Genomic DNA, 56,604 nt, shown 5'->3' on the forward strand with positions numbered 1-56,604 from the left:
AAAAAATCACAAAATCAAACCACAAACACAAAAAATCAAACAATATCAGAATACTAACAACAAAATACAACCAACAAAATCAATGAAAACCTAACCAAAACAACACAGAACAAACACCCAAACCAAAATCCCGAGTCGTAAGACAGCGCGGATCAACCGTGACACATGCAACTTTGATGGTAACAATCCCCAAAGCCGCCAAGGTCTGGACCGTCCGGACCGATATACGCAAGGAATGACATTTGAGGGATGAGACCATGGAGCAAACAACCAGATCAAAAACCGGGTTCTTTGATCCGGCAGCATGCGACATTTCGGAGTTTCTCACTCTGGTCACCAAGCAGCTGGGTTCGCATGATGTGCCCCATGCGGCCGAGGTGGCCCACAATATTCCCGTCTACGACATGGCCGAACTTGCCCCCGTCCTGAATGACACAAAGGGCCGCTGTGCTCTCTTGACCGAATGGGGGTGGGTTCTGGGGCAATCGGCGGGGGTTGTGGCGCTGCGCGGCGCCTATCCCGAGACTGCTCCGATTGATGCCGCGACGCGGATCTATGAAGAGGTCATTCTTGAGGAACGCGAAGCGGGCTCGGGGCATGACCATTTTGCTGCAGCCGGGGCAAATGACAGGGTTTGGAACACGCTGCAAAAGCTCTGCGAGCGCGACCCGGCCATATTTGCCGCCTATTTCGGCAATCCCGCAATTGCTGCCGTCTGCGAGGCCTGGCTTGGACCGAACTATCAGATGACGGCGCAATTGAATGTCGTGCGCCCGGGCGGTGCGGCGCAGGAAGCGCATCGGGATTACCATCTGGGTTTCATGACTGCCGAACAGGCCGCGTCTTATCCGGCTCATGTTCACGATCTGTCGGCAGCCCTGACGCTGCAGGGCGCCATCGCCCATACGGATATGCCGGTGGAAAGCGGCCCGACAAAATTGCTGCCATTTTCGCAGCTTTACCGGCCCGGCTATCTGGCTTTTCGGCTTGACGCGTTTCGACAGGCCTTTGAAGAGCATTATGTGCAACTGCCGCTGCGCAAGGGTGATGCGCTCTTTTTCAACCCGGCGCTCTTTCATGCCGCTGGAGCCAATACCAGCACCGATATTCAGCGCGCGGCCAACCTGCTGCAGATCTCGTCGGCACTTGGCATTCCGCTGGAGAAAATCGATCGGATGGCAATGTGTAAACGCCTTTATCCGGTTTTGCTGGACGGTCAGCTTGCGCTGTCACCAGATCAGGTAGATGCCGCTATTGCCGCCTGTGCGGATGGCTATTCCTTCTCGACAAACCTCGATCGCGACCCCCCTGTGGGCGGGTTGGCGCCGCAGACCCAAGCTGCTTTGATGCGGCAGGCCTTGGACGAAAAATGGGGCCCCGAAAAATTCGGGGCCGCACTTGATGCACAGGCTGAACGCCGATCGGCGTCGTTACTGTAATCGTTGCCGCGTCGCAGTGTCCTGTCGGCTGTTCTGCTGATTCACCCGATATTGCATATCGAAACAGCGCAGCAGAAAATGCCTGACGCGAGCAACAAATGTGGTCGGACTATCTAGCGTACAATAATGCGCCCCCCGCCGACCCGGGGCGGCTGTGTGCTTGGAAGAATGCATGGCTTTGCCCCCATCTGAAATGTTGAAAATAACAACACCGCCAAGATAGATTCGCAGAGGCTGCAATGTCTGTGATCTGGAACACAGTTGCGTGCAATCTTAACAATTGTCTCTCTTTGGACGACAATGAGGGTGGACTTAGCGACGCAGTATTAGTCCGCGCCGGACGCGCCAGCTTGGGTATCAGACGCGCTCTCGCCATTGGGGACCTTGATCTCCTCGGCAATCTCCTTGGCCCAGTCCCCGATCACCGGCACGAAGTCGATCTGACTTAGGATGTAGACCAAAACAGATACCAGGATCGAAGCGCCGATCACCGTGCCCAGCCCAACAGCCATCCCGCGCAGCAGCGCCTGAAACAGCATCCGGCCGAGCGAATTCTGCACCTGAACGAAGCGGTGGCCATTGAAACGCTCGATCTCTTCGCGCAAGGCACGCAATTCCTGTTCGACACCATCGGTCATGCGCGCTCTCCTGTTGCGACACCGGCACGGCGCTCAATCTGTCGTCAAACGGGCGGGCGCGCAATTGCTATCAGCGCACCACATGCACGGCGCAGGGCGCGTGCCGCACGATCTTGGCGGCGGTCGAGCCCAGCAACAGGTCCTGCATCCCCGGCCGGTGTGAGGCGACAATGATCAGATCGGGTTTGTTCACCTCGGCCCAGTCCAGGATCGATCGCCCGGCGTGACCTTCGATCAACACTCCCTTTGCATTTGGCAGGTCGGCGGCCTTGGCATCCAGGTCGGCCTGTAGCCCCTTGCGCATTTCGATCATGTAATCGGGGGGAATGTAGCTGACGGCGTAGGCCGGAATATGCTCGACCACATGCAACAACGTGATCCGGGCGCCGGGTGTCGCCAGCAAGCGTGCAAGCTTAAGCGGGCCAGAGACATCGCGCTCTGCCTCAAAAGCGATCGGGACAAGGATATTGTGATACATGACGGGGCCCTCCACTGACCCGCATCATGGTGGGATACCCCTGCCCTCGCGGCCTTGATTCAAATCAGGTCAATTGAAGGTTTCGGCAACGTCATACATCACCGGCTCAAAGCTTTTGCAGAGCTGGTGAATGCGGCGATTGCGGTCGCGCATCTCGGGCGTGCGCAGCATGGCAAGGAAATCCTCGCGCTTTTGCCATTGCGAGTAATTGGCGATCCGGGTCTGCGCATCGTTCACATGCAGGCCCGCCGCGACAAAGCCGGGCTGTTTCGAGATGAACTCGGCATAGGCTTCGGTCAGCGCCTCAAGCAGGTCCTGGCAGGTGCCAGGGGTCATTTCGAAGGTGGTTATGACGGTCTGAACCGTTGCGGATTTGGAAATTGTTGGCATGGGCTCCTCCCTGGCTGATGTTCAGTTTATCACAGCTTTTGCAGCCTGCGCTCGATTTCCTGCATCAAACCAGTGACTTCCTGATGGGCCGGTCCTTTCGGCGCTTCAAGCACCGCACTGCCCTTGCCCAGCGTTTCGGCATAGACCACACGGTTCGCCAGCACCTCATCCGCGACATCCGCCTCCATCTCTGAGGCTCTTGCGGTCACATCGACGTCCAGTCTCGTGCCCGGACGGGCGCGGGTCATGACCATCAATGCAGGCCGACCCTCGCGGTTGGCCAGATCCAGGATTGTCTCGACCGCCCAGAGGTCCAGATGCGAGGTCGCCACGGGCACCAGCACCAGATCGCTGGACCGCAGCGCGGGACGCAGATCGCTGTCGGCCTTGGGCGGTGTGTCGATGATGACGATGTCATGGGAATCGGCCAGTTTGCGCACCTCATAGGTGACGCCCCAGGCCGAGGCGGTGGAAAACTCCAGCCCCGGATCGTCGCAGCCTTCGACACGGGTCATGAACCACCGCCCGGCAGAGCCTTGCGGGTCGGTATCCATCAGGGCCACGGTTTTGCCGGCGCGGGCAAAGGCAACAGCGAGGTTGACGGCCATCGTGGTCTTGCCCGAGCCGCCTTTCTGCTGCGCGATTGTGATGACGTGACCCATGCGTCCTCCCCTAGATGTTATGGGGCAGCTTAGCGATCAACCGATGCAGAGCAATGCACAAAACGTCACGGATCGCCCGCCGATCTTCTCGCGATAACCACTCGTTAACCAAGGTTTACGAAGTTTCTCGGAAGATGGCGCTGACGATCCGAACTCTGTTGATATGGCTGATGGTCCTGGGTGGTGCAACACCGGGGAGCGCGGGCGCGTGGCTGCAAGAAAAACGCGGCGGCTTTCTGTCCGCAACCACAACCGGATACCAACGGGACGAAGCAGTCGAATATCGTAGCGCAATCTACGCCGAATACGGGTTGCTGAACCACATGACGCTAGGCATCGATATCAATGACCGGGCCGGAAATAGCGGCCACGCCCTCGTCTTTGCCCGCCTGCCGCTCTCGCCGCCGGGCTGGCGCAATCGCTTTGCGATCGAACTTGGCACTGGCGCGCATAACAGGCTGGGCCGGACAGCGGCGATGCACAAGGTCACGTTTTCTTATGGTCGCGGTGTTACCACCGGCCTCGGCCCGGCATGGGTTGCAGCGGACGCCGCACTGGAATACCGAACCGGTATCGGCCAGCAGATCCGCAAATTCGATCTTACATTGGGAATGTCCGCTGACCGTTTTGTGAATCCGCTACTGCAACTCGAAACGGCCCATGTCCGAAACGATGAGCTTTACTGGACCGTCACTTCCGCTCTGCTTCTTCGTGGCAAAAAAGGCACGCGCTTGCTGATCGGGGTTGAACGCCGCTCTGCGCATCCTGGCGGGTTCGGTCTCAAGTTTGGCTTCTGGCGGAATTTCTGAGCGTTCGGGCGACACCATGGCGCCGCCGCCCGAGCGTCGCACTCATTTGTCCTTGTCGATACGCACCAGGACATCGGCAGTGCCGTGCACGGCGGTTTGCCACACCACATCCACCTTGTTCCGGTCTGACCCACGCTCAAGCAGCACATAAGGCATTCCGTGGTTCGCCGCGCCGGTCCAGTTGACCACCGCCCCGATCGGCACCACGGAATCGACGGCGCGTGCCCTCGCCCCGAATGGCAGCTTTTCACCGGGGTCGACGGTCCAGGTCTTGGCATCGCCGGACTGGGTGTGCCGCACCCGGATCGGGTTGGCCACCTGGTGCTCAATCGCATGAAAGGAATTGCTGTTGAACTGGACGTCCTTGAACCGGCTATAGTCAAATCCGGCAAAGCTGGTATCGACCCGCTCAACCCGATCAATCGCTCCGTTGGTGCTGCGGAATTTGTTGCCGGTGACGGTTACTCCGTTCAGGAAATGACCGACACCGTGGGGCTTGACCACGATATAGCTGAACCAGGGCGCCACATCGCTCGACAGGAACACGTTGTCGGTGATGCTCAGCGCACTGAACGAAAACTCCGAATTGTAATCCGGCGTCGCATCCCGTTCATTAGCCCATTCGATATAGCAGTTATCGACGTAATTGCCGACCAGGCTTGTGCTGACATAGGTATTGGCCAACACAAGGCCAGCGGTGCGGGTCCCGTTCGCCACCCCGTCGCCCTGAAAGAAGTGATTACCCAGAACAATATGATTGGAGCCGCCAAGAACCGCAAAATGCCGAAACCGCGTCGCACGATTGTTGCGCAACTTGACGTCGTTGGCATTGACGTTCAAGGCAATCGACCTGCGGTCAGCAACGTTCAATGCGTCCTCAGAAGACAAGAACTGACATTGATCAATCAGCATCCCCTGGCAGCCACCGCCAATCGAGGTGATACCGCGATCCTTGGGACGCGAAATGAAGGAATCACTGACATTGAAGATGATGCCACTTGGCGCCAGCCGGATCGCGCTGCACCTGCTGTTGCACTGAAATTCAATCCCCTGCATTCCAAACTTCGAAAGCTGGCTGAAGCCGCTGAAATCCAGCAGGTACTTGAACGCCTTGAAGGTGAAGTTCTGCGTGCCTGCCGCGTCATAAAGCGACGTATTCAGCGTGATCTCACCCGCGCCCACATTCTTGGACCGCACATAGACCTCTCGGCCAACCCCGTTTCCGGTGACCAGCGCCCCAACCGGAATATTTGCGATATTTGCGACATTTCGCAGCTTGCGGCTATCCGACGAGGGGTCATAGGTGCATTGCGATACAAAGGTCTGAGTATCCCAGGCCGAACTGGGCGCCGCATCCAACTGCCCGTTCCGAATGATGCGCCGCGTCGCATAGCTGGTACGGTTCGGCACCGCCCCCTGCATGTCGATCGGACCAGTGACTGAAACCTTACGCCCGCCCATATCCAGCGATTCGTGGTCAGAGTTATTCAGCAACGCCTGAAACGCCTTGCGAAACGCCAGTTCCTCGTTGCCAAAGGCTGCAATATAGCTGGGCAGATCGAAATTCTTGGTCAGCACCAAGGTCTGAGCCGTCGGCATCGTCACCGTACCCGCGAACTCAACCTCCGAGGACAGCGCCAACGAGTCGGCAAGATGATACACGCCCTCGGGCACCAATATGCGCCGTCCATCCGCCGCTGCGTCCGCCGCAGCAAATGCCGCGTTGTTGTTCGTGACCCCATCGCCCACTGCGCCATAGTCACGGATATCGACCACGTTGATCATGTCGCGCAAGAAGAAGCCGGTGACATCTTCGATCTCGATATCGTCGATCCGGACAATCCCGCCATTGGACCCCTCCAGATTGATTCCGAAATGCCCGAAAATGGCGGTGCTTCCCCAGGGCAGATCGACGCCGTCTCGACGCCCGGTACCAACAATCGCAGAAACCTCGACAACCTCGCCATAACTTGTCAGCGCCACTGCCGGTCCTCTGGTGGGAATACCTGTTACCTGCGCCTCACCCGCGCCACCGGCCCAACCGGCAATGCGCACCGTGGGCAAAGTACCCGAGATCGCTTTCACGCGCGCACGCACGCGCAAGTAACAGCCCGGCAGCAAGGGGGTCTGCCCCATATAGCGCAGCTTCTGCGTGGCAGTGGTCTTCTGCATCTCCAGACAGCCGCCGAAATCCGCATCCGCTGGAACAAAAGCCGCATTCGGCGCATTCGCATATGTCCCCGAGCCTGGCCTGCCGTCTCCGCTCGACCAGACATTCAGCCCCGCACTGAATGCCGGAGGCATGAATACGATCCCGTCCGTGATTGCCTTGTTCATCCCGATCCCTTTCCCAAACGCGCCTGCGCGCACAGCAAACCCAATCCGGGGCGCAGCCCGGTTGCTCAAAGGGATATTCGGGATAGGTCAAACTCGGCTTAGCGCACCGTCACGGTGGTGTTGCCTCACACCGCAGACCCCGGCGCATCGAGTATCTGCACGCCGTTGATCTTCCAGCCGTTTTCAAGGTCGACCATCTGGTAGTCCAGCACGTGCAGATTGCCTGCCGCGTCGGTGATCATCACTTTCTGCCACAGCTGGCCCGACACTTCGCGCAACTCCAGAAAGCGCACATCGGCGGGCCGCCACACCATCGGATACCCATTGCGCACCATCGCGCCAAAGTTTTCCGGGGTCCCGAACAGGCGTTGGATGGAGGGGCTGGCAAACGTAAAGGCCGTGGCGAAATCATCCGATTTGAAGGCGTCGATCTGCGCCTGAATATTGGACTGAATCTCATCGTTCTGGGCCTGCGCCGACAGCGACAGGCCCAGTCCAAGGATCAGGGACAAAATCAGATGACGCATAAGCTTCCCTCCGTTTCAGGTCAAAAGGGTAGCCCGGCGCGCTAGCGCGTCAAAGGTCAGAGCAGCTCGCCCGCCAGCCCCTTGTCGATCAACGCAATGGTTTCTTCCACACCATAAAGCGCGATGAACCCGCCAAACCGCGGCCCCTGGCTCGCCCCCAGCAACACCTCGTAAAGCGCCGTGAACCAGCCCCGCAGCGGATCAAACCGGTCGCGCCCGACCGCATAGACCACCGATTGCAACGCCTCATCCTCGACCGGGCCATCATAGGCCGCCAGTTCGGCGCGCAGCGCCTCCAGCGCTTCGCGTTCCTGATCCGTCGGGGCCCGGAATGTGCGGGTTGGCTTAACGAAATCATTGAAATAGCGCACCGCAAACCCGGCCGCCTGATCCAGATCGGGATGGCTTTCGGCACTGGCCTCGGGCGCGTAGCGGCGGATGAACCCCCAGAGCGCGCCCTTGTCCTCGGCCCCTGAAACCGAGGCGAGGTTCAGCAGCATCCCGAACGGCACGATCATCGTCGAGGCCGGCACGCTATGGCCATGAATATGGAACACCGGATTGTTCAGCTTCGCCTTCAGGTCCTGACCGGGATAGGCCCGCAACTGTTGGTGATACTCATCCATCGCCTTCGGGATCACGTCAAAATACATCCGCTTGGCGGTCTTGGGTTTCTGATACATGAAATAAGACAAGCTCTCGGCGCTGGCATAGGTCAGCCATTCGTCGATCGACACGCCATTGCCCGACGATTTAGAAATCTTGTGGCCCTGGTCATCCAGAAACAGCTCATAGGTATAGTTCTCAGGCGCCTTGGTGCCCAGGATCTGGCATATGCGCCCATAGATCGAGGCATTGGTGGAATGGTCCTTGCCGAACATCTCGAAATCAACGCCCAGCGCCGCCCAGCGCGCACCGAAATCGGGCTTCCACTGTAGCTTTACATTGCCACCCGTGACCGGCAGCGTCCATTCGCGCCCGTCCTCGTCGTCAAAGGTAATCGTGCCATCCTCGGCATTCACCGACTTCATCGGCACATACAGAACCCTGCCCGTCTCGGGATGGATCGGCAGGAAGATCGAATAGGTCTGCTGGCGTTCCTCGCGCAGGCTTTTCAGCATCACCGCCATGATCTCGTCATAGCGCTCGACACAGCGCCGCAGCACCTCATCGAACTGGCCCGAGCCATAAAACTCGGTCGAGCTGATAAACTCATACTCGAACCCAAACGTGTCCAGGAACCGACGCAGCATCGCGTTGTTATGTTCGCCAAAGCTGTCATGGGTGCCAAACGGATCGGGAACCGAGGTCAGCGGCTTTTGCAGCGCCTCCTGCATCAGCTCCTGATTGGGCACGTTTCCGGGCACTTTGCGCAGCCCGTCCAGATCGTCCGAAAAGCAGATCAGCTTGGTGGGAATATCGCTGATCACCTCAAAGGCGCGACGTACCATCGTGGTCCGCGCCACTTCGCCAAAGGTGCCGATATGCGGCAGACCCGAAGGGCCATAGCCGGTCTCGAACAGGACATAGCCCTTTTCCGGAGGCGCTTTCTGATAGCGTTTGAGCACCCGGCGCGCCTCTTCAAAAGGCCAGGCCTTGGACGCAAGAGCGGTTTCACGCAGTTCAGACATATCGGTCTCCATCGGGATGGCCATTCAGGGCCACGACGCCGGGCTGCCCCATGCAGCCGGCCCGGCATCTCCTATTGTGCGGATGCAGCATAAGTCAATCGCCCCAAGCCGCACAACGCGCGAAAACACGGCAGCGAAACAAACCAAAACGGCCCCAGTCAGTAGGGAATTTGCTGAGAGTTCGGGTAAACGCCCTTCACGCCCGGCAGGGCCTGCACCCGGCCGACCGCACTTGTAGGCGCGCTGATCTGAAAGACACGCTCCGCCTCTCCCATCGGGATCGTCGCGCGATGTGGATCAACGGAAGCCCCGGCATCGCGTAACCGACCGCGGACTTCATCATCCGTTTCAGGCCCCGCATATGTTACCAACCACTCCATGCGGCGCCTATCCTACCAAAGGCAACCGGCCCCGCATAGAACTGAACGCCGCTGCCGCATTTACCACGCCTCGACCGTGATCTGCATCCCAACCGACGCTGCGCCCGATATCGATCGCCGTATCCATCAACAGCAGCTTCAACTCAGCAGGCGTCAGCCCCGGGTTGGCCGAAAGCAATGCCGCCCCGACCCCGGCTGCAACTGGCGTCGCTGCCGACGTACCATTGTCGAACGCCGATGCTGCGGTTCCTGCCGGACGACCCGGGCCGAAATTCCCGAAAAAATGCGAGTAGCTGGCGACGTCGGGTTTTTGAGGCTCGAACATACCGGGCCCCTGACTCGAATACCCGATCCGCTCGTGTCGGCTGTTGACCGCAGCGACTGTGATCACCTCTTCCAGACTGTTGGAGGCATGAATCGACACGCCCGGTCCGATCCCAGACGGATGACACCGCCCGCTCGGACAGTTCTGCCCGCAATTGCCCGCCGCAAAGAAACAGGCCACGCCCGCCGAAACCACCTCGCGCACCTTGCGGTGTAAGGGATGGTTGATGTCATGAATTTCATGATTTGGTGCCTGCGCTGGATCGGGAACCCCGGCAAAACCGTATGAGTTGTTGGTGATCTGCGGCGTGCCATCGATGTTCCACTGGTTCAGAACCGCCTGAAACATCTGCAAGGCCCCACCAGAATTGGGAATGCCCAGAAACGGATAATCGTAAAGGCGCGCCGCCGGAGCCGCCACCAGCACATCCGCAGCGCACATGGACCCGTGACTTGTAATTGCCGCCGCGCCGGGCTGCACAAATGCGCCCGGACGGGCAAAACCACCGATCACCGGATACTCGTCGCCATTCACACCCTCATCAAGAATTCCCACTACGATGCTCTGCCCACGATAGCCGCTATCCCACAGCATATCCGTACCCAGCAGATCACGCAGCACGGCAAGATCAACCGCATCGCGAAACGGTCTGCAATCAACTCCACCATCCGAACGTGCGCTGTCCATCGCTTCATGCGCGGAAAACAAGGTGAGCGGCGAATTGGGCCATATCGACACATTCGGGTTCCCGCGGAGATCATCCAACCGCTCACGGCTGATCTCGGCGGGCAGAATCATCGTACGGCTGACTGGCGCAAGCTCGGGGTGCAACGGCTGAACCGAGTCGATAAAATCAGCCCCCGGACTTGCGCCGACATCCAGAAACATGGGAATCGGTGTGCAGTTCTGGTCCAGTTCAATTCCCGCGCCTCCCACATCGGACAAAAGGTCGGCGGCCTGACGCTCAGCCTCGCTTTCGCCCTCCACAGCCGCGCTATGCATTTCCAGTGCATCGGGACGCTCCGATGCTATTTCCAAAAGGACCCGTATCCCGGTCATCTCGCATCTCCTCAAATGGATTTATTGAATGGGCCAAGTATACACCAAGTGAGGGATTTTCGGAATTCAACCAGGCAAGAGTTGAACCCGTTTCAAACGCCCCGTATCTTGCGCAGAATTGAAAAACCCGGCAGGACACCGCTTATGACACAACAAGCCCCCCATCCGATGACGCCCCAAGATTGCCTCGTGGCGATCATGGTGGCCGTGTCCGCGTCGGACGAAAACATCCGCACGGCGGAACTGGTCAAGATACAGGCAGCCGTCAACATGCTGCCGGTCTTTGCCGATTATGATATCGACCGCATCAACTTCGTGTCCCAGACCGTGTTCGACCTGTTCGAGCAAGTTGACGGGCTGGATGCGCTGTTCGGCCTGATCCGCGACAACCTGCCCGAACGGCTGAACGAGACCGCGTATGCGCTGGCCTGCGACGTGGCCGCCGCTGACGGGTCACTGGCCGATACCGAGCTACGCCTGCTGGAAGAAATCCGCTACGAGTTGAATGTCGAACGCCTGCACGCCGCCGCGATTGAGCGTGGCGCGCGTGCGCGCCACACGGTCTGAACCTCAACTACCGTAGAGAGCGCCCCAGCGCTCGATCAGTTTTTGTTGCAACCGGCGCGACCGGCGGTTCCAGGCGCGCGCTCCGGGCGGCACGTCCCGGTCGGCGCGCGCGATCTTGGCGCGTTTCTCCATGTTTGCAGTAAAGATGGCAAAGGCCAGATCGCGCCCATCCACCCTCGTGGCATAGCCCCCCAACGCGGACACAAAATTGAGCGTGCCTGTCTTCGCCTCCACCCGGATCGGATGCGCACGGTTCTCGCGCCCCTCGGAATCCCGCATTGGAAACCGCTTCAGCAAGGGCTGCAATTCGTCAGTCTTCTGGGCCACCACAAAGGCGCGCACCAGATCTTCGGGCGCCATGCGCGACCCATCGCCTAGCCCGGAATGATCCACCATAAGCGTGTTCTGCATTCCGTAGGATTCGGCGGCCCACTCGCTCATGGCCCTTGCTGAGGCGAGCAATGATTCAGGCCGCCCATAAAGCGCGCTGGTGGCGCTCATCCCGATCATCTCGGCGGTGAGGTTGTTGGAGTATTTCAGCATCCCGCGCAGGATATCGACCAGCGGTGCGCTCTTGTGACGTACCAGAATGGCCCCGCCGGGCCGTGTCTGCGTGACATTGACCTTGCCCAGCACAATCCCGTTGACCCGTGCGAGTGTCTGAAACACGTCGCCCGCATAATGCGCGGGTTTGCGCACCGGCAGCCAGCGCGCGCCGCCATTGCCAAGCGCCTGGCTGGCCACGGTCCACTTATCGAGCCGCGCCGCCTCTTCATAGGTATAGACCGGGACCCGTCGGTTCACGACCTGCATCAGCGCCATGCTGACCTGTGGTTTGTAGTTCCTGGTCCGCGCATCCATGGTCACCGCGTACCCCTTGGGGCCACGTTTCCACTCGAAATGCACTCGGTTGTAATTCAGTGCGATCCCTGAGACCGCCGGGCTATAACCAAGGTGGTCGGGCTGACCGGGATCAATGCTGCGCGTATGCGGCAGGGCCCCGTTATAAACCTTGAACGTGCCGCGCACCTCGCGCAGGCCTGATTCCCGCAACTGCTTGGCCATCTCGGCCAACGCCTCGGTGTCCAGCGTCGGATCAGACCCGCCGGCAAGGATCAGGTTGCCATGCAGCACACCGTCCTCAATGCGACCATCCGCGATCAGGCGAGTCTCAAAGCGGTGGTCAGGGCCCAGCGCTGCCAAGGCATAAAGCGCCGTCAGCGCCTTTGCCACGCTGGCAGGCGGCAACCCCGCCTCACCTCCAAACGTTTCAAGAATCTCACCAGTCGTGGCATCGGCCACCGCATAGCTCACTTCTCCACTCAGGCCCGAAGCGGCGATGACCCGCTCGGCCGCGCTGCGCTTTACCCGCGCCTGTGGACGCAGCGAGGTCTTCGGCGCGGCGGCCAGTGAGGGACCGGTCGCCGCCAAGGAAGCGGCACCGCTCAGAAAGGCTCGTCTTGAAACGCGAAATCTCATGCCGGTATAAAACCGATGCCTGAATCCCGGGGCAACCGGACAATTGCAGTTTTAGGAATTTATGTTGCAACTTCACGCCGCTGTGATCGAGATCAGCTCGCCCCTTGCGCGATCCAAGCCCCTTTGGCCCGTAACCCTGTGGAGCTCAAATCAATCATCGGAGCGTTGACGAAACACCAGGCCGGGGCCTGCGCCTGCCCAAGCAGATGGCGCGCCTGCCCATCCAAACGACAGCCCCGGTAGATCTGCGCCGCCGGGGACATCCGCGCCGAGATCCGTTGGCCCGGGCGGGCAACGACCCCCACGGGGACCGTATCCATGATCGAGCGCCAATCCTGCCAGTGATGGAACTGCGCCAGATTGTCCGCGCCCATAAGCCAAACGAACCGCACCTGCGGATAGAGCGCCCGCAAGCGCCGGATCGTATCCGCCGTTGCGCGTGTGCCCAGCTTCGCCTCGATATCCGTTACTTCGACCCGCGGATGCTGAACCACCCTGCGTGCCGCTGCCAGCCGCTGATCCATCGGGGCCGGTCCGCGTGACTTCAGCGGGTTGCCTGGCGAAACCAACCACCAGACCCGGTCCAGCCCAAACGCCTTCATCGCCTCCAGCGTGACATTGACATGCCCCCGATGCGGCGGATCAAAAGACCCGCCGAACAGTCCGATGACCTGCCCGGGCCGCGCATATGGTATGGAGCATCGCAACATTCTCTGCTGTTGTTCAGAACTGTGCCGTCATGTCAATCAACAGGTTGCACCAGATCCCCCAGGCTGACCGGCCCGGGCCGCACCACGTCTGCGCACCAGCCGCCATGCCCACGGACGGCGGAATAGCCGCCCTTGCCCAGTGCCTCTTCCATCCGGCTGCACGGCGCGCAGATTATCGTAAGGCGCAAAACCGCCGCGCCGACCTGCACCTCACGCCCCTTTAGCGCCGCCAGATTGATACCCGAGATCACCAGATTGCGCCTGAGCACCTCCGCCGCAACAGGCCTGCCCCCCAGAAACCCACCAATCGCTGCCAGATGCTCTTGCTGGATCAGCGTCACCGCCCGCTTGCCCACGCGAGCGCGATCCCCCTCCAACCCATCCTCCGCAATCATGGCTGAGGCCACACGAACAACCTCCGCACGCCGCTCTGGCCGCAAACCGATCCACTCGACCCGGCCGGGTTGCCTCCAACCCGTTATCAAACTCGCCAATTGCGACAAATCACGGCCCTCTTCCAGCCTGGCCAGGCTACCTCAAATCATGAGACGGCAGAATTCACAAAACCACCAGCTTGCCCCGCCTCTCCGGCTTGGCTATCTAGCTCGCCAACCCGATTTCCCCGACCCAGAGGACACGATATGGCCGCCTATCAATATGTCTACCACATGCAGGGTGTTTCCAAAACCTACCCCGGTGGCAAGAAATGCTTTGAAAACATCCACCTGTCCTTCCTGCCCGGCGTGAAAATCGGCGTCGTCGGCGTCAACGGGGCGGGTAAATCGACCCTGATGAAGATCATGGCAGGCCTCGACCCCGATTTCACCGGCGAGGCATGGGCCGCCGAGGGCGCCAAGGTCGGCTACCTCCCGCAGGAGCCGAAACTGGACGAAAGCCTCAGCGTGCGTGAAAACGTGATGCTGGGGGTGAAGTCGAAAAAGGACATCCTCGACCGCTATAACGAGTTGGCGATGAACTACTCGGACGAGACCGCCGAGGAGATGGCCGAACTGCAGGACAAGATTGATGCCGAGAACCTCTGGGACCTCGACAGCCAGATCGACGTCTCAATGGAGGCACTGCGTTGCCCCCCCGATGATGCGGAAATCGCCAACCTATCGGGTGGTGAAAAACGCCGCGTGGCGCTCTGCAAACTGCTGCTCGAAGCGCCCGACATGCTGCTGCTCGACGAACCGACCAACCACCTGGACGCCGAGACCATCGCCTGGCTGCAGCAGCACCTGATCGATTACAAGGGCACCATCCTGATCGTCACCCATGACCGCTATTTCCTGGATGACATCACCGGCTGGATTCTCGAACTCGACCGCGGTCGGGGCATTCCTTACGAGGGCAACTATTCCGCGTGGCTGGAACAGAAGGCCAAACGCCTGGAACAGGAAGCCCGCGAAGACAAGTCCAAGCAGAAGACGCTGGAACGCGAACTGGAATGGATGCGGCAGGGCCAGAAGGCCCGTCAGGCCAAGTCCAAGGCGCGTATTCAGGCCTATAACGAGCTGGCCAGCCAGTCCGAACGCGAGAAAATCACCCGCGCCCAGATCGTCATCCCCAACGGCCAGCGCCTTGGCGGCAAGGTGATCGATGTCGAGGGCCTGTCGAAACACATGGGCGACAAGCAATTGATCGAAGGGCTGGATTTCGCCCTGCCCCCCGGCGGCATTGTCGGTGTCATCGGCCCTAACGGTGCCGGTAAATCGACGCTCTTCAAGATGCTGACCGGTCAGGAACAGCCCGATGCTGGCACCATCACGCTGGGCGACACCGTCGAGCTGTCTTATGTCGACCAGTCCCGCGACGATCTGGCCGATAATGACACCGTGTGGGAGGCGATCACCGGCGGGGCCGAGATCATCCAGCTGGGCGACGCGCAGGTCAATTCCCGCGCCTATTGCTCCTCCTTCAATTTCAAGGGCGGCGACCAGCAAAAGAAAGTCTCGTTGTTGTCCGGTGGCGAGCGCAACCGCGTCCACATGGCGCGGCTGCTGAAAGAGGGCGGCAACGTGCTGCTGCTCGACGAACCGACCAACGATCTGGACGTCGAGACGCTGCGCGCGCTGGAAGACGCGCTGGTCGATTTCGCCGGTTGCGCCGTGGTCATATCCCACGACCGCTTCTTCCTCGACCGCATCTGCACCCATATCCTCGCCTTCGAAGGCGACGCCCATGTGGAATGGTTCGAGGGCAATTTCGAGGATTACGAAGAGGACAAGAAGCGCCGTCTGGGCCCCGACGCGCTGGAGCCCAAGCGGTTGAAGCACAAGAAGTTTGTTAGGTAATCTCACCGAATGAGTGTGCGTCAAATTGATCCCTGGCACACGCTTGGAGCGCGCTCGGATTCCAAAGGAGGTTAAGCTGGAAGAGTACTTCGTTTATATTGACGAGGCAGGTGATGAAGGTTTCGGGAAACTCAGGAACTCTAGTTCTGGCGGGCAATCATCCTGGCTCCTTCTGGGCGGCATCGTTGTTTCAAAGGAAAATGATCGCTTACTGCCACAATGGCGAAACGAGATTATGGATCAATTCCCTCAAAAACGGCGCCGGGATCTCCATTTTCACAAGTTGAAGCACGAGCAAAAAGTGTTGGCGTCGCGTACGTTGGCGAACAAACCATTTGGAGCATGCGTAATCGCATCATACAAACCAACGCTGTTGCAGCTTGACGATCAGAAACTTAGTGTTTTCAAGCAAAAAGGCCATCTCTATAACTATTTGGTTCGCTTCCTGTTGGAGCGCGTTTCTACTGCCTGCGCTCAGAAGAGCCAGAAAACTGGAACCGCATGTAAGGTCAACGTCACGTTTTCGAAGCGAGGCGGTACAGACTATGAGGTGATGCGTGACTATCTGTTTCTTATGCGCGACGGTCGCGAAGTTGTTCGTCCAGTCCGCTCGATTGACTGGTCAGTTTTGAACCCCGAGGATGTAAAAGTTGAAGATCATGCGAACCGAGCGGGCTTGCAAATTGCAGACGTTGCAACCAGCGCTGTATACAGCGCACTTGAGCCAAATCTATATGGTGATACTGAACCAAGATATGCCAACTTCTTGCGTCCAAGATTTCTCAAACAAAACAAACGAATTTTGAACTGCGGTGTCACGCTGGTTCCGCGCAGATGCAGTATCCCACCACAATCAGAACAATACATTCAAAGTCTGTAAAGTGCGGGCCCCTGGATCCTGTACCACGCCGCAAAGGACGCTGCCGCCGCTTGGCAACTCGGATTACTCCCAGCGCTTGCCCGCAGCCTATATATATACCCTAAAGGTAAAATATCAACTTATATATGGAAGCCTACCTAGCTACTTGGGTACAATGAGTACGGGATGGGTGTGAGCCTCAGTCAGCAGCCCTAATCAGCTACATTTGACTTCTGAAACACCCGTCCCCTATCACGCTGCCACCGCCACATCGTCCAGCTTCTGCAGGAACATATCGTGGTCGCGCTCAAAAATGCGTTCCAGCTTCAAGGCGATCTTGTTCATCTTCTGCACCTCCTTGAACAGGTCCTGCGCCTCGCTTTCGGCCAGTTTCTGTTCATGCGGCTTGCCCTTCAGGTAGCGCTGGAAATCCATCCGCAACTCCTCGATCCGCTCCATCTTCCGGGTGAATTGGTGCAGGTATTTGCTGTAGGTCTCGGCCGAGATGTCGAACAGCCGGTAGGCTGATTTGATCTCTTTGTTTTGGTGATGCTCGCCCGCCAGCACCGCAATATCGATCCGGGATGTGGTCAGGTCCTTTTTCTTCATCCGCAATTGCTTCAACCCGCGCGAGATGTCCTTGACGCCCCATTTCGGGGCCTTGCCCCGCGCCTCAAGCGCCGCCATGGTGTTGTCGCCGACTAGGCCGTCGATCTTCAGCTTGTGCTTCTTCTGGAACGCCTTGACCGCGCTCAGCATGGTATCGTCAAACACCCCGTTCACGGCCAGCTTCGGCTTGGCGCCGGATTTGTTGAGCTTTTCCTGAACTTTCTTGACGGGGGCGCCCTTGGCGCCTTTCTTCAGCAGTTTCATCGCTTTTCTCCGTATCTGTGTCGGCAGGGTGCCGAACGTGCTGTGGTAAAAAACAGATAGCTGGCCCGCAAAACCCGCGCTTGCGGAAGGGCTGAGGATTGCATGAGGGTTTCGGGGGATTTTCTGGGAATTGTGCCTTCGGGGCAGGCTGGAGGGCCATTCCGCTCTCAAGGGGCGCTGGACCTACCGCATAGCGCGCGGGATGACGCCCGCGGCGCGTCCTACCGGCTGCGAAGGCGGCTCAGCAGCGCGCCGAGACGTCCGGGCCAGCGTTCGTCTTGCTGCCGCGCGATCTTGAACACCTCCGGCTCGGTCGCGGAGTTTGGTTTTTTCTTGCGCGCTTTGAGCCCGCGCATTTGCGGCGAGGGTGCCGTCTCATTCAAATGTTTGTCCATGAACGCGCGGATCGCCTGCTCCGAGAACACGTCCCGAGACGGTTTCTTCTTTGGTTTTGCGTGAGTCCAATCCGCTTTCTCGGCAAGAACATAAACGGATTCGTCGGTCATGGCACAACCCCAAGAAGTTCGACACATTGCCCGCGCCCACCGCCGGGCGCGCGTCTGTCCTGCTCAGATAAGCCTTTGTATTCGCAATTCAAATGCGACGATTTCTCCATCAATGTGGAGTTTATTGGGCGCAAATGTGGCACAAATGTGGCTGCACCGCAAGCGCTAACAGAAACCCAAGGTTGTGGCTGTATGCTTACGCCTGGTCGCGCCAGCGGTTCACGATCGGATAGCGGCGATCCAGCCAGAAGGCGCGCGGCGTCAGGCGGGCACCCGGGGCCGACTGGAACCGCTTATACTCGCTGACATAAACTAGATGCTCGACCCGGCGGGCGGTCTCGGCGTCGAAACCGGCCGCAACGCAATCGGCAATCGAGCCATCCCGGTCCACCAGAATATCCAGGATCGCGTCCAGTTCGGGATAGTCCGGCAGGCTGTCGCTGTCCTTCTGGTCGTCGCGCAGTTCGGCACTTGGCGGCTTGTCAATCACCGAGGGCCGGATCACCTCGCCCTCCGGGCCCATCATCCAGTCGCGATGATTGGCGTTGCGCCAGCGGCAGGTCTCGAACACGCGGGTCTTGTAGAGGTCCTTGATCGGGTTGTAGCCGCCGGCCATGTCGCCATAGATCGTGGCATAGCCCACGGCCACTTCGGATTTGTTGCCGGTGGTCAGCAGCATCTCGCCAAACTTGTTGGAAAGCGCCATCAGCAGCAGCCCGCGCAGGCGGGACTGGATGTTCTCCTCGGTTAGGCCCGGTTCGGTGCCCTCGAACAAAGGCGCAAGCGTCTCGGTGATCGCCGCGCGCCCCTTGGAAATCGGCACATAGTCATAGCGCACGCCCAGCGCCTTGGCGACGGCCTCGGCATCGTCCAGAGAGGCCTGGCTGGTATATTCCGAGGGCAGCATCACGCAACGCACATTCTGCGGCCCCAACGCATCCACCGCGATGGCCGCGACCAGCGCCGAATCTACACCACCCGAGAGGCCCAGCAGCACCTTGCCGAACCCGGTCTTGCCGCAATAGTCGCGCAAGCTCTGCACCATGCAGCGGTAATCCTGTTCCCATTCGTCGGGCAGCGGCGCGATCTCGCCTTGTTGGATGCGCCAGCCCTCGGGGGTACGCTCAAGATCGATCTGGGTGATGGCCTCGTCAAAGACCGGCATCCGCAGCGCCAGCGCGCCGCCTGGGTTGATCGCAAAAGTTCCACCGTCAAAGACCTGATCGTCCTGACCGCCTACCATGTTCAGGTAGATCACCGGCAGCCCCGTCTCGACCGAGCGGGCAACCATATGGTTCAACCGCACATCCATCTTGTTGCGGAAATAGGGCGAACCATTGGGGATCAGCAGGAATTCGGCCCCGGTCTCGGCCTGGGTCTCGGCGACATCCTCGAACCAGCCATCCTCGCAAATGGGCGATCCCACACGCGTGTTGCCGACCGAATATGGCCCGCCCAAGGGTCCGGCATCAAAGATGCGGACCTCGTCAAACACCGTATCATTGGGCAGGTGATGCTTCAGCATGCGGCTGGCGATCTTGCCGTCCTTGAGGATGCAATAGGCGTTATAAAGCCTGCCATCTTCGGCCCAAGGGCAGCCGATGGCCAGCGCAGGGCCGTCAGCACATTCCGCAGCCAGCGCGCGCACCTGATCCATCGCCGCCAGATGAAACGCCGGTTTCATCACCAGATCCTGCGCGTTGTAGCCGGTGATGAACATCTCGGTCAGCGCGACCAGATCTGCGCCCGCCTCTTTGCCTTGCTGCCAGGCTACGCGAGCCTTGGCGGCGTTGCCCTCAAGGTCGCCAACCACCGGATTGAGTTGCGCCAGTGCGATGCGGAAACTGTCGGCCATGCCGCCCTCATGTAGTAAAGGTCAACCTGCCATTTACCAGATCACGCCGAGAGGGAAAGCCAAATGAGGCAAAAGACATTGCCCCCGGAGGCCGCCTGACTTAATTTTGCGGAAACACGTGCAGCGATGCACGGAAATGAGCAGACAGAGGCACAGATGAACACGATCCGCAGGACCATCATCGCCGGCATTGCACTAGGGGCAACAAGCCCCGCGCTTGCGCAGGAAGGCCCGGTTCTGACTAAGCAGGACGATATCGGCGGTGTTTATGAGGGCACCTTCCGCGGCGGGCTGCAGCATGGCACCGGTAGCTACCGCCTGCCCAATGGCTATGAATATACCGGCGACTGGACCGATGGAGAGATTCGCGGCAAAGGCGTGGCCCGCTTTCCTGACGGCTCGATCTACGAGGGCGATTTCGCCAAAGGCAAGCCCGAGGGCAAGGGCAAGATCACCTTTTCCGATGGCGGCACCTATGAGGGCGACTGGCTGAACGGCGTCATCAACGGCGAAGGCGTCGCAGCCTATGCCAATGGCGTGCGTTACGAGGGTGGTTTCCAGAATGCCAAGCACCACGGCAAAGGCGTGATGCAAAGCCCCGGCGGCTATGTTTATGAGGGCGAGTGGGTCGAGGGGCGCAAGGAAGGCTCCGGCATCATCACCTATCCCGATGGCGCCAGTTACGCGGGCGAAATCAAGGCCGGGCAACGGCACGGGCAAGGCACGCTCAAACTGCCCGACGGCCTGGTCTATGTCGGCCTCTGGGCGGATGGGCAGATCAGCGGCGAGGGCCGTCTGACGCAGCCCAATGGCGATGTCTATGAGGGTATGCTGACCGAAGGCCGCCGCGAAGGCACCGGCAAGGTGACCTATGCCAATGGCGACACGTATACCGGTGACTTTGCCGATGATCAGCGCCACGGCCAGGGCACGTTCACCGGAACCGATGGCTATAGCTACACCGGCGCCTGGGTTTCAGGCCAGATCGAGGGCAAGGGCCGCGTCACCTATCCCGATGGCTCGGTTTATGAGGGCGACTTCCGGGCCGATCTTGCGGATGGCGTGGGCAAGATCATCTATCCCGATGGCTCAAGCTATGAAGGCGACTGGATTGCCGGCGTTATCGAGGGGCAAGGCAAGGCGATCTATGCCAATGGCATTGTCTATGACGGCCAGTTCAAAAACGCCAAGAACCACGGCACCGGGGTGATGACTTATCTTGATGGCTACCGCTATGAAGGCGACTGGAAGGACGGGCTGCGCCACGGACAGGGCAAAGCCACCTACCCTGACGGATCGGTCTATACCGGCGATTACAACAAGGGCCAGCGCGAGGGTCAGGGCGAGATCACCATGGCCGACGGGTTCAAATATTCCGGCCAGTGGCAGGGCGGCAAGATCAGCGGCAACGGCGTGGCCACCTATGCCAATGGCGATGTCTACGAAGGTAATTTCCGCAACGGCAAACGCCAGGGTGAAGGCACGATGCGCTATGCCGGTGGACAGGAGGAATCTGGCACCTGGGAAAACGGCGCGCTCAAGGATGGTGGCTGAGACCTACCAATCGACAGGTTTGCCCGCCCAATCAAAAAACCGCCCGGTTTGGGCCGCGGCCAGCTTTTCGATCACAGACAGCAGGTTTTCTGCGGCCACCTCAGCCGACACGCTCGGATGACCGCCCGCATAAACCTGGGTCAACCCGGTCCTGACAGTTCCCGGATGCAGCGCCACGCAGATACTGTCGCGATGAGACCGGCTCAACTCGATTGACGCCGTTCGTATCACCTGATTGAGTGCCGCCTTGGCTACCCGATAGCTGATCCAGCCGCCCAGCCGATTGTCCCCGATGGAACCGACCCGCGCTGACAGAGCCGCAAAGACGCAGCGCCGGTCGCGTGGCAAAAGCCGCGCCGCTTCGCGCAGTACCAGCGCCGGGCCGACCGCATTCAGGGCGAATTGATCCATCATCGCAGTTGCGCGGATCGCGCGGATGGTCTTTTCTGGACTGGCGCCGTCAATCTCCAGTCCACCAGAGGCCACAAAGATCAGATCATAGGCCCCATCAAGTGCGCCCAGTACGCGTGCGACCGAAGACTCATCCGTCAGGTCCAACCCATCTCGCGAGCGCGAGAAAGCATCGACCGACACCCCACGCGCGCTCAGCGCAGCCTCCACCGCCTGACCAATTCCACCCGATGCGCCGATCACCAATGCCCGTTCCATGACGCCCAGCTAGAGGGGCCGAGCCCAAGGTCAATGCAACGCCTTGGTCGAATTCGCTCTTCCCATTCCCTCCCGCGCCTGTATAAACTTGCCTCATGATCAACCGCGCAGATATACCAGTGACCCACGCCGCATGCGGCGCGTCCCTGCGTGGCCTACTGATCCTAATCTGCCTCTGAGCGTGACCGCAGTCGGTGCGTGCGCTTGGAGGGGATGCAGTCGCACCGATTGAACCGCATTCAGGATTAGGAAAGACCCATGCATAAAATCAATCTTGCCGAGAAACTGGCTCAGTTTTCGTCGCACTGGGACCCGCATGTCGTGGCCCGCTACAACGACAACGACGTGATGGTGGTGAAATTCCAGGGCGAATTCCCGTTTCACAAACACGACACCACCGACGATCTCTTTCTCGTTCTCGAAGGGAGCGTCACCATGGATTACGCTGATGCGCCCTCTGTCACCTTCGGAGCCGGAGAGATGGTCGTCGTGCCAAAAGGCGTCGTGCACCGGCCTCGGGCCGAGACCGAAGTCAAGGTGCTGGTGATCGAACCCGTCGGCGAACCGAACTCGGGCGACAGCGATCGCGCCCCTGCCCCAAAACCTTTTATTTGAGTAGGACCGGACCCATGACACAAGACCGAGTCTTGATCTTTGACACTACATTGCGCGATGGCGAACAGAGCCCGGGCGCAACCATGACCCATGCCGAAAAGCTCGAAATCGCGGAACTGCTGGACGATATGGGCGTCGACATCATCGAGGCGGGCTTTCCGATCGCCTCCGAGGGCGATTTCAACGCCGTTTCCGAGATTGCCGAACGCTCGAAAAACGCGGTGATCTGCGGGCTGGCGCGCGCCAATTTCAAGGATATCGACCGCTGCGCCGAGGCCGTGCGCAACTCTGCGCGCCCGCGCATCCACACCTTCATCGGCACCTCGCCGCTGCACCGCGCCATCCCTAACCTCACCCAGGATGAGATGGCCGACCGCATCCATGACACGGTCACCCATGCCCGCAACCTTGTGGACAATGTGCAATGGTCGCCCATGGATGCCACCCGAACCGAGTGGGACTATCTCTGCCGGGTGATTGAGATCGCGATCAAGGCCGGCGCCACCACGATCAACATCCCTGACACGGTGGGCTATACCGCGCCGATGGAAAAGGCCGAGATGATCCGCAAGCTGATCGAGACGGTTCCGGGCGCTGATGAAGTGGTGTTCGCCACCCATTGTCACAACGATCTGGGCATGGCCACCGCCAACTCGCTGGCCGCCGTCGCGGGCGGCGCGCGCCAGATCGAATGCACTATCAACGGACTGGGCGAACGCGCGGGCAACACCGCGCTGGAAGAGGTAGTGATGGCGCTGAAGGTGCGCAATGACATCATGCCCTGGCACACCGGCATCGACACCACCAAGATCAAGCATATCTCGCATCGCGTCGCCACCGTCTCGGGCTTTCCGGTGCAGTTCAACAAGGCGATCGTGGGCAAGAACGCCTTCGCCCATGAAAGCGGCATCCATCAGGACGGGATGCTGAAGAACAAGGAAACCTTCGAGATTATGCGCCCAGAGGATGTGGGCATCGCCGGCACGGCCCTGCCGCTTGGCAAGCATTCAGGTCGCGCCGCCTTGCGCGACAAGCTCAAGACGCTGGGCTATGAGGTGGGCGACAACCAGCTCAAGGACCTGTTCGTGCGGTTCAAGGAACTGGCCGACCGCAAGAAAGAGGTCTTCGACGACGACCTGATCGCACTGGTGCGGATCGAGGAAGATGGCGAGAACGATCACCTGCATCTGGTCTCGATGAAAGTCACCTGCGGCACCAACGGCCCCGCTGAAGCCACGGTCGAGATGCAGGTGGACGGCGAAGACGTGTCTGAGACCTCCCAAGGCGACGGCCCGGTCGATGCCACCTTCAAGGCGATCCGCCTGATCCACCCCAACAAGGCACGTCTACAGCTCTACCAAGTCAGCGCCGTGACCGAGGGCACCGACGCGCAGGCCACCGTTTCCGTGCGCCTGAGCGAGGACGGCATGATCGCCACCGGCGAGTCAGCCAATACCGACACGGTGGTCGCCTCAGCGAAGGCCTATATCCACGCCCTGAACCGCCTGATGGTGCGGCGCGAAAAAACCGGCCCCGGCGCAGACGCGCGCGAGATCAGCTATAAAGACCTGACCTGAGTGAACAGGCAAGGCGGACCCACCATCCGCCTTGCCCCAGCATCGCAAGGCATATCCTGCGGACCTCACCTCCCGCTGCGAGTTCCTTGTTGCGGTAGTTTTTAGGCTTCCTTTAAGTTTGCCATATGAGCGACAAATCACTTTCACCAGCCTACGTGGCTAAAATTGCTTCGCTTGGCGGCTTCTTGGAAGGCATAAGCTTTTTAAATCAAGACTGCTGTTCTAACTTCGCGGAGGCATTTAGTGTTGAAGCATCCGATGAAAGCGAAGTTTTGGCAGATATCCAATCTCGCTTTACTCATTTGCCAGAATTGGCATTGAAGTCAGACGAGGGCTTTCAAGGTGGGTTTCGTCAGCTAGAGCAAGACATTAGTTCACTCTTACTGGTCAAGCCGCATGTCAGCCACGAACAGCTTGCACAAGACATGCGATCATACTTGTCATTCAAAATCATGGATCGACTAGATGACATAGCAAACTTCGGTGAATTCATGAAACCGAGACGGTTTGTCGGAATACATGGCGAGATTGATGGCTCAATGATCTTTTATTTGCTTCGCTCGCCAGAGATTTGGCTCGTGCTGTATTTCTCAAGCAGCGTGAGCAATTCCTGAAACTAATTTTCCCGTCACAAACGGCGACGAAGTCCACAAAAACAGGTACCTCGCATTATAGAGCCTTGTGTTCCGACCACTCACCAAATCTTCACGCCCAAGAAAACTGTTGGCGCTATCGCTCCCGCCTCGTGGCTGCTACTCTTCCGACCTGAGCAGAGGCTGCCGCTCTGCAACGAAATCACAGGGAAGATACTATGTCACTTTCGCTCACCCGCCGGGGTTTCCTTGCTGGAACTGCCGGTTTCATCGCGCTCCATCCGTTCTCAGCCCGTGCCGCCGCCAATCAGGCGCATTTGCGGTTGATGGAAACCACCGACCTGCATGTCCATGTGTTTCCCTACGACTATTATGCCGACAAGCCGCGCGACACGGTGGGGCTGGCCCGCACCGCCTCGATCATCAAAGAGATCCGGGACGAGGCCACCAACTCGATGCTGATCGACAATGGCGACTTCCTGCAGGGCAACCCGATGGGCGATTACATCGCTTATGAGCGGGGCATGAAGGAAGGCGACAGCCACCCGATCATCACCGCCATGAACACGGTGGGCTTTGATGCCTCGACGCTGGGCAATCACGAGTTCAACTATGGGCTCGATTTCCTGACCAAGTCTCTGGCGGGGGCCGCGTTCCCGGTGGTCAGCGCCAATGTGGCGCTGGAGATGGGCAGCGATCCGACCAAGGACAAGACACTGATCAAGCCCTATGTGATTCTCGAAAAGCAGCTGACCGATGGCAGCGGCGAAACCCATCCGATCAAGGTCGGTCTGATCGGCTTCGTCCCGCCGCAGGTGATGAACTGGGACCGCCGCCACCTTGAGGGCAAGGTGCAGGCGCGCGACATCGTCGCCACCGCGCAGGCCTATGTGCCGCAGATGAAGGAAGAAGGCGCCGATATCATCATCGCGCTCAGCCATTCCGGGATTGGCGAGGCCGACCACAGTGACGGGATGGAAAACGCTTCCGTCCCGCTGGCGGCTGTTGAGGGCATCGACGCAGTGCTGACCGGGCACCATCACCGGGTCTTCCCCTCATCGGACTATGACGGCATGGCGGCAGTCGATGTGGCCAAGGGCACGATCCATGGCAAACCTGCCGCAATGGGCGGGTTCTGGGGCTCGCATCTGGGTCTGATCGACCTGATGCTGGAACGTTCCGGCAATGAGTGGAAGATCGTCAGCCATGCGACCGAAGCGCGCCCGATTTCCAAGCGCAACGAAGATCGTTCCATCACCGCGCTGGTCGACAGCCAGCAGGATGTACTGGACAGCGTGCAGGGGGATCATGACGCGACGCTGGCCTATGTCCGCCGCGCGGTCGGCAAGACGGACGCCCCGCTGCATTCCTATTTCGCGCTGGTAGCCGATGACCCGTCAGTTCAGATCGTGTCGATCGCGCAGCTCTGGTATATTGAGCAGATGCTCAAGGGCACTGAGCATGAGGGCCTGCCGATCCTTTCCGCCGCTGCCCCCTTCAAGGCCGGCGGCCGGGGTGGGCCGGAATATTTCACCGATGTGCCCAAAGGCGATGTGGCGATCAAGAATGTCTCGGACCTCTACCTCTATCCCAACACCGCCCGCGCGGTGCGGGTCAGCGGCGCACAGGTCAAGGACTGGCTGGAACGCTCGGCGGGCATGTTCAATCAGGTCGAGGCGGGCAAAGCGGATCAGGTTCTGCTGAATCCTGAGTTCCCCAGCTACAATTTTGACGTTATGGACGGTGTGACTTATCAGATAGACCTCAGCCAGCCGTCGAAATTCAACCCCAAGGGCGAAGTGATCAACCCCGACGCCAACCGTATCGTGAACCTGCAATTCAACGGCGCGCCGGTTGACCCGCAGGCGCAGTTCATCATCGCAACCAACAACTACCGCGCAGGCGGCGGCGGCAAGTTCCCCGGTGCGATGGGCGACACAATTGTCTTCGAAGGGCCGGACACCAATCGCGACGTGATCGTGCGCTATATTGTCGAGAAAGGCACCATCAGCCCCAGGGCGGATGCCAACTGGTCCTTCGCGCCCCTGCCCGGCACCAGCGTGCTGTTCGACACCGGCCCCAAAGCGGGTGATTATGTCGAGGATGTGCAAGGTGTCACCATCGAGCCTGCGGGTGACGGCCCGGAAGGGTTTGCCCGCTTCCGCATCGCTCTTTGACGTCAGGGAGGGCGGAATCGCGCTGATTCAGGCGGATTCGGCCCTTCCCCCACCACCTGTAGAGGCCTATAAGGTTAAAAATTCCTGCGATCATCAGAGTCGCAGGACCTCTGGGCAGCACTCTACAGGATCACGCATATATGTCGGTGTTTGGAAATCTTGGCGGCTTGTTCTCGTCGGACATGGCCATCGATCTGGGGACCGCGAACACGCTGGTTTACGTCAAGGGGCGCGGGGTTATCCTGTCGGAACCCTCGGTGGTGGCCTATCACGTCAAGGATGGCGTCAAGAAGGTGCTGGCCGTCGGCGAAGACGCCAAGCTGATGCTGGGCCGGACCCCGGGCAGCATCGAGGCGATCCGCCCGATGCGCGAAGGTGTGATCGCTGATTTCGACACTGCCGAAGAGATGATCAAGCACTTCATCCGCAAGGTGCATAAACGCTCGACCTTCTCGAAACCCAAGATCATTGTCTGCGTCCCCCACGGGGCAACCCCGGTCGAAAAACGCGCGATCCGCCAATCAGTGATGTCGGCGGGCGCAAGGCGCGCCGGTCTGATCGCCGAGCCCATCGCAGCGGCCATTGGTGCGGGTATGCCGATCACCGACCCGACCGGCAACATGGTCGTCGATATCGGCGGCGGCACCACCGAAGTCGCGGTTCTGTCGCTGGGTGACATCGTTTATGCCCGCTCGGTCCGCGTCGGCGGCGACCGGATGGATGAGGGCATCGTGAACTACCTGCGCCGCCAGCAGAACCTGCTGGTCGGCGAAACCACTGCCGAGCGCATCAAGACCACCATCGGCACCGCCCGTATGCCCGATGACGGGCGCGGCCAGTCGATGCAGATTCGGGGCCGTGACCTGCTGAACGGCGTACCCAAGGAAATCGAAATCAGCCAGGCCCAAGTGGCCGAGGCGCTGGCCGAGCCGGTGCAGCAGATCTGCGAGGCGGTGATGACCGCTCTGGAAACCACCCCCCCCGATCTGGCCGCCGACATTGTCGATCGCGGCGTGATGCTGACCGGTGGCGGTGCCTTGCTGGGTGATCTGGATCTGGCGCTGCGCGAGCAGACCGGTCTGGCGGTGTCGATCGCCGATGAAAGCCTCAACTGTGTTGCATTGGGGACCGGCAAGGCGCTGGAATACGAAAAGCAACTGCGCCACGCGATTGACTACGACAGCTAAGGCGCGCACCCTTCTTATGGGGACAGTTCACTGCGTTCGGGCTCGCCCGCGCCGGTAGGAACCCGCTGAGAGGAGCCTTGTGGCCAAGGACCGATCACAGCACGAAGACTATTCGGGACCCCTGAAGCGTCTGCTGTTGGGGGTTGTGCTGCTGTGCCTGATCGGCACGTTTCTGGTCTGGCGCATCGATAGCCCGCGCGTGGAACGATTTCGCGCGCAGGTCACCGACAAGGTGGTGCCCTCGATGGATTGGGCGATGGTGCCTGTCACCGCCACCATCAACCTGTTGCGCGATTTCCAGAGCTACCAGCGCCTGAGCGAACAGAACCAGGAGTTGCGCAGCGAGTTGCGGCGGATGCGCGCCTGGAAAGAGGCCGCGCTGCAGCTGGAGCAGGAAAACGCCCGGCTGCTTGATCTGAACAATGTCCGCCTTGACCCGCGCCTGACCTATATCACCGGCGTGGTTATGGCTGATAGCGGCTCGCCCTTTCGCCAATCCGTGTTGCTGAACGTGGGCGCGCGTGACGGGATCGTCGATGGCTGGGCGGCGATGGACGGGATCGGGCTGGTTGGCCGGATCTCGGGCGTGGGGCAGAACACCGCGCGGGTGATCCTGCTGACCGATGCGGCCAGCGCCATTCCCGCCACGATCCAGCCCTCGGGGCAGAATGCGCTGATCGCGGGCGACAACTCCGCCGCGCCGGTGCTGGACTTTCTGGAAAATCGCGAGCTGGTGCGCCCCGGCGACCGGGTCATCACATCGGGCGATGGCGGTGTCTTTCCCGCCGGATTACTGATCGGACAGGTTGCGGCGGATCCGGCGGGGCGGTTGCGTGTGCGGCTTTCGGCGGATTACGAGCGACTGGAATTCCTGCGCGTGCTGCGCCATCAGGGCACCAACCCGGTCACCGATCCCGGCGGCGTTGTCGGGCCGATGCGGCCCTCGGATACCGCCCTGGTGCCCGAGAGCGGAGGAGGAGCCGATGGCTAGCCTCTCTTCACGCACCTGGCTCATGTGGCTTGTCTATTGCGGGCTGATGATCGTGATCCTGTTCTTTCACCTGCTGCCGCTGGACACCGTCCCGCGCCATCTGGCGCCGCCCGATCTGTTCGTGGCCTTTACCTTCGCCTGGGTCATGCGTCGGCCCGATTATGTGCCGACCCTGCTGGTCGCGGCGGCCATGCTGACGATCGATCTGCTGTTGCAGAAACCGCCCGGACTGCTGGCGGCGATGGTTGTGGCGGGTTGCGCCTTTTTGCGCGGCAGGGCAGCAACACCCACCAGCGAGACCAATTTCGCCACCGAATGGCTCACCGTCGCCGGGGTGCTGTTCGCGATCTTCGCCGCCGACCGGGCGATCCTGGGTCTGACCGAGATCGGCGCACCACCCCTGCCGCTGTCGGTGTCGCAACTGGTGCTGACAATCCTGTTCTACCCGCTTGCGGTGGTCATCAGTCAGGTTGTTTTCGGGGTGCGCAAGATGAAACGGTCCGACGCGGATGCTCTGGGGGCCAGATCATGAAACGCAATCCCAAGGAACTGGAATACACCCATCGGCAGGTCTCGCGCCGCGCGCTTTTTGTGGGCGGATTGCAAGCCGCCTTTGTCGGCGGGCTGGCGATGCGGATGCGCTACATGCAGGTCGATCAGGCGGACGAGTTCCGCCTGCTGGCCGAAGAAAATAGGATCAACATCCGCCTGATCGCGCCGGCGCGGGGCCAACTGTTCGACCGCAATGGCAAGATACTGGGACAGAACTCGCCCTCCTACCGGATCATCATCGTGCGCGAGGATGCCGGTGACGTCGAAAAGGTGATCAGCGATCTGTCCACGCTGATCTATCTCGATCCCGAAGATCTGGAACGCGCCCGTGCCGAGATGCGTCGCGCGCCCGCCTTTCTGCCCATCACGCTGGCCGATCAGGTCACGTGGGAGGAGATTTCGAAAGTGGCGGTCAACGCCCCGTCCCTGCCCGGCATCACGCCCGAGGTCGGGCTGGCGCGTCACTACCCCCAAAAGGGCGATTTCGCCCATGTGATCGGCTATGTCGGCCCGGTCAGCGATTACGACCTGAGCCAGATGGAGGACCCCGAACCGGTGCTGCGCATCCCGCGCTTCCAGATCGGCAAGGTGGGGCTTGAGGCCAAGCGCGAGGATCTCTTGCGCGGGCGCGCGGGCGCCAAACGAGTCGAGGTGAATGCCGGGGGCCGCGTCATGCGCGAACTCAGTCGCCGCGAGGGCGATGCCGGAGCCGACCTGCAACTGTCGGTCGATGGCGATCTGCAGCAATATGTGCAGGCAAGGTTGGAGGGCGAAAGCGCCAGCGCCGTGGTGATCGACTGCGAAACCGGTGACCTGCGGGCCATCGTCTCAGCCCCCAGCTTCGATCCCAACCTGTTCGTGCGCGGCATCTCGGTTGCCGATTACAAACGCCTGACCGACGATCCGTACCGCCCGCTGGCCAACAAGTCGGTGCAAGGCACCTACCCGCCCGGCTCGACCTTCAAGATGGTCACCGCGCTGGCCGCACTGGAGGCCGGCGTCGTGGGTCCCGGCGATACCTCCTATTGTCCCGGCTTCCACAAGGTCGGCAACCGCCGCTTCCACTGCTGGAAACGCGGCGGTCACGGCACGGTCGATCTGCTGCTGTCACTGAAACGCAGCTGCGATGTCTACTACTACGACGTGGCGGTGAAAACCGGCATCGACCACATCTCGGCCATGGCAAACAAGTTGGGGCTGGGGGTGAAACACGATCTGCCCATGTCCGCCGTGCGCAGCGGGCTGACGCCCACGCAGGCCTGGAAAGAGCGTGTGCATGGCGAGGGCTGGCTGGTTGGTGATACGGCCAATGCCTCAATCGGTCAGGGCTTCATGCTGGCCTCGCCGCTGCAACTTGCCGTGATGTCAGCCCGCATCGCCACAGGGCGCGCGGTCACGCCCCGGCTTGTGAAATCCATCGACGGGGTCGAACAACCCTCGGGTGCGGGCGAGCCGCTGGATATAAACGAGCGCAACCTGCGCTACATCCGCAACGCGATGTATGCGGTCTCGAACGACCGGCGTGGTACGGCCTATGGCTCGCGCATCATCGAGGACAGCTATCGCATGGCGGGCAAGACCGGCACCAGCCAGGTTCGCAACATCACCAAGGCCGAGCGCGCCGCTGGCGTGATCCGCAACCGCGACTTGCCCTGGGAACGCCGCGACCACGCGCTGTTTGTCTGCTACGCGCCTTTCGATAAGCCGAAATACGCGGTGGCGGTGGTAGTCGAACATGGCGGCGGCGGGTCGAAGGCGGCGGCCCCGGTGGCGCGCGACGTGATGCTGCAGGCGCTCTACAACGGCAACCCTCCGTTGGAAGCGTATCCCTCCAAGGACCGCGAGCGCATCAAGGAACAACAAGAACGGCTGGATCAGATGCGTGACGGTATCGCGCCCTCGGACGGCAGCGACCGCGCATGAGTTATCTCGAACATAACATCAAATCGACGCCCACCGGGTTGCGCAAGTTCCTGTTCATGAACTGGCCGCTGACGCTGCTGCTGATCAGCGTCGCCTCGGTCGGGTTCCTGATGCTTTATTCAGTCGCGGGCGGGTCCTTTACCCCTTGGGCCGAACCGCAGATGAAGCGGTTTGCGCTGGGGTTGGCGGTGATGATGGTCATTGCGATGGTGCCGATCTGGTTCTGGCGCAATATGTCTGTGGTGGCCTACCTGACCTCCATCGCGCTGCTGTTTGCCGTCGAACTGTTCGGCACGGTAGGCATGGGCGCACAACGCTGGATCGATCTGGGCTTTATGCGGCTGCAACCCTCGGAACTGATGAAGGTCACACTGGTGATGCTGCTGGCCGCCTATTACGACTGGCTGCCTGCCAAGCGCACATCGCGGCCGATCTGGGTCATTCTGCCGGTTCTGCTGATCCTGTTCCCCACCTTCATGGTGCTGCGTCAGCCCGATCTGGGTACCGCGATCCTGTTGCTGGCCGCAGGCGGTGCGATGATGTTCTTTGCCGGGGTGCATTGGGCGTATTTCGGCGCTGTGATTGCAGCGGGCGTCGGGCTGGTCTTTGCGGTGTTCAACAGCCGTGGGACCGAGTGGCAATTGCTCAAAGACTACCAATACCGACGGATTGACACCTTCCTTGATCCCTCGACCGATCCGCTTGGGGCGGGATATCACATCACCCAATCCAAGATCGCGCTGGGATCGGGCGGCTGGTCTGGCCGCGGCTTTATGCAGGGTACCCAATCGCGGCTGAACTTCCTGCCGGAAAAGCACACCGATTTCATCTTCACCACCCTGGCGGAGGAGTTCGGCTTTGTCGGCGGTTTCTCTTTGCTGGCGCTTTATGCGCTGATCATCATCTTCTGCGTGGTCACCGCGCTGGCCACACGCGACCGGTTCTCGTCGCTGGTCACGCTGGGGATCGCGGTGAATTTCTTCCTGTTCTTTGCGGTGAACATGTCGATGGTGATGGGGCTGGCCCCGGTTGTGGGCGTGCCGCTGCCAATGGTCAGCTATGGCGGCTCGGCGATGCTGGTCCTGCTGGCCGCTTTCGGCCTTGTACAAAGCGCCCATATTCATCGGGCAAGATAAGAAAGACCCCGCGATGAGCGTCAATATCCTGTTTTCCGCCCATCCGGATCGCTGGCCACAGTATCGCGACCATCTGCAGGCTGCGATCGCTGAGACAGGTATCACCTTCACCCTCGCCACAGAGTTTGATCCGGCCGAGGTCGACTATATCGTCTACGCCCCCAATGGCGGGCTCAGCGATTTCACGCCCTATACAAGGCTCAAGGCGGTGCTGAGCCTCTGGGCCGGGGTCGAGAGCATTGTTGGCAACCCGACCCTAACCGTCCCGCTGGCGCGGATGGTTGATCAAGGCCTGCGGCAAGGCATGACGGAATGGGTCGTGGGCCATGTGCTGCGCCATCACCTGGGTATGGATCTGCACATCACCGGGCAGGAAGGCCTCTGGCGCAGTTTTGTGCCACCCCTTGCTCCAGACCGCACGGTCTGCGTGCTGGGCCTGGGTGAACTGGGGCAAGCAGCGGGTGAAGCGCTGGCAAGCCTGGGCTTCAACGTCACGGGTTGGAGCCGCACCGCCAAGTCAATTCCCGGCGTGACCTGCTATGATGGCGAGACCGGTCTGCTGGAGGCGCTGGACAGTGCGGAGATCCTTGTTCTGCTGCTGCCGGATACCCCTGCGACCACCAACATCCTCAACGCTGATACGCTGGCAAAGCTGCCGCGAGGGGCGATCATCATCAATCCCGGGCGTGGCCCGCTGATCGACGACAACGCGCTGCTGGCCGCGCTTGACAGCGGCCAGATCGCACACGCCACGCTGGATGTTTTTCGCACCGAACCGCTGCCCCCTGACCATCCCTATTGGGCACACAGCCAAGTCACGGTCACCCCACACATAGCCTCGGAAACCCGGCCCGCGACGGCAGTCAAGATCATTGCCGAGAATATCCGGCGTGGCGAAGCTGGCGAGCCCTTCCTGCATCTGGTGGATCGCGATCACGGCTACTAGGCCTGCCCAGTCTCAGGCCGCCACCAGACCTCGGCCCTTCAACAGCGCCTCGACCCCCGGCAAACGGCCCCGGAACGCGGTGTAAAGCTCTTCGGGTTCTTTCGAGCCGCCGGTGGACAGGATATGCGCCTCAAGCGCTTTGGCCCGTTCCGGGTCGAAAGCGCCGCCTGCCTCCTCGAACGCGGCGAAAGCATCGGCATCCATCACTTCGGACCACATGTAGCTGTAATAGCCCGAGCTATAACCATCGCCGGCAAAGACATGGGCGAAATGCGGTGTGGCATGGCGCATGCCGATCGCAGCGGGCATGCCGATACCGGCCAGAACCTCGGCTTGCCGGGCCATCGGATCAGCCGGTGCCGCGCCTTCATGGAAGGCCAGATCTACCAGCGCCGAGGCCACATATTCCACCGTCTGGAACCCCATGTCGAAATTCGCCGCCGCCAGCACCTTGTCGAGCATGTCGTGCGGCATGGCTGCACCGGTTTCGGCATGGGTTGCAAACTCTTCCAGTACTTCTGGCACTTCCAGCCAGTGTTCGTATAGCTGGCTGGGCAGTTCCACGAAATCGCGCGCCACCGAGGTGCCTGAGATGCTCTCATAGGTGACGTCAGACAACATCTGGTGCAGCGCATGGCCAAATTCGTGAAACAACGTGCGCGCATCGTCATAGCTCAGCAGCGCAGGGTCGCCCTTGGCGAAATTGCACACATTGATCACCACCGGCGTCTGCGTTTCAGGGAATTTCGCCTGCGACCGCATCGCGCTGCACCACGCGCCGGACCGTTTTGAGCCGCGCGCAAAGTAGTCCCCGATGAATACCGCCACATGCGCGCCATCGCGCATCACCTCCCACGCCCGGCAGTCAGGGTGGTAGAGCGCAACATCCAGCGGCGCGAATTCCAGACCGAAGAGACGGTTGGCGCAGGTAAAGGCTGCCTCGATCATGCGGTCGAGCTGCAGGTAGGGCTTCAGCTCGGCCTCATCGAGATCATGTTCGGCCTTGCGACGTTTCTCAGCATAGTAGCGCCAGTCCCAGGCCTCCAGCGGGCCGTTGACGCCGTCAGCCTGCATCATCGCGGTCAACTTTTCCGCATCCGCATCGGCCTGTGCCTTGGCCGGGGTCCAGACCTGCATCAGCAACTCGCGCACCCTCTCGGGCGTTCGGGCCATCTCTGTTTCCAGCTTGTAGGCGGCGAAGCTGTCATAGCCCAGCAACCGCGCACGTTCCTCGCGCAGGGTCAGAATTTCGGCAGCGATGTCGCGATTGTCAGTGTCCCCGCCATTGGCCCCGCGGGCGGTCCAGGCGCGATAGGCTTTCTCGCGCAGATCGCGGCGTGGCGAGAATTGCAGGAACGGCACGATCAGCGAGCGGGACAGGGTGACAACGGGGCCTGCGGCCTCTTTCTCGGCCCCCGCAGCACGAGCGGCCTCGACCACGAAATCAGGCAAGCCTTCCAGCTCCTCTTCCGACAGGTCCATGAACCAGCCCCGCTCATCTGCGAGCAGGTTCTGGGTAAAGCCGGTGCCCAGCGTGGCTAGCCGCCCCTTGATCTCTTTCATCCGCAGCTCGGCGTCGCCTTCTAACGCCGCGCCGGCGCGGACAAAGCTGCGATGGGTCAGCATAAGCACCCTTTGCTGCTCGTCGCTCAGGTCCAGACTGTCGCGGGCCTGCCAAACGGCGGCAATGCGTCGGAAAAGGGGTTTATTGCCCGAAATCTCGGCAAAATGCGCGGCCAGACGGGGCGAGAAATCACGCTGCAACGCCTCTCGAGCCGGGTTGCTATCCGCACCCGCAACCGTGAAGAAGACCGACAGCACCTTGTCCAGATCCGCCCCCGCCGCTTCCATCGCCTCTACGGTATTGGCGAAATCGGGGGGTTCAGCGGTGCTGGCAATGCGGTCGATCTCTGCATTATGCGTCGCAAGCGCGCGCTCCAGCGCGGGGGCAAAGTCGTCATCCGAGATCGTGTCAAACGGTGCGACTGCAAAGGGCGTGGTCCAGTCGGCGAGGATCGGGTTGGTCATACGTGTCTCCTTTGCGGGACAAGCTAGGGGCGCGTTTGAGGATGGTCCAGAGCGGGGCGCAAAAAGGCGCTAGGGCTCAGACCGCACCGCAGATCGGACAATCCTCTCGTTTCTTCAGCGCGATCTTGCGGGTCTCGCCATAGAGCCCGTCATAAATAAGCATCTCGCCCCGCAGGGGGGCACCCGCGCCGGTAACCACCTTGATCGCCTCCAGCGCCATCATCGAGCCGATGACGCCGGGCAAAGGCCCGATCACGCCCGCCTCGGAACAAGACGGGGCCAGACCGGGTGCGGGGGCCTCGGGGAAAATGCACTGGTAACAAGGGCCTGCGAAATGCGGATCAAACACGCTGATCTGCCCTTCCCATTGCGACAGCGCGCCTGAGATCAGGGGCTTTTTCTGTGCCACGGCCATCCGGTTCGCCAGATAGCGTGTGTCGAAATTGTCGGTGCCATCAAGGATCAGATCGTAATCCGCAAAGAGCTCTGCGGCGATCTCTTCGGTCAGGCGGCGGTGATAGGGGCGCACCCCCACGTTGGGGTTCTGCGCCTCCATCGCCTGTTGGGCCGAAAATACCTTGGGCATGCCGATATCAGCGTCCCGGTGGATCACCTGCCTCTGCAGGTTGGCGTTTTCCACCTCGTCATCGTCGATCACACCGATGGTCCCAACCCCGGCCGCTGCCAGATATTGCAGCACCGGGGCCCCCAGCCCGCCTGCGCCAATCACCAGGACGCGCGCCTGTTTCAGCCGCTTCTGCCCTGGCCCACCCAATTCTCGCAGCACGATATGGCGGGCATAGCGCTCCAGTTCCGTATCTGAGAATGTGCCCTTGGGTTTTGCAGCTGTCTCGGGTTCCCCCGATTGCACCCGAGCCCGCATGCCCGAAACGAACCGCCCGTAGATCACCGCCAGAACACCAAACCCTGCAAGCAGCAACCAGAGCGCGGGCGATTTGCCCGTCATCTCGCGTACCGGGTGCCCGTCCGGCAGAAGAAGCTGAAGGCAGAGTACGATCAGGAATAGTCCAGCCACCACCTGGATACGGCTCCGCCGGGGCACATCCAGCATCCAGCCGAGACCCCACAACGCCGCAGCAAGCACAAAAACCAGCAGCATCAGGTGGTCCCTGTCGACCCGAACCCGCCCGCGCCGCGCGCGGTGTCGGACAGGCCATCCGCCAGATCGAACCGCGCCTGCACAACCGGGGCCACCACAAGCTGTGCGATCCGGTCGCCATGGGTGATTTCGACCGCTTCGGTCCCGGCATTCATCATGATCACACCCAACGGGCCACGATAATCGCTATCGATGGTTCCGGGCGTATTGGGCAGGGTGATGCCGTGTTTCAAGGCCAGACCCGAGCGCGGACGGACCTGAATCTCGTAGCCTGGCGGGATCTCGACCCGCAAGCCCGTAGGCACCAGCGCCCGCGAGCCGGGCTCCAGCACCATCGATCCGCGATCAGGCAGGCTGGCGCGGACATCCGCCCCGGCCGAGCCGGGGGTTTCGTAGCTGGGCAAGGGGATCGAGGGGTCTGCCCCCTCTTCGCGGATCACCCGAATGGATACCATCACTCTCTCTCCGTCAGTCGATCAGCGCATCTGCGATGCGGCGCGCGAGTTTCACGGCCACTTCTTCTTTCGGCATGCGCGGCCATTCCTCGGCGCCGTCATCGGAAATCAGGATCACCGCGTTTTCCTGCCCACCCATGATGCCGGTCGCCGGGCTGACATCATTGGCCACAATCCAGTCACAGCCCTTGCGCGTCCGTTTGGAGGTGGCATTTGCAACCACATCTTCGGTTTCTGCCGCGAACCCCACGACCAGCGGCGGCCGATCCTTGTCCAGATGCGAGACGGTCTTGAGGATGTCGGGGTTTTCCGCAAATTCCAGCGCGGGAACGCCATCGCGGGTTTTCTTGAGCTTGCGGTCAGAGGCGCTGGTCACCCGCCAGTCGGCCACGGCAGCGGCAAAGACACCGGCATCGACAGGTAGTGCGGCCTGAACCACCGAGGCCATGTTGCGCGCCGTTTCGACCCGGATCACTTCGACCCCTGCGGGTGGGGGGACATCTGCAGGGCCGGTGACAAACACCACCTCGGCGCCCAGCGCGGCCAATGCACGCGCCACTGCTGTGCCCTGCGCCCCCGAAGATCGGTTGGCGATATAGCGCACCGGATCAATCGGTTCATGGGTGGGGCCAGAGGTGACAAGGATACGTTTGCCCGCCAGCGGCTTGTCGCCCAGTTGGCTGTCGATCGCCGCGAGTATTTCCGCCGGTTCCGCCATCCGCCCCGGCCCGTATTCGCCGCAGGCCATGTCACCCTCATTCGGTCCAACAAAACGGATGCCGTCGGCGGCCAGTTGCGCCCGGTTCCGAACCGTGGCCGGGTGATCCCACATCCGCACATTCATCGCAGGTGCGATCAGCACGGGCGTATCGGTGGCCAAAAGCAGGGTCGAGGCCAGATCATTGGCCAGCCCGCCAGCCATCTTGGCCATCAGATCAGCCGTTGCCGGGGCCACCACCACCAGATCGGCCGAGCGCGACAGCTGGATATGGCCCATTTCGGCCTCATCTGTCAGATCAAAGAGATCGCGATAGACCTTTTCGCCCGCCAAAGCCGATAGCGACAGAGGCGTGACAAACTCCTCAGCCGCACGAGTCAGCACCGGCGTTACCGAAGCACTGCGCTCGCGCAGGCGCCGGATCAGTTCGAGCACCTTATAGGCGGCGATACCGCCCCCGATGATCAGCAGGATTTTCTTGGATGCCAGCATCACGGCCCTCGCGGTTCGAAGAGTGCGCCAACACTAGGCAAGCGATCCGAAATCCGCCAGTGCCGAATCGAGGGGCAAGATCACTCGAACGCCTTGCAGGGATCCTCGCGCTCGGCGGCAGGGCTGTCGATCACCGCATCAAACTCGCCCTGGAGTTTGCCATCCTCGGATTGCCCCAGAACAAAGACCTTCACACCGGGCCGCCTGCGGGCGAGATAGACCGGGATGCCGTAATCCTTGCGCGCGTGCCCATTGCCGGTGATCACCGCAACGGGCGCGCCATCCTCGCCCAACGCCTCAAGTGTGGTGCGGGCCAGCACCGCGTCGCGCAGGCGCTGCACCTCGACCATCTGCGGCAGCATATCTTCGGGCAGCGCCTCGCAATGGGCCGCATGCTGGTCGGCGATCCTTGCGGCCTGCTCATCGGCAGGCAGAGGGATAGTCAGACCATAGCGCGCGGCATCTGCGCCCAAAGCCACAGCCGCACCACGCTCCATCGCGCTTCGCGCTGCGGCGCGCGGCACCAAGGCCCCATGCAGCGGCGCGTCGGGGGCGGCGCGGAAAATATCCAGATACATCTCCAGCGGGGGCCACCCCAACTCAGCCCATTTCAACTCAAGCGCCAGCTTGTATTCATCGGAAATGAGGTTGCGGTTCACCCGCGCCGCAGCCTCTTCGGTCAGCATTTCCCAGACCACGGCTTTGGGCTGCAATGCGCGCACCGCCTCGGCCTGAATCTGGTGATGGCGTGGATTGTCGTGGAACTCGCCCAGGATCACCACGTCAGCCTGTTTCATCTGCGCTAAAATGTCTGCCGGGATCAGCTCAGACGCAAAAGCCGCCCGAAACGGGGCGGCCAGAATCACGGTGGCGGCAACAAGCCAAACAAAAGCATGTCTCATGCCAGCAAGTCTTGCACCTCTCGCGACTGCGCTTCAAGGCTCTTGCGCATCTTCTGGAAGGCTGCGGCCTCCAACTGGCGGATACGTTCCTTGGACAGGCCCAGTTCCCGACCCAGACTTTCCAGCGTCCGGGGCACATCGCGCAGCTTGCGCTCGCGCACGATGAAACGTTCCCGCTGGTTCAGACGCTGCATCGCGGTCAGCAACCACTCGCGCAATTGTTCAGTGTCATGACGATGTTCAATCGTCTCGGCCGCCTGCTCGCCATCATCCTCCAGCGCGTCAATCCACTCCCGACCGTCTTCATCGGCAGCCTGCACCGCATTGAGCGAAAAGTCGGACCCCGCCAGCCTGCCATCCATCATCTCGACATCGCGCAGCGGCACCCCGATTTCAGAGGCGATCTTCTCGTGCAACTGATGCCGGTCCAGCGCGATACCATCCGAGGCGGCCTCGCGCTCCAACCGCGCCTGAACCCGACGCATGTTGAAGAAAAGCGATTTCTGCGACGAGGTTGAGCCGGTACGTACCATCGACCAGTTGCGCATCACGTAATCTTGTATCGAGGCCTTGATCCACCAGACCGCATAGGTCGAAAAACGCACGCCGCGATCAGGATCAAACTTGTCGGCGGCTTTCATTAGGCCAAGCCCGGCCTCCTGAATCAGGTCATTCATCGGCGCGCCATAGCGTTTGAACTTGGCCGCCATGGAGATCGCCAGCCGCATGTAAGCCGTGATCAGCCGGTGAAGCGCTTGTTCGTCGCGCTCATCCCGCCAGGCATAAGCAAGGCGCAATTCGGTCTCGGCATCCAGAAGCTCTGCCTTCATCGCCTGACGCGACATCGACATGTCGTTCGAAGTGTCCAGTGGCATTCAGTCCTCCCAGAATGTGGGCCTTACCGCGGGCGCTTGTTTTGCTCAGTTGACTTAGATACGCAGGGTCGCGGCATATGGATCATTTCTGAGGTAAGAACTTGTTTCCGAAATACAGCCTGGTTCTGGGGGGCGCGGCCTCGGGAAAGTCGGTTTTTGCCGAGCAACTTTCTGTTAAATCAGGTAAAAACAGGTTTTACGTCGCGACATCACAAGTGTTTGATGATGAGATGCGCACCAAGATCGACCGCCACATCACGCAGCGCGGCACCGGATGGACCACGATTGAGGCCCCCTTTGACCTCGCGCCCGCTCTGCGCGGCTGTTCACAAGGGGATTTGTGCCTGATCGATTGCGCGACCATGTGGCTCAGCAACCATCTGCTGGCGGAACACGATCTTATGGCCCAACAGGCGCAGTTGCTGGCCGCATTTCGCAATTGCGCGGCGGATGTGGTGATCGTATCGAACGAGGTGGGGCACGGGATCGTGCCCGATAACGCGCTGGCGCGGCAGTTTCGCGAGGCGCAGGGACGATTGAACATCGCCCTGGCGGCTGAGGCCGATCTGGTCGTGCAAGTTATCGCGGGTCTGCCGCAGGTTCTGAAAGGGGCGCTGCCATGACCCGGCTGCATATGGTCCGCCATGGTCCGACCCATGCCAAAACCATGGTGGGTTGGTCCGACCTGCCCGCAGATCTGAGCGACACGGCGGCCGTCGCGCGTCTGTCGGCCCATTTGCCGGGCGGGGCTCTGGTGATCTCCTCGGACCTGATCCGCGCGGTCGACACCGCGTCAGCCGTTGAAACCGGGCGCACCCGTCTGCCCCACGACGAGGCCTTGCGGGAAATCCATTTCGGTGACTGGGAACTGCGTGCCTTTGCCGAGATCGAGGCCGAAGACCCTGAGCGCATCCGCGCCTATTGGGAGCAGCCCGGCGATGTGCGCCCGCCAAATGGCGAAAGCTGGAACGATGTCTGCGCCCGCGTCGATGCCGCCATCGACCGCCTGATCGCTGCCAATACCGGGCGGGACCTGATCGTCGTGGCACATTTCGGCGTGATCCTGACACAGGTGCAGCGGGCATCGCGGCTGAGCGCGGAAGAGGCCTTTGGGCATCGGATCGACAACCTGTCGGTGACCGAGCTGACCCATGCCGCCACTGGCTGGACAGTGGGCCGTATCAATCACCTCCCGTGATGGCCCCGCGCACAATTCAGCGTTTTACCGGTGCTCCGGCGCGCGTCTAGACTGCGCGCCATGACATATGACCTTTATATCGGCGACCGCCTGTTCTCTAGCTGGTCCCTCCGGGGCTGGCTGATGTTCGAGAAATTCAACATCCCCTGCCGCACCCATATGACCGAGCTGTTCTCGGGCAATCTGGCCGAGGGCTTGCAGGATATCGCCCCCGCCCGCCTTGTGCCCTGCATGCGGGTGCCGGATGGCACCGTGGTCGGCGAAAGCCTTGCCATGGCCGAGACACTGGCCGAGCGGCACCCCAAGGCCGGGTTGTGGCCAACAGAGGCAGCCGCGCGGGCCACCGCGCGCTGGATGTGCGCCGAAATGGCCAGCGGCTATGCCAGCCTGAGGGCAGAATGCCCGATGCAGTTGCTGCAGTTTTACAAGGGTTTTCAAGCCTCCAGCGAAACCCTGTCTGATCTGCACCGGATCGAAACGCTTTGGGCGCATGCCCGCGGGGTATCGGGCGCGCAGTCCGGCGCGTTGTTTGGAGAATACTCGCTGGCCGATATCTTCTACACGCCCGTTGCGGCGCGCATTGTGGGCTATGGGCTGCCGGTCTCGAACCAGAATCGGAGCTATTGCGAGGAGTTGCTGAGGGACCCGGCCGTTCAACACTGGCGCGATCAGGCCTTGTGCGATGAGATCAAATACGACCACTTCCCTTACCCGATCAATGCCGAGACCGGCCCCTGGCCCCTCTCCTGATTGAGTCTGCGTTAACCGAACTTAAACCATGCCCGCGCTAGCAATCCCTTGTTAACCAAGTGGGGAAACATGGTCGCGCACACCTATACTGTCGCCTTTCAAGGGGTCGAGGCTCGCCCCGTCGAGGTTCAATGCGCCGTCACACCCGGCCTGCCTGCCTTTTCGGTGGTGGGCCTGCCGGACAAGGCGGTCTCCGAAGCGCGCGACCGGGTCCGCAGCGCACTCAGCGCCATGGCCATCGCACTGCCCTCGAAACGGATCACCATCAACCTGTCGCCAGCTGATCTGCCCAAGGAGGGCAGCCATTTCGATCTGCCCATCGCGCTTGCCCTACTGGCCGCGCTGGACATCGTCCCCGCAGATGCCGCCGAGACCACGCTCGCATTGGGAGAGCTGTCCCTGGACGGCTCTCTGGTCCCGGTGGTCGGCGCGCTGCCCTCGGCGATGACCGCCGCCGAAGAGGAGCGCACGCTGCTCTGCCCCAAAGCCTCAAGCGCTGAGGCCGCTTGGGTTGGCGCTACGCAAGTCATCGGCGCGGATACGTTGGCCGCCGTTGTACGGCACTATACCGGCCAAGCCCCGCTGGCCCCCGCGATACCGGGGGAGGTGACGCAACCTGATGCTCAGCGCGACCTGCGCGACGTCAAGGGCCAGGAACGCGCCAAACGCGCGCTTGAGATCGCCGCTGCTGGACGCCATCATCTGATCATGATCGGCTCGCCGGGCTCTGGGAAATCCATGCTGGCCGCGCGCCTGCCGGGCCTCCTGCCACCGCTGACGGCAGTTGAGGCGCTGGAAACCTCGATGATCCAGTCGCTTTGCGGATTGCTTGACGAAGGCGGAATCAGCCGCACGCGCCCGTTTCGCGAACCCCATCACACCGCCTCGATGGCAGCGATTGTCGGAGGCGGAAAAGGTGCCAAACCGGGCGAGATCTCACTGGCCCATAACGGCGTCCTCTTCATGGATGAGTTCCCCGAGTTTCCGCGCACCGTGCTGGAAACCCTGCGCCAGCCCATCGAAACCGGCGAGGTGATGGTCGCCCGTGCCAATGCACATGTGAAATACCCCTGCCGCTTTATGCTGGTGGCCGCCGCCAACCCCTGCAAGTGTGGGCATCTGGCCGATGCCTCCCGCGCCTGCTCACGCGCGCCCATTTGCGGTGAGGATTATCTTGGCCGGATCTCGGGCCCGCTGATGGACCGGTTCGATCTGCGGCTTGAGGTACCACCGGTCGGCTTTGCCGATCTCGATCTGCCGCCGAGTGGTGACAGTTCTGCCCAGGTCGCCGCTCGGATCGCTACCGCGCGCGAGATTCAAGCCACCCGTTTCGCGTCCCACGACGGGTTGCGCCAGAACGCCGACGCGGAAGGCGGCGTGTTGGAAGAGATCGCCACGCCAGATGCCGAAGGCAAGCAGATGCTGCTGAACGCCGCCGACCGGTTTGGCCTGTCCGCCCGCGCCTATCACCGGGTATTGCGCGTGGCCCGCACCATCGCTGATCTGGACGGCTCGGAACATGTGCGCCGCACGCATGTGGCCGAGGCGCTCAGCTTTCGGATTTCAGCACGAGTCGCAGCCTAGAGTCGCGCTTCGATGGCCCGCCAGATTTTCTCGGCGATATTGACACCGTCAAAGCGCTCAAGTTCCTGAATACCGGTGGGTGAGGTCACGTTGATCTCGGTCAGATAGTCCCCGATCACGTCGATGCCCACAAAAATCTGCCCCTTTTCCTTGAGCAGGGGCCCGATCGCGGCGCAAATCTCCAGATCGCGCTCGCTGAGGCCGATCTTTTCCGGCCGACCGCCCACATGCATGTTCGAGCGGGTCTCGCCCGCCGCAGGCACCCGGTTGATCGCCCCCACCGGTTCACCATCCACAAGGATCACCCGCTTGTCGCCATTGCTGACATCGGGCAGGAATTTCTGCACGATCAGCGGCTCGCGGCTGAACCCGGTGAAAAGCTCGTGCAGCGAGCTCAGGTTACGATCATTCGCGTCCAGACGGAACACGCCTGCGCCGCCATTGCCATAAAGCGGCTTGAGGATGACATCGCCATGTTTGGCCTTGAACGCCTTGATCGTGTCGAGATCGCGAGCAATGGTCGTGGGCGGTGTCAGGTCCGGGAAATCCAGCACCAGCAGTTTTTCGGGATAGTTGCGCACCCAGAACGGGTCATTGACGACCAGCGCCTGCTCCTTGAGCCGGTCCAGCAGATGGGTAGATGTGATGTAATGCATGTCAAAGGGCGGGTCCTGGCGCAGCCAGATCACGTCAAATTCCGCCAGATCGACCTCGCGCTCGGGTCCCAGCACCGCAGGATCACCCGCGACGCGCTGCACGCTCATATCCTGACCATGCGCGGTGATGCGACCTTCTTGATAAGCCAGCTTGTCGGGGCTGTAGAAAAACAGCGAATGGCCGCGCGCCTGCGCTTCTTCGGCGAGGCGAAAGGAACTGTCGGCGTTGATGTCGACGTCCCCGATCGGGTCCATCTGAAAGGCGATTTTCATGGCGCGCTCCTCATGATCTGCCCGCTACATGGCGCAGCCGGGCGGCAGGTTCAATGGGGATCACACCTGACCAAAGGCGTTCTCGATAATTTGAAACCTGCCCATTGTGTCCACAAGCGCCACATCAAAACGCGCCTCGCTATTCTGGCCGGAGGGTTCGGTTGCCAGAAACTCCTCCGCTGCAGAATAGATCCGCTGCATCTGCTTTGGGCCTAATGAGGCTGCGGCATGGGCGAAATCGCGGCTTTGCTTGACCTCTGCAAAGATCAGCCCATCGGGGCCGCGCAGGATCAGATCAATCTCACCCGCCGCGCCGCGCCAGCGGCGATGGATCACCGCGAAACCCTGTTCACCATAGGCCGAGGCAATGCGATCCTCGGCGGCCTCTCCGGTGCGATGGTTCAGATAGCCGCGCCGGACCCGATCCGACCTGTCATGTTTTACCAAGTTTCAGCGCCCTTTGGTAAAGCGGGCGGCGTGGCAGCGAATACATCCGTGCCACCAATTCCGCCGCATCCTTGACCGAATGTGACTCGAGCGCCGTTAACAAAGCGTTTTCGACATCCTCCTCGCTGGCGGCAACCTGCCGGGCGCGGTCGACCAGCAGCACGATTTCACCCTTCACGCCCTGCGCCTTGAGCGCGGCGGCAAGCTCGGACAATGTCCCGCGCCTGACCTCTTCGAATTTCTTGGTAAGCTCGCGGCACAGCGCCGCCTGCCGGTCGCCCAGCACCGCCGCCATGTCCGCCAGACTATCGGCGACCCGTTTGGGCGATTCGTAAAAGGCCAGCGTGCCCGGCACATCGCGCAGCTCTTCCAGGCGGGTGCGGCGGGCCTTGGTCGCATTGGGTAGAAACCCTGCAAAAAAGAACGCATCCGTCGGCAATCCGGCCAGCGTCAACGCCGCCAGAACCGCCGAAGGACCGGGCGCCACGGTCACATTATGCCCGGCCTCTGCCGCCGCCCGGCTCAGATCATAGCCGGGATCGGCAATCAGCGGCATACCCGCCTCAGAGGCATAAGCCACGGATTTTCCATCCGAAAGTGCCTCCAGCAGCCGCGCGCGCGTGCCCGCGCCGCTATGGTCGTGATAGGCCACAATCCGCCGTCCTTCGAGCGGCACGCCATGAATATCCATCAGGTGGCGCAAACTGCGTGTATCCTCGGCGGCGATCACCTCGGCAGAGGCCAGCACATCCAGCGCGCGCAGCGTGATGTCGCGGGCCGTCCCGATAGGCGTGGCAATAAAGTAAAGGCCGGGGGACAATCGGAGTTTCTGGAAATTCAAAGCTGGACCCGCCTTTCATGACGTTTATTATCGCGGCCTGTCCGCAGGCGGCCGCCCGGATGCAGGATCAGGGAGTTTTCATTTAGATGTTTGCGTTTTTCAAGCCCACCCGCAAATTTGCCAAAACGGCGCTTGCGCTGACAACTGCCGGATTTCTGGCCGCATGCGACCTGCCCGCAACGAGCGGAGGCCCCAGCATCAACACCTCGAAACCGGTGCCGGTCGCGCTGCTGGTGCCCAAGGGCTCAGCCCGCGCCGGCGACGCCTCGATGGCGCAGAGCCTTGAGAATGCCGCGCGTCTGGCGATGGCGGATCTGCAGAACGTGCAGATCGACCTGCGCGTCTATGACACGGCAGGCAATGCCGGAACCGCCTCGGCAGTCGCGACACAGGCGGTTGATGAGGGGGCCAAAATCATCATCGGACCGGTTTATTCGCAAGCGGTGAATGCCGCCGGGCTTTCGGTTCTGAACAAAAACATCAACGTTCTGTCCTTCTCGAACAACACCAATATCGCGGGCGGCAATGTCTTTGTGCTTGGCTCCACCTTCGAGAATTCGGCCGTCCGACTGACCAGCTATGCGGCCCGTCAGGGCAAAGGCCGGATGGTTGTGGTCTACAGCAATGACGAGGGCGGCCAGCTCGGCAAAGCCGCCATCGAGAACGGCATTCGCAAAAGCGGTGCCACGCTGGCCGGCTCGGTCCCGTATGACCGGTCACAGCAAGGTGTGATCAACGCGGTTCCGCAGGTGAAAGCGGCGGTGGACAGCGCAGGCGACGCCTCGGTGTTTCTGACCTCGACCACGGCGGGCGCATTGCCGCTCTTTACGCAACTGCTGCCCGAAGCGGGTGTGTCCAACGCCACCACGCAGTTCATCGGTCTGACCCGCTGGGACATCCCGGCGCAGACGCTGGCACTGCCCGGCGTTCAGGGCGGTTGGTTCGCGCTCCCTGATCCGAGCAAAAGCCAGAATTATCGCGCGCGCTATCAATCCACCTATGGCAGCGCCCCGCATCCGATCAGCGGATTGGCCTATGACGGTATCGCGGCAATCGGGGCCTTGGTCGGATCGGGTAAGTCCAACGCCCTGACCGGCGCGGCGCTGACACAAGGGGCTGGTTTCCAGGGCGTCGGCGGTATATTCCGCCTGTTGCCGAATGGCACGAACCAACGGGGATTGGCAGTGGCCACGATCCAGAACAAACAGGTGGTTGTGATTGACCCTGCTCCACAAACATTCTCCGGTGCCGGATTCTGATCCAGAAAAAATCCAGCGCATAACGCCTGATCTGGCCGGCGATCTGATCTGCCCACCGGATCGGATTTTTGACCCCGCCCAGATTATGGGTCAGATCGAGGCGCTTGCTGCCGAGGGCGCGGACAATGCCGCGCTGCGCAGCGAGGTGGTGGCGATCCTGCGTGACACTCAAAAGGCGGGGCGCAACGCAATTGCCACGGCTTTTGCCGAGCAGCCCTTTGCCGCGCGCCCGCTGACCCGGTCCTACACCTATCTGACCGATGGCATGGTGCGCACCGCACTTTATGTGGCCAGCGAGATCCTGCACCCGCTGGCGAACCCGACCCGGTCCGAGCGCATCGCCGTGGTGGCCGTAGGCGGCTATGGACGTGGCGAGATGGCCCCCTTTTCCGATGTCGATCTGCTGTTTCTGACGCCCTACAAGATCACCGCCTGGGCCGAGAGCGTGATCGAATCCATGCTCTATATCCTGTGGGATTTGCGGCTGAAGGTCGGGCATTCCTCGCGCACCATCCGGGATTGTGTGCGCATGGGCCAGGAGGATCAGACGATCCGCACCGCCATGCTGGAGCAACGTTTTCTCGCCGGGCATGCGCCGCTGGCCGAGGAACTGGTCGAGACCCTGAAGGCGGAAATGTCCGACCGGACCGGGCGCGAATTCATCGAAGCCAAGCTGGAAGAACGCGAAAAGCGCCACCGCAAGCAGGGCCAGCGTTATATGGTCGAGCCCAATGTCAAAGAAGGCAAAGGCGGGCTGCGCGACCTGCAATCGCTCTACTGGATCGCCAAGTATATCTACGGCGTTCAAGACGTGGCCGAACTGGTCGGGCTGGGCCTGTTCGAAGCCGAGGAATTCGAGACATTCGTTCAGGCCGAAGAGTTCCTCTGGGCGGTGCGGTCACATCTGCATCTGGTCACCGGACGCGCCACTGAACAGTTGAGCTTCGACCTGCAAGTCGAAGTGGCCGATCGCATGGGCTATACCGACCGCGCCGGGCGGCGGGCGGTCGAGGTGTTCATGCAGCGTTACTTCCGCGAAGCGACCGCAGTGGGCGAGTTGACCCGGATATTCCTGACCAAGCTGGAAGCCGCCCACAAGAAAAGCGGCCCGCTGCTGGAGCGGATTTTCCGTCGCAAGCGCCGGGTAAAGGCGGGCTACAAGGTGGTCCATAACCGGTTGGATATCGAGGACCCCGAGGCCTTTCTGGCCGACAAGGTGAACCTGCTGCGCCTGTTCGAAGAGGGTCTGCGTACCGGGATGCTGATCCATCCGGATGCGATGCGGCTGGTCACAGCCAATCTGGACCTGATCGATGATGATATGCGCAACAACCGCGAGGCGCGGCGCATTTTCCTTGATCTGTTGCTGAAACACGGCAACCCCGAACGCGCGCTGCGTCGGATGAACGAGTTGGGCGTATTGTCTGCCTTCATCCCCGAGTTCGAACCCATCGTCGCGATGATGCAGTTCAACATGTATCACAGCTATACGGTGGATGAGCATATCATCCAGTGCATCATCAACCTCGCCCAGATCGAGCGTGGCGAACTGGTCGAATCGCTACCGCTGGCCTCGGGCATTCTTGAGGCGGGGATCGATCGCAAGGTCATCTATGTGGCGCTGCTGCTGCATGATATCGGCAAGGGGCGCGAGCAGGATCATTCGATCCTCGGCGCTCAGATCGCGCGCAAGGTCGCGCCGCGTCTGGGGTTGAGCAAGGCGGACTGCGAGACGGTGGAATGGCTGGTGCGCTATCACCTGCTGATGTCGGACATGGCGCAGAAACGCGACATTTCGGACCCGCGCACCGTGCGCGATTTCGCCAAGGCGGTGAAAACGGTCAAGCGGCTGGACCTGCTGACGGTGCTGACGGTTTGTGATATTCGTGGTGTTGGCCCCAATACCTGGAATAACTGGAAAGCCACCCTGCTGCGCGCCCTGCATGCGGAAACCAAGCGGGCGCTGGAAACCGGGATGGAGGACCTGAACCGTGCCAATCGCGGGGCCGGTGCCAAAAAGGCGCTGCGGGCCGCGTTGGACAATTGGTCGAAAGCAGACCTCAAGACGGAAACCGGGCGCCATTATGACCCCTATTGGCAGGGTCTGAACCTGTCGGCCCATGTGAAATTCGCCGAGATGCTGCGCGCGCTGGAGGAGAGCGGCGATGCCGGCGCGATGGAAATCCGGCTGGACCCGGATGAAGATCGCGATGCCACCCGCGCCTGTTTTGCAATGGCGGATCATCCGGGCATCTTCGCCCGCGTTGCAGGCGCGCTGGCACTGGTCGGCGCAAACGTGGTCGATGCCCGCAGCTACACCACCAAGGACGGCTATGTGACGGACGCGTTCTGGATACAGGATGCCGAAGGTCACCCCTATGAGGCTGCCCGCCTGCCGCGCCTGACGCAGATGATCCAAAAGACCCTTAAGGGTGAGGTGGTCGCCAGCGATGCCTTCAAATCGCGCGACAAAATCAAGAAGCGGGAACGGGCGTTCAACGTCCCGACCCATATCACCTTCGACAATGACGGCTCGGAAATCTACACGATCATCGAGGTCGATACACGCGACCGCCCCGGCCTGCTCTATGATCTGGCCCGCGCGCTGGCCGCCTCGAATGTTTATGTCGCCAATGCGGTCATCGCGACCTATGGCGAGCAGGTGGTCGACACCTTCTATGTGAAGGATATGTTCGGTCTGAAATACTATTCCGAAGGCAAGCAGCACGCGCTGGAAAGCCGATTGCGCCAGGCCATTACCGATGGTGCGGAGCGCGCCGATTCATGAAGCAGATCCGGCTGCTCTCGGGGTTTTTCACCGTTGGATTCTGGACTCTGGCCAGCCGCATCCTCGGCTTTGTCCGCGAGATCCTGATCACCGCCTATATCGGCCCCGGCCCGGTGATGGATGCCTTTGTCGCCGCGTTCCGCCTGCCCAACATGTTCCGCCGCTTCTTTGCCGAAGGCGCGTTCAACGCGGCCTTTGTGCCGATGTTTTCCAAACGCCTCGAAGGGGGCGAGGACGCGCGCGGCTTTGCCAATCAGGCCTTCAACCTGCTTGGTCTGGCGGTGCTGGCGCTGGTGGGGCTTGGCATGGTCTTCATGCCTGCGCTGGTCTGGGCGACCGCAGGCGGCTTTGCCGGGGATGCGCGGTTTGATCTGGCGGTTGGCTATGGTCATGTGGTCTTTCCCTACATCCTGTTCATGGCGCTGGCGGCGCTGTTTTCCGGCGTGTTGAACGCCACCGGGCGCTTTGCCGCCGCTGCTGCCGCGCCGGTCCTGCTGAATATTCTGGCCTGCAGTGCCATGCTGATCGGCGCGCTGAGTGACGGTGATGTCATCACCTGGCTGATCTGGGTGATCCCGATCGCAGGCGTGGCACAACTGGCGCTGGTCTGGGGCGCGACCGAGCAGGCGGGTATCCGCATCCGGCCCGGACTGCCCCGGCTGACGCCCGAGATGCGCCATATGGTGGCTGTTGCCGTTCCCGCGGCGCTGGCGATGGGGGTTACCCAGATCAATCTGGTGGTGGGACAACTGGTCGCCTCACAAACCGAAAGCGCGGTCAGCTGGCTGTTCGCGGCGGACCGGTTTTATCAATTGCCGCTGGGCGTGGTGGGCATTGCCGTCGGCGTGGTGCTGCTGCCGGACCTGTCACGCAAGCTACGCGCGGGCGATGAAACCGGCGCACGCAATGCCTATTCCCGCGCCGGAGAGTTCACGCTGATGCTGTCGCTGCCTGCTGCGGTGGCCCTGGTCACCGTGCCGCTGCCACTGATCTCGGTTCTCTTTGAACGCGGCGCGACCGGAGCCGAAGACAGCGCAGCCATGGCACTGGCAGTGGCGATCTATGGTCTGGGCCTGCCCGCTTTCGTGCTGCAGAAACTGCTGCAACCGCTGTATTTCGCGCGCGAGGACACCAAGACGCCGTTTCGCTACGCGGCGGTGGCCATGGTGGTGAACGCGGTGCTTGCCTTTGGCCTCTACCCGGTTGTGGGATGGATTGCCCCGGCCATCGCGGCCTCGGTCGCAGGCTGGGCGATGGTCGCTTTGCTGGCGCTGGGATCGTTTCGCATGGGCGCGGTGGCGCAGCCCGATGACCGGTTTCGCACACGTGCCTGGCGGATCGCGCTAGCCTCGGCGCTGATGGGCGTGGCACTCTACATCGTCAACCAGATCTTTGGCTGGGTTTTTCAGGTGCCCGGATGGCGCTACCCCGCGCTGCTTGCATTGGTGCTGTTCGGCAGCCTCGCCTATTACGTGGCCGGGCACATGCTGAGCGCCTTCCGCCTTGGTGAATTGCGGCGGATGATGCGCCGCAACTGACCGCTCAGTCGTGGCGGATGCGGTTACGAATCCGCGCCCAGCCGCCTGGCGCCAGAAAGAAGGACAGGCCAAAGCCGGTGGCAAAACCCGCCAGATCAGCCACCCAGTCCCGCGAGCCGCCGAACAACAACCCGAAGAGAAGCTGCGCCCCCATCAGAAACGCGATGAGCGTAAAAGCCCGCGCCTGACTCTCGCCCACCATCGACAGCTTGCGCCAGAGCAGGTAGGTGAACGCCCCGATCAGCCCATAGACCGGTGGGAAACCACCCACCAGCGGATAGGGCTCGTTCAGCAGTAGCGCATAAAGCAGCGCGCCGCCGATCCCGCTCAGCACGAAGATAAGCAGCATCGCGACTGCGCCAAAGGTCTCGGCCACCAGCTTGCCCATGGCCAGCACGAAGACGCAGACAAAGATCGTCTGGGTGAAGGTCACGCTGACAAAGGGATAGGTCACGAACCGCATCAGATGCTCGAACGGCCAGCGCCCGGTTTCGGCCATCCAGTCGAAGATATCGCCCGAGAACGCATATTTCTGGATCGCTGCCACCCGCCAGCCAACCGCCTCGGGCCCACCGATCAGGCCCTTGGAGCCTGCCATGAAGAGAATCTCAATCCCCATCAGGATTAGAACCAGCGCCACCACCACAGGCGGCAGCGGGTTTACGGGCGGGGTGTATCCGGGGCTGCTCATCTCATTGTCCTTGTTGCGCCTGTTGACGTCCTTGGGCCTCATGGGTAAGCGACGATGGCCGAATTTTCCAGACGGGAGTCGCCTTTCATGACCGAGACCACATTCACGCCGCGCGTGTTTTCCGGTGCGCAGCCTTCGGGCAACCTGCACTTGGGCAATTATCTCGGGGCGCTGCGGAACTGGGTACGGATGCAGGGATCGGAGTTCGAGACGATCTATTGCATGGTCGATCTGCACGCGATCACCGTCTGGCAGGACCCGGCAGAGCTGCGCCATGCCACGCGTGAGCTTTGTGCGGGCTATATCGCCTCTGGCCTTGATCCAGAGAAATCTATCCTGATCAACCAAAGCCAGGTGCCCGAGCATGCGCAGCTGGCCTGGGTTTTCAACTGTATCGCCCGGATGGGGTGGATGCAGCGGATGACGCAATTCAAGGACAAGGCGGGCAAGAACGCGCAGAACGCCTCGCTGGGGCTCTTTGCCTATCCGGCGCTGATGGCGGCGGATATCCTTGTCTATCACGCCACCCATGTACCGGTGGGTGAGGATCAGAAGCAGCATCTGGAACTGACCCGCGACATCGCGATCAAGTTCAACCATGATTATGGCGTCGATTTCTTTCCGGTCACCGAACCGGTGATCGAAGGCGCCGCCACACGGGTGATGAGCCTGCGCGACGGATCAAAGAAAATGTCGAAATCCGACCCATCGGATGCCAGCCGCATCAACATGACCGATGATGCCGATACGATTGCCAAGAAGATCCGCAAGGCAAAGACCGATCCCGATGCCCTGCCGTCTGAGGCGAAAGGGCTGGACGACCGTCCCGAAGCGCGCAACCTGGTCGATATCTATGCCGCGCTGAGCGATCAGAGCGTCGATCAGGTGTTGGCCGAGGTGGGCGGCAAGCAGTTTGGTGAGTTCAAGCCGATGCTGGCGGATCTGGCGGTCGCAAAACTTGCCCCGATCGCAACCGAGATGGCGCGGCTGATGAATGAACAGACCGAGATCGACCGCATTCTGACCCGCGGGTCAGAACGTGCGCGCGCGATTACCGCTCCGATCCTGCGCCAGACCTATGACATCATCGGGATGGTGCCGCCGGTTACCCTCTGACCCTTTGAGTCCTGCCCAAGCCTGATCGAACGGGCTTGGGCCCTCATGCCGCATCCTGCTGCAACACATCCGCGACAATCGCTTCGGCAACGTGGTGCGGGCTCACGTCGCGGGCCTTGGCGGCGCGCAGAATACGATCCATCGTGGCGTCGAGCGCGGCGAGCTTGTCGGCAACCCAGGTCTCGCGTGCGTCGATACGCAGGATCTCGGTCGCGACATTGATGATGCCACCGCCATTGGCCACGAAATCCGGCGCATAAAGGATGCCGCGCCGGTGCAGCCGGTGACCATCTTCTGCCGTGGCAAGCTGATTGTTCGCCCCGCCCGCGACCGCCTTGACCCGCAACCGGTCGATCCGATCCGCGTCAAGGATGCCACCTATGGCGCAAGGCGCGAAGATATCGGCCTCGACATCAAAAATCGCATCGCCCACCACAACTCGTGCATCAAATTCGGCCTCGGCCCGCGCGGTGCGCGCGGGATCGATATCGCTCACCACCAGCCGCGCGCCCTGCTCATGCAGGAATACACACAGGTTCCAGCCAACATTGCCAAGCCCCTGCACGCTCACGGTCCGGCCCGACAGGTCATCTGAACCCAACCGGTGCCGGGCCACCGCCCGGATCGCGTTGAAAATGCCGCGCGCCGTGACCGGGGAAGGATCGCCGCTGGCATGTCTGCCCTGTTCAAGCCCGGCCACACATCTGGTCTCGCTTGCAATCTCAGCCATGTCCGACGGGGTCATGCCCATATCTTCGGCTGTCCAATAGCGCCCATCAAGGCGCGCCACCGCGCGGCCAAAGGCCTGCAACAGGCCAGGCGTCTTGTCACGTGTCGGATCACCGATGATCACCGCCTTGCCACCCCCCAGCGGCAAGCCTGCAGCGGCGTTTTTAAGGGTCATGCCCTGTGACAGGCGCAGCGCGTCTTCGAGCGCGTCGTCGACACTGTCATAAGGCCGCATGCGCACCCCGCCCGCCGCTGGGCCAAGCTGGGTCGAGTGTATGGCAATCAGGCCCAACAGGCCGCTTTTGGTATCTTCTATGCGCCAGACACCCTCATGCCCGGGCGCGTCGATCTGGGTCAGAACCATCTCTCTCCTCCGTCTTCAGAAGGATTTTCTCACAAGGCGTGCAGGAAATATCACCAATTACAGCTATTCAGACAAGACAACTTGGAGGTATCCTCCAAGAAGCCGATAAATTTTGGAACTTTCCTGATGGACGCGATTGATCATCGAATCGTTTACCACCTGCAACGGGACGGGCGGATGACCGTCACCGATCTGGCCGAAGCTGTGGGGCTTTCCCCAACGCCCTGCGCGCGGCGGGTGGAGCGGTTGCAGAAACAGGGCGTCATCACCGGTTACGGCGCGCGGGTTGATCCGGGAAAGCTGGGGCTGGGTGTGTCGATCTTTGTCTCGGTGGAACTGGCCCGGCAGGACAAATCGGCGATCGACGCGTTCGAGCGGGCTATCCTGTCCTGCGACGAGGTCATGGAGTGTTATCTGATGACCGGATCGCGCGACATTCTGCTGCGCGTGGTGGCCGCCGATCTGGCCGCCTTCGACCGGTTTCTGGAAAACCGGCTGATGCAGATCCCAGGCATCCGCAACCTGCGATCCAACTTCGCGCTCAGAACCATCATGAAGCGCAATGAGTTGCCGCCCCCTGACTGACCTCAATGGGCGAAACGGCTCTGGACGCGTACAGCATTCCTGCCTAGGTTTCGTCCGTTCAGGGAGGACGCGATGGCGACGGGCAAGAATATTCGCACCTATTTCGACGGCCAGTGGCATGAGGGCGACGTGCCGATCATGCGGGCGGCAGATCACGGCGCGTGGCTGGGAACGAATGTGTTCGACGGCGCACGTCACGTGAACGGGCTGAGCCCCGATCTCGACGCGCATTGCGCCCGGGTCAACCGGTCCGCCGAGGCGATGATGCTGGTGCCCACCGTCTCGACAGAAGAGATGGTGGTAATTGTCGAAGAGGGGCTGAAAGCATACGCCCCGGATGCTGCGGTCTATATCCGTCCAATGTACTGGGGCATCGACGGCGACAGCACGGCGATTGTGCCGACCCCGGACAAGACCGGCTTTGCCATCTGTCTGGAGGAAATCCCTCTGGCCCCGCCAAGTGCAGCCGCGACCCTGACCACCACGCGCTTTCGTCGTCCCGTGCTGGAATCGTCAGTGGTGAACGCCAAGGCTGGCGCGCTTTATCCCAACAATGCGCGGATGCTGCGTGAGGCCCGACAGAAAGGGTTCTCGAACGCGCTGGTCGCGGATGCGATGGGCAATGTGGCCGAGACGGCGACGGCCAATATCTTTCTGGTCCGGGATGGCGAGGTCTTTACCCCCATGCCCAATGGCACGTTTCTGGCCGGCATCACGCGGGCGCGCCATATCGCCAACCTGCGTGCGGATGGCGTATCGGTGCATGAGGCGGTCTTGTCCTTCGATGACTTCCACGACGCGGATGAGGTCTTCATGTCAGGCAATATGAACAAGGTCACCCCGGTCACCGCGCTGGATGAGACCAGCTATCAGGTCGGCCCGGTTGCGCGGCGGGTCCGCGACCTTTATTGGGACTGGGCGGCGTCAAGCAGGTAACCCTTTGGGGCGCCTGCAAAACCACCGGTTGCCAGTCCCAATTTGCTGGGGCATGATCCACAAGGAAAGGAGCCATCCTCATGCGGAAGTTTCTCGTCGTCCTCGATGACAGCCGCGAATGCCTGAACGCCATGCGTTTCGCGGCCATGCGCGCGGCCCATACGGGGGGAGGCGTTGCGATCCTGTCGGTGATCCCGCCGGATGAATTCAATCACTGGATTGGTGTGGGCGAGGTGATGCGAGAAGAGGCGCGTGAGCGCATTCATGCCCATTACGAAGTGTTCGCCAAATGGATGCGCGACAAGCAATCCGTTGAACCTGAACTGGTGATCCGCGAAGGTGACGCCGTACCCGAGATCATCGCCCATGTGAGCGAAGACCCCGAGATCGGGGTGCTGGTGCTGGGGGCCGGGACCGATAAGAAAGGCCCCGGACCGCTTGTCACGCAGATGAGCCGCTCGTCTGGATCGTTGCCCATCCCGATCACCATCGTGCCCGGCGATCTGAGCAAGGAAAAG

Annotated in this window: 54 protein-coding genes (1 of these 54 only partly in view); 27 read left to right on the forward strand and 27 right to left on the reverse strand. The window is 61.1% G+C overall.

Annotation, left to right across the window (positions count from 1 at the left end; genetic code table 11):
- The first annotated feature begins 257 nt into the window (after positions 1-257).
- Positions 258-1,439: a phytanoyl-CoA dioxygenase family protein gene (locus AB1E34_RS02485; RefSeq protein ID WP_372570764.1), complete on the forward strand. Its 1,182-nt coding sequence runs from the start codon at positions 258-260 to the stop codon at positions 1,437-1,439.
- Between the two features lie 326 nt (positions 1,440-1,765).
- Here the strand turns inward: AB1E34_RS02485 and AB1E34_RS02490 are convergent, their stop codons facing one another.
- From AB1E34_RS02490 to parA, 4 genes are all read right to left on the reverse strand, one after another.
- Positions 1,766-2,077 carry a DUF5665 domain-containing protein gene (locus tag AB1E34_RS02490; RefSeq protein ID WP_372570765.1) on the reverse strand — a complete coding sequence of 104 codons (312 nt, stop codon included), beginning with the start codon at positions 2,075-2,077 and terminating at the stop codon, positions 1,766-1,768.
- A gap of 70 nt (positions 2,078-2,147) precedes the next feature.
- Positions 2,148-2,555: a universal stress protein gene (locus AB1E34_RS02495; RefSeq protein WP_372570766.1), complete on the reverse strand. Its 408-nt coding sequence runs from the start codon at positions 2,553-2,555 to the stop codon at positions 2,148-2,150.
- A gap of 69 nt (positions 2,556-2,624) precedes the next feature.
- Entirely contained in the window at positions 2,625-2,945 is a 321-nt protein-coding gene (locus tag AB1E34_RS02500; protein ID WP_306196499.1) for an antibiotic biosynthesis monooxygenase family protein, read from the reverse strand.
- 29 nt (positions 2,946-2,974) lie between these two features.
- Positions 2,975-3,607, reverse strand: coding sequence for a ParA family partition ATPase (gene parA / locus AB1E34_RS02505; RefSeq protein ID WP_372570767.1), 633 nt, complete (start codon positions 3,605-3,607; stop codon positions 2,975-2,977).
- 14 nt (positions 3,608-3,621) lie between these two features.
- Between parA and AB1E34_RS02510 the strand changes: the two genes are divergently transcribed.
- The gene (locus AB1E34_RS02510; RefSeq protein WP_372570768.1) at positions 3,622-4,416 is read left to right on the forward strand and encodes a hypothetical protein; all 795 of its coding nucleotides are present in this window, start codon (positions 3,622-3,624) and stop codon (positions 4,414-4,416) included.
- Positions 4,417-4,458: 42 nt separating this feature from the next.
- Here the strand turns inward: AB1E34_RS02510 and AB1E34_RS02515 are convergent, their stop codons facing one another.
- The 5 genes from AB1E34_RS02515 to AB1E34_RS02535 all read right to left on the reverse strand — a co-directional run bounded on the left by AB1E34_RS02515 (position 4,459) and on the right by AB1E34_RS02535 (position 10,675).
- Positions 4,459-6,753, reverse strand: coding sequence for a glycosyl hydrolase family 28-related protein (locus AB1E34_RS02515; protein ID WP_372570769.1), 2,295 nt, complete (start codon positions 6,751-6,753; stop codon positions 4,459-4,461).
- 125 nt (positions 6,754-6,878) lie between these two features.
- A complete protein-coding gene (locus AB1E34_RS02520; RefSeq protein WP_372570770.1) occupies positions 6,879-7,280 on the reverse strand; it encodes a DUF4864 domain-containing protein in 402 nt (133 codons plus the stop codon).
- Between the two features lie 56 nt (positions 7,281-7,336).
- Entirely contained in the window at positions 7,337-8,911 is a 1,575-nt protein-coding gene (locus AB1E34_RS02525) for a lysine--tRNA ligase (protein WP_372570771.1), read from the reverse strand.
- A 158-nt stretch (positions 8,912-9,069) separates the two neighbouring features.
- Entirely contained in the window at positions 9,070-9,291 is a 222-nt protein-coding gene (locus AB1E34_RS02530; RefSeq protein WP_372570772.1) for a hypothetical protein, read from the reverse strand.
- Positions 9,292-9,298: 7 nt separating this feature from the next.
- Complete coding sequence (locus tag AB1E34_RS02535; protein ID WP_372570773.1) at positions 9,299-10,675, reverse strand: S8 family peptidase; 1,377 nt, start codon at positions 10,673-10,675, stop codon at positions 9,299-9,301.
- 144 nt (positions 10,676-10,819) lie between these two features.
- Between AB1E34_RS02535 and AB1E34_RS02540 the strand changes: the two genes are divergently transcribed.
- On the forward strand, positions 10,820-11,242 hold the full coding sequence (locus AB1E34_RS02540; protein ID WP_306196512.1) for a tellurite resistance TerB family protein: 423 nt from the start codon (positions 10,820-10,822) through the stop codon (positions 11,240-11,242).
- 3 nt (positions 11,243-11,245) lie between these two features.
- On the opposite strand, the gene dacB is transcribed toward AB1E34_RS02540, so the two are convergent.
- The 3 genes from dacB to AB1E34_RS02555 form a co-directional block, all read right to left on the reverse strand.
- Entirely contained in the window at positions 11,246-12,721 is a 1,476-nt protein-coding gene (gene dacB / locus AB1E34_RS02545) for a D-alanyl-D-alanine carboxypeptidase/D-alanyl-D-alanine endopeptidase (RefSeq protein ID WP_372570774.1), read from the reverse strand.
- A 92-nt stretch (positions 12,722-12,813) separates the two neighbouring features.
- On the reverse strand, positions 12,814-13,428 hold the full coding sequence (locus AB1E34_RS02550) for a nicotinate-nucleotide adenylyltransferase (RefSeq protein ID WP_372571095.1): 615 nt from the start codon (positions 13,426-13,428) through the stop codon (positions 12,814-12,816).
- 35 nt (positions 13,429-13,463) lie between these two features.
- On the reverse strand, positions 13,464-13,838 hold the full coding sequence (locus tag AB1E34_RS02555) for an MOSC domain-containing protein (RefSeq protein ID WP_372570775.1): 375 nt from the start codon (positions 13,836-13,838) through the stop codon (positions 13,464-13,466).
- 234 nt (positions 13,839-14,072) lie between these two features.
- On the opposite strand from AB1E34_RS02555, the gene ettA reads away from it, so the two are divergent.
- Both ettA and AB1E34_RS02565 read left to right on the forward strand, forming a co-directional pair.
- Positions 14,073-15,728, forward strand: a complete 1,656-nt coding sequence (gene ettA / locus AB1E34_RS02560) for an energy-dependent translational throttle protein EttA (protein ID WP_372570776.1) — start codon at positions 14,073-14,075, stop codon at positions 15,726-15,728.
- A gap of 25 nt (positions 15,729-15,753) precedes the next feature.
- Entirely contained in the window at positions 15,754-16,608 is an 855-nt protein-coding gene (locus AB1E34_RS02565) for a DUF3800 domain-containing protein (protein ID WP_372570777.1), read from the forward strand.
- Between the two features lie 231 nt (positions 16,609-16,839).
- Here the strand turns inward: AB1E34_RS02565 and AB1E34_RS02570 are convergent, their stop codons facing one another.
- The 3 genes from AB1E34_RS02570 to AB1E34_RS02580 form a co-directional block, all read right to left on the reverse strand.
- Positions 16,840-17,460 (reverse strand): peptidoglycan-binding domain-containing protein, encoded by a 621-nt coding sequence (locus AB1E34_RS02570; protein WP_372570778.1) that lies wholly within the window; start codon positions 17,458-17,460, stop codon positions 16,840-16,842.
- 221 nt (positions 17,461-17,681) lie between these two features.
- Positions 17,682-17,966 (reverse strand): hypothetical protein, encoded by a 285-nt coding sequence (locus tag AB1E34_RS02575; RefSeq protein WP_372570779.1) that lies wholly within the window; start codon positions 17,964-17,966, stop codon positions 17,682-17,684.
- A gap of 196 nt (positions 17,967-18,162) precedes the next feature.
- Positions 18,163-19,821 (reverse strand): NAD+ synthase, encoded by a 1,659-nt coding sequence (locus tag AB1E34_RS02580; protein WP_372570780.1) that lies wholly within the window; start codon positions 19,819-19,821, stop codon positions 18,163-18,165.
- 156 nt (positions 19,822-19,977) lie between these two features.
- On the opposite strand from AB1E34_RS02580, the gene AB1E34_RS02585 reads away from it, so the two are divergent.
- Positions 19,978-21,375 carry an MORN repeat-containing protein gene (locus AB1E34_RS02585; protein WP_372571096.1) on the forward strand — a complete coding sequence of 466 codons (1,398 nt, stop codon included), beginning with the start codon at positions 19,978-19,980 and terminating at the stop codon, positions 21,373-21,375.
- A 3-nt stretch (positions 21,376-21,378) separates the two neighbouring features.
- Here the strand turns inward: AB1E34_RS02585 and AB1E34_RS02590 are convergent, their stop codons facing one another.
- Positions 21,379-22,044, reverse strand: coding sequence for an SDR family oxidoreductase (locus AB1E34_RS02590; RefSeq protein WP_372570781.1), 666 nt, complete (start codon positions 22,042-22,044; stop codon positions 21,379-21,381).
- A 258-nt stretch (positions 22,045-22,302) separates the two neighbouring features.
- On the opposite strand from AB1E34_RS02590, the gene AB1E34_RS02595 reads away from it, so the two are divergent.
- From AB1E34_RS02595 to AB1E34_RS02640, 10 genes are all read left to right on the forward strand, one after another.
- The gene (locus AB1E34_RS02595; protein WP_372570782.1) at positions 22,303-22,659 is read left to right on the forward strand and encodes a cupin domain-containing protein; all 357 of its coding nucleotides are present in this window, start codon (positions 22,303-22,305) and stop codon (positions 22,657-22,659) included.
- Between the two features lie 14 nt (positions 22,660-22,673).
- Entirely contained in the window at positions 22,674-24,236 is a 1,563-nt protein-coding gene (locus AB1E34_RS02600) for a 2-isopropylmalate synthase (protein ID WP_372570783.1), read from the forward strand.
- Positions 24,237-24,361: 125 nt separating this feature from the next.
- On the forward strand, positions 24,362-24,850 hold the full coding sequence (locus tag AB1E34_RS02605) for a hypothetical protein (protein WP_372570784.1): 489 nt from the start codon (positions 24,362-24,364) through the stop codon (positions 24,848-24,850).
- 197 nt (positions 24,851-25,047) lie between these two features.
- Positions 25,048-27,006: a bifunctional 2',3'-cyclic-nucleotide 2'-phosphodiesterase/3'-nucleotidase gene (locus AB1E34_RS02610; protein ID WP_372570785.1), complete on the forward strand. Its 1,959-nt coding sequence runs from the start codon at positions 25,048-25,050 to the stop codon at positions 27,004-27,006.
- A gap of 140 nt (positions 27,007-27,146) precedes the next feature.
- The gene (locus AB1E34_RS02615) at positions 27,147-28,193 is read left to right on the forward strand and encodes a rod shape-determining protein (RefSeq protein ID WP_249707463.1); all 1,047 of its coding nucleotides are present in this window, start codon (positions 27,147-27,149) and stop codon (positions 28,191-28,193) included.
- 79 nt (positions 28,194-28,272) lie between these two features.
- Positions 28,273-29,184 carry a rod shape-determining protein MreC gene (gene mreC / locus AB1E34_RS02620; protein WP_372570786.1) on the forward strand — a complete coding sequence of 304 codons (912 nt, stop codon included), beginning with the start codon at positions 28,273-28,275 and terminating at the stop codon, positions 29,182-29,184.
- Positions 29,177-29,716: a rod shape-determining protein MreD gene (locus tag AB1E34_RS02625; protein WP_372570787.1), complete on the forward strand. Its 540-nt coding sequence runs from the start codon at positions 29,177-29,179 to the stop codon at positions 29,714-29,716. Before mreC ends, AB1E34_RS02625 begins: the two co-directional genes overlap by 8 nt.
- A complete protein-coding gene (gene mrdA / locus AB1E34_RS02630; RefSeq protein WP_372570788.1) occupies positions 29,713-31,659 on the forward strand; it encodes a penicillin-binding protein 2 in 1,947 nt (648 codons plus the stop codon). Before AB1E34_RS02625 ends, mrdA begins: the two co-directional genes overlap by 4 nt.
- On the forward strand, positions 31,656-32,795 hold the full coding sequence (gene rodA / locus AB1E34_RS02635; protein WP_372570789.1) for a rod shape-determining protein RodA: 1,140 nt from the start codon (positions 31,656-31,658) through the stop codon (positions 32,793-32,795). The genes mrdA and rodA overlap by 4 nt, the downstream gene beginning before the upstream one ends.
- Positions 32,796-32,808: 13 nt before the next feature.
- Positions 32,809-33,741 carry a 2-hydroxyacid dehydrogenase gene (locus AB1E34_RS02640; protein ID WP_372570790.1) on the forward strand — a complete coding sequence of 311 codons (933 nt, stop codon included), beginning with the start codon at positions 32,809-32,811 and terminating at the stop codon, positions 33,739-33,741.
- Between the two features lie 12 nt (positions 33,742-33,753).
- Here the strand turns inward: AB1E34_RS02640 and AB1E34_RS02645 are convergent, their stop codons facing one another.
- The 6 genes from AB1E34_RS02645 to AB1E34_RS02670 form a co-directional block, all read right to left on the reverse strand.
- Positions 33,754-35,769, reverse strand: coding sequence for a M3 family metallopeptidase (locus tag AB1E34_RS02645; protein WP_372570791.1), 2,016 nt, complete (start codon positions 35,767-35,769; stop codon positions 33,754-33,756).
- Between the two features lie 76 nt (positions 35,770-35,845).
- Complete coding sequence (locus AB1E34_RS02650; RefSeq protein ID WP_372570792.1) at positions 35,846-36,889, reverse strand: HesA/MoeB/ThiF family protein; 1,044 nt, start codon at positions 36,887-36,889, stop codon at positions 35,846-35,848.
- On the reverse strand, positions 36,889-37,344 hold the full coding sequence (gene dut, locus AB1E34_RS02655) for a dUTP diphosphatase (RefSeq protein ID WP_372570793.1): 456 nt from the start codon (positions 37,342-37,344) through the stop codon (positions 36,889-36,891). The genes AB1E34_RS02650 and dut overlap by 1 nt, the downstream gene beginning before the upstream one ends.
- Positions 37,345-37,357: 13 nt before the next feature.
- On the reverse strand, positions 37,358-38,554 hold the full coding sequence (gene coaBC / locus AB1E34_RS02660) for a bifunctional phosphopantothenoylcysteine decarboxylase/phosphopantothenate--cysteine ligase CoaBC (RefSeq protein WP_372570794.1): 1,197 nt from the start codon (positions 38,552-38,554) through the stop codon (positions 37,358-37,360).
- Positions 38,555-38,634: 80 nt separating this feature from the next.
- Positions 38,635-39,456 (reverse strand): ChaN family lipoprotein, encoded by an 822-nt coding sequence (locus tag AB1E34_RS02665; RefSeq protein WP_372570795.1) that lies wholly within the window; start codon positions 39,454-39,456, stop codon positions 38,635-38,637.
- Positions 39,453-40,331, reverse strand: a complete 879-nt coding sequence (locus AB1E34_RS02670) for an RNA polymerase factor sigma-32 (RefSeq protein WP_372570796.1) — start codon at positions 40,329-40,331, stop codon at positions 39,453-39,455. The genes AB1E34_RS02665 and AB1E34_RS02670 overlap by 4 nt, the downstream gene beginning before the upstream one ends.
- 101 nt (positions 40,332-40,432) lie before the next feature.
- Between AB1E34_RS02670 and cobU the strand changes: the two genes are divergently transcribed.
- The 4 genes from cobU to AB1E34_RS02690 all read left to right on the forward strand — a co-directional run bounded on the left by cobU (position 40,433) and on the right by AB1E34_RS02690 (position 43,863).
- Positions 40,433-40,954, forward strand: coding sequence for a bifunctional adenosylcobinamide kinase/adenosylcobinamide-phosphate guanylyltransferase (gene cobU, locus AB1E34_RS02675; RefSeq protein ID WP_372570797.1), 522 nt, complete (start codon positions 40,433-40,435; stop codon positions 40,952-40,954).
- The gene (locus tag AB1E34_RS02680) at positions 40,951-41,529 is read left to right on the forward strand and encodes a histidine phosphatase family protein (protein WP_372570798.1); all 579 of its coding nucleotides are present in this window, start codon (positions 40,951-40,953) and stop codon (positions 41,527-41,529) included. The genes cobU and AB1E34_RS02680 overlap by 4 nt, the downstream gene beginning before the upstream one ends.
- A 60-nt stretch (positions 41,530-41,589) precedes the next feature.
- A complete protein-coding gene (locus AB1E34_RS02685) occupies positions 41,590-42,279 on the forward strand; it encodes a glutathione S-transferase (protein WP_372570799.1) in 690 nt (229 codons plus the stop codon).
- A 69-nt stretch (positions 42,280-42,348) separates the two neighbouring features.
- On the forward strand, positions 42,349-43,863 hold the full coding sequence (locus AB1E34_RS02690; RefSeq protein ID WP_372570800.1) for a YifB family Mg chelatase-like AAA ATPase: 1,515 nt from the start codon (positions 42,349-42,351) through the stop codon (positions 43,861-43,863).
- On the opposite strand, the gene gshB is transcribed toward AB1E34_RS02690, so the two are convergent.
- From gshB to rsmI, 3 genes are read right to left on the reverse strand one after another with little or no spacing between them, the layout of a single operon-like run.
- Positions 43,860-44,792 carry a glutathione synthase gene (gene gshB / locus AB1E34_RS02695; protein WP_372570801.1) on the reverse strand — a complete coding sequence of 311 codons (933 nt, stop codon included), beginning with the start codon at positions 44,790-44,792 and terminating at the stop codon, positions 43,860-43,862. The genes AB1E34_RS02690 and gshB overlap by 4 nt on opposite strands.
- A 60-nt stretch (positions 44,793-44,852) precedes the next feature.
- Positions 44,853-45,239, reverse strand: coding sequence for a YraN family protein (locus tag AB1E34_RS02700; RefSeq protein WP_372570802.1), 387 nt, complete (start codon positions 45,237-45,239; stop codon positions 44,853-44,855).
- Positions 45,226-46,080 (reverse strand): 16S rRNA (cytidine(1402)-2'-O)-methyltransferase, encoded by an 855-nt coding sequence (gene rsmI, locus AB1E34_RS02705; protein ID WP_372570803.1) that lies wholly within the window; start codon positions 46,078-46,080, stop codon positions 45,226-45,228. The genes AB1E34_RS02700 and rsmI overlap by 14 nt, the downstream gene beginning before the upstream one ends.
- An 86-nt stretch (positions 46,081-46,166) precedes the next feature.
- On the opposite strand from rsmI, the gene AB1E34_RS02710 reads away from it, so the two are divergent.
- Genes AB1E34_RS02710 through murJ form a run of 3 tightly spaced genes read left to right on the forward strand, consistent with a single transcriptional unit; the run spans position 46,167 to position 51,665 of the window.
- Positions 46,167-47,339: a penicillin-binding protein activator gene (locus tag AB1E34_RS02710; protein WP_372570804.1), complete on the forward strand. Its 1,173-nt coding sequence runs from the start codon at positions 46,167-46,169 to the stop codon at positions 47,337-47,339.
- Complete coding sequence (locus AB1E34_RS02715) at positions 47,299-50,127, forward strand: [protein-PII] uridylyltransferase (protein ID WP_372570805.1); 2,829 nt, start codon at positions 47,299-47,301, stop codon at positions 50,125-50,127. Before AB1E34_RS02710 ends, AB1E34_RS02715 begins: the two co-directional genes overlap by 41 nt.
- Complete coding sequence (gene murJ, locus AB1E34_RS02720) at positions 50,124-51,665, forward strand: murein biosynthesis integral membrane protein MurJ (RefSeq protein WP_372570806.1); 1,542 nt, start codon at positions 50,124-50,126, stop codon at positions 51,663-51,665. Before AB1E34_RS02715 ends, murJ begins: the two co-directional genes overlap by 4 nt.
- A 4-nt stretch (positions 51,666-51,669) precedes the next feature.
- Here murJ and AB1E34_RS02725 read toward each other — a convergent pair whose 3' ends face one another.
- Positions 51,670-52,356 carry a rhomboid family intramembrane serine protease gene (locus AB1E34_RS02725; protein WP_372570807.1) on the reverse strand — a complete coding sequence of 229 codons (687 nt, stop codon included), beginning with the start codon at positions 52,354-52,356 and terminating at the stop codon, positions 51,670-51,672.
- A gap of 87 nt (positions 52,357-52,443) precedes the next feature.
- On the opposite strand from AB1E34_RS02725, the gene trpS reads away from it, so the two are divergent.
- Positions 52,444-53,472, forward strand: a complete 1,029-nt coding sequence (trpS, locus tag AB1E34_RS02730; protein WP_372570808.1) for a tryptophan--tRNA ligase — start codon at positions 52,444-52,446, stop codon at positions 53,470-53,472.
- A 43-nt stretch (positions 53,473-53,515) separates the two neighbouring features.
- Here trpS and AB1E34_RS02735 read toward each other — a convergent pair whose 3' ends face one another.
- Positions 53,516-54,565, reverse strand: a complete 1,050-nt coding sequence (locus AB1E34_RS02735) for a Glu/Leu/Phe/Val family dehydrogenase (protein WP_372570809.1) — start codon at positions 54,563-54,565, stop codon at positions 53,516-53,518.
- A gap of 126 nt (positions 54,566-54,691) precedes the next feature.
- Here AB1E34_RS02735 and AB1E34_RS02740 point away from each other — a divergent pair, with 126 nt between their 5' ends.
- The 3 genes from AB1E34_RS02740 to AB1E34_RS02750 all read left to right on the forward strand — a co-directional run.
- Complete coding sequence (locus AB1E34_RS02740) at positions 54,692-55,150, forward strand: Lrp/AsnC family transcriptional regulator (RefSeq protein WP_372570810.1); 459 nt, start codon at positions 54,692-54,694, stop codon at positions 55,148-55,150.
- A 72-nt stretch (positions 55,151-55,222) separates the two neighbouring features.
- Positions 55,223-56,086, forward strand: coding sequence for a branched-chain amino acid aminotransferase (locus AB1E34_RS02745; protein ID WP_372570811.1), 864 nt, complete (start codon positions 55,223-55,225; stop codon positions 56,084-56,086).
- Between the two features lie 80 nt (positions 56,087-56,166).
- Positions 56,167-56,604 carry the 5' portion of a universal stress protein gene (locus AB1E34_RS02750; protein WP_372570812.1) on the forward strand. 18 nt of this gene lie beyond the right edge of the window, so the window shows 438 of its 456 coding nt (coding positions 1-438); the start codon lies at positions 56,167-56,169; its stop codon lies off the right edge, out of view.

The sequence above is a fragment of the Ruegeria jejuensis genome (assembly GCF_041537905.1).
Lineage (GTDB): Bacteria > Pseudomonadota > Alphaproteobacteria > Rhodobacterales > Rhodobacteraceae > Ruegeria_C.

Bases quoted from the DNA above. Each gene is read 5' to 3' on its own strand.
- AB1E34_RS02535 (WP_372570773.1), bottom strand. From the start codon at position 10,675: ATGACCGGGATACGGGTCCTTTTGGAAATAGCATCGGAGCGTCCCGAT.
- AB1E34_RS02640 (WP_372570790.1), top strand. From the start codon at position 32,809: ATGAGCGTCAATATCCTGTTTTCCGCCCATCCGGATCGCTGGCCACAG.
- AB1E34_RS02615 (WP_249707463.1), top strand. From the start codon at position 27,147: ATGTCGGTGTTTGGAAATCTTGGCGGCTTGTTCTCGTCGGACATGGCC.
- AB1E34_RS02515 (WP_372570769.1), bottom strand. From the start codon at position 6,753: ATGAACAAGGCAATCACGGACGGGATCGTATTCATGCCTCCGGCATTC.
- AB1E34_RS02710 (WP_372570804.1), top strand. From the start codon at position 46,167: ATGTTTGCGTTTTTCAAGCCCACCCGCAAATTTGCCAAAACGGCGCTT.
- AB1E34_RS02735 (WP_372570809.1), bottom strand. From the start codon at position 54,565: ATGGTTCTGACCCAGATCGACGCGCCCGGGCATGAGGGTGTCTGGCGC.
- AB1E34_RS02625 (WP_372570787.1), top strand. From the start codon at position 29,177: ATGGCTAGCCTCTCTTCACGCACCTGGCTCATGTGGCTTGTCTATTGC.
- AB1E34_RS02595 (WP_372570782.1), top strand. From the start codon at position 22,303: ATGCATAAAATCAATCTTGCCGAGAAACTGGCTCAGTTTTCGTCGCAC.
- AB1E34_RS02490 (WP_372570765.1), bottom strand. From the start codon at position 2,077: ATGACCGATGGTGTCGAACAGGAATTGCGTGCCTTGCGCGAAGAGATC.
- AB1E34_RS02520 (WP_372570770.1), bottom strand. From the start codon at position 7,280: ATGCGTCATCTGATTTTGTCCCTGATCCTTGGACTGGGCCTGTCGCTG.
- AB1E34_RS02530 (WP_372570772.1), bottom strand. From the start codon at position 9,291: ATGGAGTGGTTGGTAACATATGCGGGGCCTGAAACGGATGATGAAGTC.
- AB1E34_RS02600 (WP_372570783.1), top strand. From the start codon at position 22,674: ATGACACAAGACCGAGTCTTGATCTTTGACACTACATTGCGCGATGGC.
- AB1E34_RS02670 (WP_372570796.1), bottom strand. From the start codon at position 40,331: ATGCCACTGGACACTTCGAACGACATGTCGATGTCGCGTCAGGCGATG.
- AB1E34_RS02690 (WP_372570800.1), top strand. From the start codon at position 42,349: ATGGTCGCGCACACCTATACTGTCGCCTTTCAAGGGGTCGAGGCTCGC.
- AB1E34_RS02495 (WP_372570766.1), bottom strand. From the start codon at position 2,555: ATGTATCACAATATCCTTGTCCCGATCGCTTTTGAGGCAGAGCGCGAT.
- AB1E34_RS02685 (WP_372570799.1), top strand. From the start codon at position 41,590: ATGACATATGACCTTTATATCGGCGACCGCCTGTTCTCTAGCTGGTCC.
- AB1E34_RS02740 (WP_372570810.1), top strand. From the start codon at position 54,692: ATGGACGCGATTGATCATCGAATCGTTTACCACCTGCAACGGGACGGG.
- parA (WP_372570767.1), bottom strand. From the start codon at position 3,607: ATGGGTCACGTCATCACAATCGCGCAGCAGAAAGGCGGCTCGGGCAAG.
- AB1E34_RS02650 (WP_372570792.1), bottom strand. From the start codon at position 36,889: ATGCTGCTGGTTTTTGTGCTTGCTGCGGCGTTGTGGGGTCTCGGCTGG.
- ettA (WP_372570776.1), top strand. From the start codon at position 14,073: ATGGCCGCCTATCAATATGTCTACCACATGCAGGGTGTTTCCAAAACC.
- trpS (WP_372570808.1), top strand. From the start codon at position 52,444: ATGACCGAGACCACATTCACGCCGCGCGTGTTTTCCGGTGCGCAGCCT.
- AB1E34_RS02680 (WP_372570798.1), top strand. From the start codon at position 40,951: ATGACCCGGCTGCATATGGTCCGCCATGGTCCGACCCATGCCAAAACC.
- AB1E34_RS02725 (WP_372570807.1), bottom strand. From the start codon at position 52,356: ATGAGCAGCCCCGGATACACCCCGCCCGTAAACCCGCTGCCGCCTGTG.
- AB1E34_RS02605 (WP_372570784.1), top strand. From the start codon at position 24,362: ATGAGCGACAAATCACTTTCACCAGCCTACGTGGCTAAAATTGCTTCG.
- dacB (WP_372570774.1), bottom strand. From the start codon at position 12,721: ATGAGATTTCGCGTTTCAAGACGAGCCTTTCTGAGCGGTGCCGCTTCC.
- murJ (WP_372570806.1), top strand. From the start codon at position 50,124: ATGAAGCAGATCCGGCTGCTCTCGGGGTTTTTCACCGTTGGATTCTGG.
- AB1E34_RS02570 (WP_372570778.1), bottom strand. From the start codon at position 17,460: ATGAAACTGCTGAAGAAAGGCGCCAAGGGCGCCCCCGTCAAGAAAGTT.
- AB1E34_RS02500 (WP_306196499.1), bottom strand. From the start codon at position 2,945: ATGCCAACAATTTCCAAATCCGCAACGGTTCAGACCGTCATAACCACC.
- AB1E34_RS02485 (WP_372570764.1), top strand. From the start codon at position 258: ATGGAGCAAACAACCAGATCAAAAACCGGGTTCTTTGATCCGGCAGCA.
- AB1E34_RS02610 (WP_372570785.1), top strand. From the start codon at position 25,048: ATGTCACTTTCGCTCACCCGCCGGGGTTTCCTTGCTGGAACTGCCGGT.
- mrdA (WP_372570788.1), top strand. From the start codon at position 29,713: ATGAAACGCAATCCCAAGGAACTGGAATACACCCATCGGCAGGTCTCG.
- coaBC (WP_372570794.1), bottom strand. From the start codon at position 38,554: ATGCTGGCATCCAAGAAAATCCTGCTGATCATCGGGGGCGGTATCGCC.
- dut (WP_372570793.1), bottom strand. From the start codon at position 37,344: ATGGTATCCATTCGGGTGATCCGCGAAGAGGGGGCAGACCCCTCGATC.
- gshB (WP_372570801.1), bottom strand. From the start codon at position 44,792: ATGAAAATCGCCTTTCAGATGGACCCGATCGGGGACGTCGACATCAAC.
- AB1E34_RS02575 (WP_372570779.1), bottom strand. From the start codon at position 17,966: ATGACCGACGAATCCGTTTATGTTCTTGCCGAGAAAGCGGATTGGACT.
- AB1E34_RS02590 (WP_372570781.1), bottom strand. From the start codon at position 22,044: ATGGAACGGGCATTGGTGATCGGCGCATCGGGTGGAATTGGTCAGGCG.
- rodA (WP_372570789.1), top strand. From the start codon at position 31,656: ATGAGTTATCTCGAACATAACATCAAATCGACGCCCACCGGGTTGCGC.
- AB1E34_RS02645 (WP_372570791.1), bottom strand. From the start codon at position 35,769: ATGACCAACCCGATCCTCGCCGACTGGACCACGCCCTTTGCAGTCGCA.
- AB1E34_RS02585 (WP_372571096.1), top strand. From the start codon at position 19,978: ATGAACACGATCCGCAGGACCATCATCGCCGGCATTGCACTAGGGGCA.
- AB1E34_RS02525 (WP_372570771.1), bottom strand. From the start codon at position 8,911: ATGTCTGAACTGCGTGAAACCGCTCTTGCGTCCAAGGCCTGGCCTTTT.
- AB1E34_RS02665 (WP_372570795.1), bottom strand. From the start codon at position 39,456: ATGAGACATGCTTTTGTTTGGCTTGTTGCCGCCACCGTGATTCTGGCC.
- AB1E34_RS02510 (WP_372570768.1), top strand. From the start codon at position 3,622: ATGTTATGGGGCAGCTTAGCGATCAACCGATGCAGAGCAATGCACAAA.
- AB1E34_RS02745 (WP_372570811.1), top strand. From the start codon at position 55,223: ATGGCGACGGGCAAGAATATTCGCACCTATTTCGACGGCCAGTGGCAT.
- AB1E34_RS02580 (WP_372570780.1), bottom strand. From the start codon at position 19,821: ATGGCCGACAGTTTCCGCATCGCACTGGCGCAACTCAATCCGGTGGTT.
- AB1E34_RS02540 (WP_306196512.1), top strand. From the start codon at position 10,820: ATGACACAACAAGCCCCCCATCCGATGACGCCCCAAGATTGCCTCGTG.